This window comes from Chitinimonas sp. JJ19, from assembly GCF_036961565.1.
In the GTDB taxonomy this organism is placed as follows: Bacteria; Pseudomonadota; Gammaproteobacteria; order Burkholderiales; family Chitinimonadaceae; genus Chitinimonas.
Window position 1 is genome coordinate 56410 of the sequence record NZ_JBAMDD010000003.1, and the last position, 57288, is coordinate 113697.

The following is a 57288-nucleotide window of genomic DNA, read 5'->3' on the forward strand; positions in this document are numbered from 1 at the left end:
GGCGGCATAGTCTGGGATGAAATCGTGGCAATGCTGCCCTTGCTGGCCATGGTGCCGCAGACGCTGTTGGGTTGGAGTGCCGCGTTCCTGCTGTTCCGCCTGTTCGATATCAGCAAGCCCTGGCCTATCAGCTGGTTTGACGCACGCATCAAAGGCGGCTTCGGTGTCATGCTCGACGACGCGCTGGCGGCGCTGCCGGCAGCCGGCCTGCTTTATCTGCTGTATCCCTGGCTGTCCTAGCTTGCGCATCGATCATGCTGTGAGCCTGGTGGAGTCGGGTCATGGCAGCATGGCCTGAGCCAGCGGGTTTTTCGCATGCCAGGCAAGCTCATTCTGTTTTTTTGATCAAACTACTCAGATCATTCCGCTATCAGCAAGCCAGTTCAAGACATAGCATGGCAATTGTTCATTCAGACTTTTGCAAGGAGTTACCATGCTTACGCTACGTCGCAGTGCAGACCGGGGTTATGCCGACCACGGCTGGCTGAAGTCCTTTCATAGTTTTTCCTTCGCCGATTACTACGACCCCAAGCACATGGGCTTCGGCCCCTTGCGCGTCATCAACGAGGACAGGGTTGCGCCTGGCGCGGGATTCGGTACCCATGGCCATCGTGATATGGAAATCATCAGCTATGTGCTGGAAGGGGGCCTGGAGCACCGGGACAGCATGGGCAATGGCTCGGTCATTCGGCCGGGTGATGTACAGCGCATGAGTGCTGGCAAGGGGGTCATGCACTCCGAGTACAACGGCTCGGTGGATCACAGTGTGCATTTTCTGCAGATATGGATTATGCCCAGTGTGACCGGTGTTACACCGGGCTACGAGGAGAAGCATTTTGATGCAGCCAAGAAGCGGGGTCGGCTGTGCCTGATTGCCAGTCCAGGCGGGGATGAAGGTTCGGTGTCCGTGCATCAGGATACACGGCTGTATGCGGGCTTGTTCGATGCCGAGGAGCAGGCTGCGTTGACCATCGCCCCTGGCCGCCTGGCCTATGTACACCTGGCGCGGGGCAGCCTGCAGGTGAACGGGCAAGCGCTTGGAGCGGGCGATGCCTTGCTGCTGCAAGGCGAACCCCTTGTTACCTTGGCGCAGGGGCAGGGTGCTGAAGTGCTGGTGTTTGACATGTTGGCTTGAGCGAACGCCCAGGAACCGCCATGCTCGCGCCAGGGGCGCTATGGAAGCTGCGGGTTTTGCCGGCCCGCGAGTACGCCGGCTAGTGGAAACAAAGTACAGGAGAGAAAAGATGACCGTCGTAGCAAGCAAGGCCGAGCAAGGCCATTATCTGACGCAGTTGGTAGCAGACCAGGCCCGCTGGCTGGCCGATGCGGACGGCGCGCAAGGCGAGGGGGCTGCACCCGACCCCCACCAGTTGCTGGATGCGGCTTTGGCCGCATGTACGGCCATTACCGTGCGTATGTACGCTGAGCGCAAGGGCATGGCACTGCAGGACGTGGTGGTGACCATACGCCACAAGGAAGAGGGCGGTGTTTACCAGATGGAGCGGCAGTTGCAGTTTGTCGGCGACCTGACCGAGCAGGAGCGTGCCAGACTGACTGAGATAGCCGGTAAGTGTCCGGTACACAAGACGCTATCTGGTCGGTTCGAGATCACGACCCAGGCGCAATGACGGCGGCAAAGGAGAAGGCGATGAGTGCACGCATACTGGTTTTTGCCGGCAGTGCCCGGCGGGCCTCGCTTAACAAGCGCTTGGCTGCGGTCCTGTCGGCATCGATTGTTACGGCAGGTGGCGAGGCCACCTTGATTGATCTGGCCGATTATGAAATGCCGCTGTATCACGGTGATTGGGAGGCGGATAACGGTGCCCCGGAGTCCGCCAGGCGATTGAACGCGTTGCTGGCGCAACACGATGGCTTGGCACTGGCTTCGCCGGAGAACAATGCGTCGGTTTCGGCCCTGATGAAAAACACGCTGGATTGGCTATCGCGCATCGATGGCGGTGCTACGCTGCAAGGCAAGGCTGCCTTGCTGACGGCTGCCTCGCCTGGGGCGCTGGGTGGCTTGCGCGGTTTGAGCCATCTGCGTGACATCCTGCATACCCTGGGCGTGACCACCTTGCCGCAAACACTGGCGGTCAGCCGCGCGCATGAGGCGTTTGCGGAGGATGGCAGCCTGGTCAACGAGCGGCAGCGCGGGCAGCTTGATCAACTGGCTACTCGTTTGATCCAACTGACCTTGGCACTCAAGGGCTGATGGCACTTTCCGGCTTGGGCATGGTCTATAACGCAGACGGAAGAGCCTGTTCACGATCTTTTCGCCTCGGCGTTCCGGGCAGTGCCGGATAGCGGACAAGGCGCAAGCCGCGCCGCGGTACCGGTACCGCAAGCGGCTTGTAACGCCGGTCGCTACCGGCAATGCCCGGAACCGAACCGGAACCCGTAGGGCTGGACCGGAAAAGGGTCATGTACTGCGTTGGACTCCTTGGTAATAACCGGTTATTGCCTGCGTCGCCCGCCTGGTACCTAACCCTTTTCCGGTCCTGCGACGGGGTGAAAAGATCGTGAAGAGGCTCTAAGGACGAAGACCGGCCGTGATCGGGCGCTTCGCCTGGAGAGTGTTCTGTACTGGGAGATACATCATGCGTCGTCTGACTTGTGTGTGGCTGGCGGGGGCCTTGTTGCTGTCCGCCTGCGCCACGCTACCGCCGCAGGTTTCGGTGGATGAGGCACTCAAGCTGAGCCGTGATGGCGTCAGTGCCGATGCCATCATCGCCATGATGCGGGAGAGCCGATCCAGCTACCAGCTGACGGCCAGCGATATCGTCCGCCTGAGCAAGCAGGGACTGCCTGATCCGGTGCTGGACTATATGCAGCAGACCCAGCTGGATGAGGTGCGCAAGCAGGAGCGCATGAACGACTGGGCCAGCCGCCCACCGGTCTTCTGGCATGCGTGGATACGCTGGCGCTAGGGTAGCTAGGGAATAGAACCCATGAGCTGAACCAGGCTGCAGCTATCTGCTGCAGTCTCTGGTAAAGGCATGGACAGGCCGCCCAGGAGGGCGGCCTTGCCGTTTTCAGGTACGGAAGCGCTGTACCAGTGATTCTAGTTCGGCTGCTAGGCTGGCAATCTGCTGGCTGGTGTTGGAGGCCTGTTGGAGCGCGACATCATTCTGGGCGATGGCTGAGGTGATCTGTTCCACATTGTTGGCCATCAGGTTGGAGGCTTCGGATTGCTCGCGGGTGGCGATGGCGATATCACGCATGCCCATGGCGGTGATGCGTGTCGTATCTGCGATACCAGCTATTTGCTCGGCTGCACTGCGTGAGCGTGCCACGCCGGCTTCGACCTGACCAAGTGTCGTACCTATGCCGCTGACGGCCGTATCCGTCTCCTGCTGGATGCTGCTGATGGTCTGGCTGATCTCCAGCGTGGCGGCGGCGGTGCGCTCTGCCAGCTTGCTTACCTCGTCGGCCACCACGGCAAAACCGCGCCCCTGTTCACCAGCGCGGGCGGCCTCGATGGCGGCATTGAGTGCCAGCAGATTGGTCTGCTCGGCTACTTCGCGTATGGTGGCGACCACACTGCTGACGGCCTGGGCACGTTGTGCCAGTTGCGCCATGGTCGAGGCCTGCTGCCTGACGGCCTGATCCACCTTGCCTATCTCGGCGGCCGTCTGCTTTACCTCTTCCACCGCACTCAATGCATCGCGCTCGGCTTGTTCGCTGGTCTTGCCGGCATCGCTGGCATTCTGCGCAATCAGGCTGATGCTGGTGGACATTTCTTCCAGTGAGGCGGCCGACGACGCCGCAGCCGAAGATTGCTGCGCCGAGCTGTCTGATATGTGCCGGGTATGTCCCGCCAGCTCGTTGATACGACCATTGAGATCGACGGCGTTGTCTTTTACCGCCCGCACGATATCGGCAAGGCTGTCTATAAAGCGGTTGAAGGCCTGTGAGGTTTGGCCAATCTCGTCCTGGCTGGCTACCTGCAGGCGCCGGGTCAAATCAGCCTCGCCACCCGCCAGTTCACGCATGGCATCGCGCAGACGCGCCAGCGGTTGGGCCACCTTGCCGATGGCGATACCCAGCACGATGGCCAGCAAGGCCAACGCCACCGCACCGATGGCGATATTGACCAGCAGCATATGGTTGGTCGGAGCCATGATACGGGCAATCGGGATATTGACTGCCAGCACCCATTGGGTGGCGCTGCTACCGATGGCGACGGGCACCAGGAAACGTACGTAGTCATCCTGTTCCACCACCACTGCCTTGCCGCTGCGGGCGGCCTCAAAGGCGTCCTTGGGAATTTCCTTTGGGTCGAAGGGCTTGTTGATGCGGCCGGCATCGGGGTGGCTGGCATACACGCCGGCATGGCTGATCAGGCTAAGAAAGCCGGTTTCATAGGGTTTCTGGGCATTCAGGGTGGCTTGCAGGTCGCGCATGGGTACGTCAGAGCCGATGACGCCGATAAACTGGCCATCGGCCAGCACGGGCGCCACGTAAGACATCATCAGTACATTGGTGTCGGGATCCAGGTAGGGCTCTACCGCTGTATCACGCTTGGTGTTCTTGGGTTCGACGTAATAGGGCTGGCCATAGTAGTCCACATCCCATTTTTGCTGTTCCTCCGGCGTCATCTCCTTGTCGGCATGGTCGTACTCGAAGAATTTGGTGGCCGCAGGCTGCTTGGCATCAGGCCGCAACAGCCAGGGGGCATAGGCACCGCTGGCGTAATAGAGCTTGTTCTTGGTGTACTCGGCATCGCGCCCATCCAGGGCATTGGGCTCGAAAATCACCCACAGGTCGTAGAGCTTTTCCTGCCGCAGGAAGGTGGCCTCCAGCATGCCATCCATAATTTTGCGGTCTGGTGGGCCATGCTTCTTGAAACCGGCGAATACACCGGCCATATCGCGCGCCGTATTGGCTGGCGCACCAAACGCGGCACTGGCATAGCCAGCATAGTAATCCGCCAGGGAGCGGGCGCTGTCGTAGGCTTGCTGGCGCGACAGCGCGCGCGTCTGCAGTGATACCGCCGTCACAACGGCTGCCAGTGCAAGCGTGGCGCAGGCCAAGGCCACGATCAGTATCTTGGTGCGGAAGCTGAGTGCTGCGGACATAACCATCCTTTAAGCAAGGGTTAAATCGGTATAGCACTTGTACTGGGCTGCCACGCTACAAGGAGGGCTGGCGGGCAAGATATATTGTCGCCCGTGTTGACCTGGGTCAAAGCCGGTTCAAGGGAATGCGCAAATAGCGGTGGCCGTCAGCTTCTGCTGGGGGCATCTCGCCCGCCCGTATATTGATCTGCACCGATGGCAGCAGCAGGTTGGGCATGTCCAGAGTGCGGTCACGGGCCTCGCGCAGGGCGACGAATTCGTCCTGGCTGATGCCTTGGCGGATATGGATATTGGCGGCGCGCTGCTCGGCCACGGTGGTCTCCCACTGCACCTTGCGCGAGGCAGGTGGATAGTCGTGGCACATGAACAAACGGGTGCTGTCGGGCAGGGAGAGCAATCGCTGCGCGGATTGGTACAGCGTGGCTGCATTGCCGCCGGGAAAGTCGCACCGTGCGGTACCCAGATCCGGCATGAAGAGGGTATCGCCCACGAAAACGGCATCACCAACCAGATAGGCCATATCTGCCGGTGTATGGCCCGGTACGAAGAGGGCCTGGGCGGATAGTGTACCGATCTGGAATGTTTCGCCATCGCGGAACAGATGGTCGAACTGACTGCCATCGGCCTCGAAGCCGGACTCGAAATGGAATATGCCGGAAAAAATCGCCTGCACCTGCCGTATATGCTCACCAATGGCCACGGTGCCGCCGCATTGCTGCTTTAGATAGGCCGCTGCGGACAGATGGTCGGCATGGGCGTGGGTTTCCAGTATCCATTCCAGCCTCAGTTGCTGCGCGTGAAGAAACGCAATCAGTTGATCGGCATTGCGCGTGCTGGTGCGGCCTGCCTTGGGGTCGTAGTCCAATACGGGGTCGATGATGGCAGCGTGGCCGCCGCTATGGTCATACACCACGTAGCTGATAGTACCGGTGACGGGCTCATGGAAGGCTTGAATCTGGGCGCTGGCGGAACTCATGGGTATGCTCCTAATCAATATGCTTGAAAACATAATGTAAAAACGTATAATGTGTCAACTATCAGACGGTCACCAGAGGTAGAAACGATGACACCAGAACAGCTGGAAGGCTTGCGTGGCGCGGCAAGCCAAGCTGCCGCGCTGCTCAAGGCGCTGGCTAATGAAGACCGCTTGCTGCTGCTCTGCCAACTAGTGGAGGGTGAGCGAACCGTGTCCGAACTCGAATCCATGACCGGTATACGCCAGCCTACCTTGAGCCAGCAACTGGGCGTGCTTCGCAACGAGCAATTGGTCAGCACCCGGCGTGAAGGCAAATATATCTATTACAGCTTGGCCAGTACCGAAGTCAGCCGGGTGCTGGGTTTGATGTACGAACTGTACTGTCCGCCAAATCAGAAGGAGACTTCGCATGCAGCTTGATACCTTGCACTTCACACCGCTGGCTTCATTGTTTGGGGGCGTGCTGATAGGCCTGGCCGCAGGCGGTTTTGCCTTGCTGCTGGGGCGTATCATGGGCGTCTCCGGCATCGTGGGTGGGTTGTTGAGCCGAGGTGGCCAGGGCGACCGTGCCTGGCGCCTGAGCTTTATAGTGGGTCTGCTGGCGGCACCGCTAGTGTGGCAGCTCGGGTGGCGTCTCCCCGATATCCAGGTGGCTGCCGGCCCGGTCACTTTGGTGCTTGCTGGTCTGCTGGTCGGGTTCGGTACACGCCTGGGGTCGGGATGCACCAGCGGTCACGGCGTCTGCGGCCTGGCGCGAGGAACCCTGCGCTCACTGATTGCCACCATGACCTTTATGCTGGTCGCTGTGGTGACGGTGTACATCATGCGTCATGCACTGGGAGCTTGAGATGAAATCGTCACTGACTGCTGGCCTCTTGGGGCTCTTGTTTGGTTTGGGTTTATTGCTGGCGGGGATGGCAAACCCGGCAAAGGTATCTGGCTTTCTGGATATTGCCGGGCTTTGGGATCCCAGCCTTGCCCTGGTGATGGTCGGCGGGATTTGTGCAGCGACCGGATTGCTGGCCTGGGCTGGGCATCGACAGCGCAGCCTGCTGGGCTTGCCCATGCAATTGCCCAAGCCCGGCAAGCCGGATGCGCGCCTGCTGCTGGGTGCCGCCTTGTTTGGGCTGGGCTGGGGGCTGGCCGGTATTTGCCCTGGGCCGGCATTGCTGGGCCTGGCAACCGGTGAGGCGGCTTTTGTGCCATTTGTACTCGCCATGCTGGCCGGTATGGGCTTATACAATCTGCTGCCCCCACCTCGCTCCTGAGTGCCGCCATGCCTGATTGGCTTAGACATTATCGCCGTGGCGATCTCCCGCACGATCTGCTGGCCAGCCTGACGCTGTTGGTGCTGTTGATTCCGCAGGGGCTGGCCTACGCCCTGTTGGCCGGCTTGCCACCACAGGCGGGCTTGTACGCCAGCATCGTACCGGTGGTGGTGTATGCCTTGCTGGGCTCCAGTGCCACCTTATCGGTCGGGCCTGCTGCCTTGCCCTCGCTGATGACCGCTACCGCCTTGGCGGGCATGGCTGCACCGGGCAGTGCCGCCTGGATGGCGCTGGCGGGTATGGTTGCACTGCTGTCGGGTGTCTTGCGCATGGGCCTGGCCTGGCTGCGTTTCGGCTTTATCGCCAACTTTCTGTCGCACTCGGTGGTGGGGGGCTTTGTCAGTGGCTCGGCGCTGTTGATCGTACTGAGCCAGCTGCCACAACTGCTGGGCATCAGCGCCCATGGCGCTACGGCCTGGCAGATTGCCACCGAACTGGTGCGGGCATTGCCACAGACCAATCTGCACGCACTGATGCTGTCCGGGGCGGCGCTAGTCTTGTTGCTGGCTGGCCGGCGCTGGATCAAGCCCGGCCTGCAGAAGCTGGGTCTGAGTGCACAGGCGGCCGATCTGTGGGGCAAGGCTTTTCCCATCGTGGTGGTGGTGGCAGGTGCCGTTGCCAGTAGCCTGCTGGCCTTGCCGGTGCGCTCGGTGGGTGTGCTGCCGGCCGGGTTACCGCCATTGGCCTGGCCCGCCATGGATATCGCCACTGCAGGAGCCATCGTGCCGGCCATACTGGCCATTGCCCTGGTAGGTTTTGTCGATAGCTATTCGATTGCCCAGTCCCTTGCACTCAAGCGCCGCGAAAGTGTGGACCCAAATCGGGAGCTGCTGGCGCTGGGTGCCGCCAATACGGCGGCAGGACTGACTGGGGGTTTCCCTGTTTCTGCCAGTTTTGGCCGCTCTGCTGCCAATGAACTGGCAGGCGCCCGTACCCAGTTGGCGGGGGTGCTGACTGCGGCCTGGATAGCCCTGATATTGCTGGTATTTACCGATTTGTTCGCCAGCATGCCGCTGGCTGTATTGTCGGCCACCATCGTGGTCGCCGTCTCGCAGATGATTGATCTGTCCATCTTTAGGCTGGCATGGCGCTACGACAGGCGGGATGCCTTAGTCTATCTGGCAACCTTGGTTGGGGTGCTGGTGCTGGGGGTGGTCGATGCCATCCTGCTGGGCGTCGGGCTGTCGCTGGCGCTGTTTATCTGGCGCACCAGCCAACCCCACCTGGCTGTGCTGGGACGGGTGGCTGGGACGGAACATTACCGCAATGTGCTGCGCTACGAAGTCGATACCGAACCCGAGATACTGGCGGTGCGGATAGACGAAAGCCTGTACTTTGCCAATATCCGCTTCGTGCGGGCCGGTCTGGTGACCATGCTGGGGCAGCGACCCAAAACACGGGAGCTATTACTGGTGCTGTCGGCCGTCAATGCCATCGATGTTTCGGCGCTGCAAGGTTTGCGTGAATTGAACCGGGTATTGCTGGAGCAGGGGGTGAGGCTGCATTTTGCGGTGGTGAAGGGGCCGGTGATGGACCAGCTCAAGCAGAGCGGTTTTCTCGACGAGCTGTCCGGGCAGGTGCATCTGTCCACCCATGCGGCCATGCAGGCACTCAAGGCCAGCCATGGCCAGGACTATGTCATCTAGCTTTGATGGCTGTGCCCGCTTGTACGTGTTGGTGATAGCTTTATTGCTATCGTTATGTGAGAAACGTTTGATTTTTTCTTGTTGTGGCAGGGGGCTATGATAGGGCCATCGACTTAAGCGCAGTAGCACCTAGGAGCCCATCATGGCCAAGACCGCGACATTTGCCCTTACCCACTTTGGGGTGGCCTTCAGTGTGGCCTATATGCTGACTGGCAGCATAGGTATCAGCAGCACGCTGGCCTTGGTGGAGCCCGCCGTGAATACCGTAGCCTACTACTTTCACGAGAAAGCCTGGCTGCGGTTTGGCCGAGGGCCGGATGCTGCCAAGCCAGTGCAGCACTTCGGCCATGCTCATGCGGGGTAGATGGCACCCAGTACCCTGGGGCCTGCTGCACCCGTCACGGCAGGCAGGTTGCCCGGCAGCCCAGCCAGGCATTGCTTAGCCAGCCAGGCAAAGGCCACGGCTTCAACCCAGTCGGGGTGCAGACCCAATACCTCGGTGCTATCCAATCTGCGCGGGGCCAGCAAGTCAGCCAGCCGGCGCATCAGCAGGCTGTTGCGTGCGCCGCCGCCGCATACATAGACCTCACTGGCTTGCGCAGCGTGCCGGCTGATTTCATCAGCGATGCTGCGCGCTGTGAATTCCAGCAGGCTGGCCTGTACATCTTGTGGCGGAATGGCCGGCAGTTGCGCCAGGATGGCATCCAGCCAGCGTAGATGGAACAGATCTCGCCCGGTACTCTTGGGTGGATGCTGGGCCAGATAAGGCTGGGCCAGCAGGGCCGCGAGCAAATCGTCATTGACTGCGCCCGTGGCGGCCCAGCCGCCATCGGCATCATAGGCCCAGCCCTGGTGGCGGGTCGTCCAACCATCCATCAGCACATTGCCGGGGCCGGTATCCCAACCGCGTACTTCACCGTGGCTGGGTAGATCGGTCACATTGCCGATACCGCCTATGTTGATGATGGCACGATGCGCGGCAGCGCCAAACAAGCCACGATGGAAGGCGGGCACCAACGGTGCACCCTGGCCCCCGGCGGCGACGTCGCGGCTGCGGAAATCACTGACCACCGTAATGCCGGTCTGCTCCGCCAGTCGCGCTGCATTGCCTATTTGCAGCGTATAGGCCAGCTCGGGCCTATGTCGTATGGTCTGGCCATGCATGCCGATGGCGCGTACCTGCACGGGCGCGACATCGGCCTGGGCCAGGGTATCGGTGATCGCGGCGGCATAGGCATCTGCCAGGGCATTGGCTGCCAGCGCGGCCTGGTGTAGTTCATCCGTCTGCGGGCTTTGCAGGGCCAGCAACTCAGTACGCAGGGCAGGTGTGAACGGCTGCAGCGTGGCATGCAGCAGGCGGGGGGCGGTGTCCGCATAGTCCACCAAGGCACAGTCAATACCATCCAGGCTGGTGCCGGACATCAGGCCGATATAGAGCTGGGGAGTGGGCATGGCGCTTGGAGGCGAAGTCGGGAGGGCAATAGCCTACCAGTCTGGGCGCCTGTTCAGGATCTTTTCCCGACAGGTGCGAAGGCGAAAAAACTTTGAACAGGCTTTTCGATCCTGCGCCAGGTTTACTCCCACACCCGACAGGCCGGCCAGCGCTCATCCATGCCTTGAACTCATGACAAGCGCTGACGCGACGACAGCATTGATGACTGCATAGGATGTGGGTAGTACCCCGGTTTGCGCTAGAATCACCGGTTCCGATTTTTACGGCGCCGTGTCGGTGCCCTGTTTGCCCTGTGGAGAGTTCCTACATGTCCCAATCCAGCCTTATCCAGGATCTGCAAGATCGTGGCCTGATCGCACAAGCGACAGATGCTGCGGCGCTCGACGAACTGCTGGCCAAGGAATCGGTGACCCTCTATTGCGGCTTTGACCCGACGGCGGACAGCCTGCACATAGGCAGCCTGGTGCCCATCCTGGTGCTCAAGCGCTTCCAGCAGGCTGGTCACAAGCCGATTGCCCTGGTAGGTGGCGCCACCGGCATGATAGGCGACCCCAGCTTCAAGTCGGCAGAGCGCAAGCTCAATACGCCCGATGTGATCGAGGGCTGGGTTGCCAAGATACGTGCCCAGGTGGAGCCTTTCCTCCAGTTCGACGGTGCTAATGCCGCCATCATGGCCAACAACCACGATTGGTTCGGCCCCATGAGCGTGCTGGATTTCCTGCGCGATATCGGCAAGCATTTCTCGGTCAATGCCATGATCAAGAAGGAGTCGGTACAGCAGCGTATCAACCGCGACGACCAGGGCATCTCCTTCACCGAGTTTGCCTATAGCCTGCTGCAAGGTTACGACTTCACCGAGCTGAACCGCCGTCACGGTTGCCGCCTGCAAATAGGTGGGTCTGATCAGTGGGGCAATATCACGGCGGGTACCGACCTGACCCGGCGCCTGAACCAGCAGCAGGTGTTTGGCCTGACACTACCGCTGGTGACCAAGTCCGATGGCACCAAGTTTGGCAAGACCGAGACCGGCACCATCTGGCTCGATGCCAAGAAGACCTCGCCTTATGCTTTCTACCAGTTCTGGCTGGGCACGGCCGATGCCGATGTGTACACCTTCCTGCGTTACTTTACCTTCCTGTCACCTGCCGAGATCAATGCCATCGAGGCGGCCGACAAGGCTCGTGAAGGCAAGCCTGAGGCACAGCGCATCCTGGCAGAGCAGGTGACGGCCATCGTCCACGGCCCTGGTGCAGTCGAGGCGGCGCAACGTATCAGCCAAAGCCTGTTCAGCGACAGCCTTGCGGCCCTGACCGAATCGGACTTCGAGCAACTGGCCCAGGATGGCATGCCCGGTGTTGTGCTGGAGCGATCGGTGACCGGCCTGATCGATGCACTGGTGGCCGCCAATCTGGCCAAGTCCAAGAGCGAGGCGCGTACCTTTATCCAGAGCGGTGCGGTCAGCATCAACGGCAGCCGCGCTGATACGCTAGAGCATAGTTTTGGCGATGCGGAGCGTCTGTTCGGCCGCTTTACACTGCTCAAGCGTGGCAAGAAGAACTATGGTTTGATCAGCTGGCAGTGATGCGGGCCTAAAGAAAAACGGCGCACGATGCGCCGTTTTTTTTGCGTCCCGCCAGCCTCTCGGTCAGCGATCCCGTTTCCCCGATTGTGTCCCATCCGGTATGGGCTCGCTGGTTTCTTCCGGCTCGCCTTCCTCGGTTGGGATTTCCTCTCCCTCCAGCAGCTCGGCTTCTTCTTCGGGCTCGGGCATGGCGACACCGCGCATGCCTATGCCGGCGACAAAGCCATTGCCCCGGGTGAACTCGTCAAAATACCACTCGCCACCTTGCTGGCTAACGCCGGCAGGCTGCGGCATGGTGTATGTGGGCAGGCCCTTGAGCATAGGCGTCATGAAGCGCATCCACTGCGGCAGGGCCAGCTGGCTACCGGCCGAGCTGGTGCCCAGTGAGCGTGGCTGGTCGAAGCCCATCCAGCTGACGGCAACCAGGCTGTTGTGATAACCGGCAAACCAGGCGTCGCGCGCCTCGTTGGTGGTGCCGGTCTTGCCGGCAAGGTCGGTACGGCCCATATCGTTGCTGCGGTAGGCAGTGCCGTGCTGGGCCACGCCTTGCAGCAGATTGTTCATCAGGAAGGCATTGCGCGGTGAAATGGCGCGGATAGCGTTCTGATCGGCAATTTTGGGCTGCGCCTGCAGCAACAGCTTGCCTTTGCCGTCGCGTACTTCGCGTATCAGGTAGGGGTCGACACGGAAGCCGCCGTTGGCGAACACGGTATAGCCCCGTGCCAGTTGCAACGGGGTGACCTGGCCTGCGCCCAGGGCCATGGGCAGATAGGGGGGTACCTGGCGTTTTTCAAAGCCGAAGCGGGTGACGTAATCACGCGCATAGGGCACGCCGATATAGTCCAGCACCCGCACGGCCACGAGATTCTTGGATTTTTGCAGGCCACGCCGCAAGGTAATGGGGCCGGATTGGCTGTAGTCGTCGTTCTTGGGCTCCCAGGCTTTCTCGTCTTTGGGGTCTAGCTTGATCGACAAGGGGGCGTCGTTGACGATGGTGGCGGGGCCGACACCGCGCTCCAGTGCGGCCGAATAGACAAAGGGCTTGAAGGTGGAGCCGGGTTGACGCCAGGCCTGGGCGGCACGGTTAAAGTGCTGCACCTTGAAGTCGAAGCCACCGACCAGCGCCCGTATGGCGCCATCCTGGGGGGCCAAAGCCACCAGCGCGCCCTGTACTTCGGGTAGTTGGGCGATTTCGGGCTTGCCCTGGGTATTCTGTATGACGCGTACTATGCTGCCCGGCTTGATGCGTAAGGCCTCGTTGGCACTGCTGCGCAAGCCGGCGGCGGCAAAGCGCAGGCCGTTGCTGTTGATGACCAGTGCTTCGCCCTCGCGGGTCTGCACGGTCACTTCACGCGGGCTGGCTTTCAGCACCACTGCAGCGATCATTTCCTCCGCATCGGGGTGGCTCTCCAGTGCCTCTTCTATTGCGTCATTGCGATCTTCGTCCGCCGTGGGCAATACCATTTGCCCTTCTGGGCCGCGATAGTTGCGACGCCGGTCGTAGTCGAGCAGGCTGGTGCGCACGGCATCCCAGGCCGCCAGTTGGGCGGTGTAGTTGATGGTGGTGTGTACCACCAGCCCCATGCCATAGGCTTTCTCGCCATACTGGGCGACCATCTGCTGGCGCGCCATCTCGGCGGCGTATTCCGCCTTGGGCCGGGGCTGGTAGGTTTGCATCTCGCCTTCGGCCAGCTTGAGTGGCTCGGCCAAGGCCTGCTCGTAGCTGGCCTTGTCGATTAGCTTTAGTTCCAGCATGCGCTTGAGGATATACGCCTGGCGTATCCGTGCCCGCTTGGGATTGACCACAGGGTTATAGGCGGCAGGCGCCTTGGGCAGGCCGGCCAGCATGGCGGCTTCAGCCAGGGTGATGTCCTTGAGTTCCTTGCCATAGTAGATACGGGCGGCACTGGCATACCCGTATGCGCGCTGACCCAGGTAGATCTGGTTCATGTACAGCTCGAGTACCTCGTCCTTGCTGCGGACGGATTCGATCTTGTAAGCCAGGAGTATCTCGCGCAGCTTGCGGGTGTAGGTCTTGTCCTTGGTCAGGAACATATTGCGGGCAAGCTGCATGGTGATCGTGCTGGCACCCTGGCCGCGGCCACCACTACCCAGGTTGGCGAGTCCGGCACGCAGTACGCCTTGCAGGTCAACAGCGCCGTGCTCATAAAAACGGGCATCTTCAATGGCCAGGACGGCATGCTTGAGCTGTGCCGGCATATCGGCCAGCTTGACCAGGCTGCGCCGCTCCTTGCCAAATTCGCCTATCAATACGCCGTCGTCGGAGAATACCCGCAACGGCACCTTGGCTTGCAGGTTGTCCAGCTCGGCCAAGGAGGGAAGGTCGCGCAGTAGCCACCAACCGGCACCGATAAAGGCGGCGAGTATCAACCCTGCTGTGGCCCAAAGCAGTTTGCGATAGCGTCGTAGCAAGGCACGCAGCTTCTGCAGGCGTTTTTTGGGAGGGGCAGGCGTCTGGGTGTCGGTCACGTTGGTGGTAAACGGATAGAAGCGTTGAGGTGTGAAATCAGCCTAGCTCTTGCAGCGAGGCAGGGGTGGCGTTTGCAGCTACCGTCCATCGCGCGGCGCGTATTGTGCCCGTTTCAGGGCATCATGGCTTGCTTATACGCCGATGACAGGCAACAAAAAAGGCGAGCCGAGGCTCGCCTTCTGCTGCCGGGGTGAAAATCAACCCAGCAGATGTGCTACGCCTGCGCGCTCTTCCTCGAGCTCGGCCAGGGTGAAATCCATGCGTTCGCGCGAGAAGGCATCGACTTCCAGACCGGTAACGCGGGTGTATTCACCGTTGGCGCAGGTGACGGGGACGCCGTACATCACGCCTTCGGGGATGCCATAGGAGCCATCCGACGGAATGCCCATGGTCACCCACTTGCCATTGGTGCCCAGTACCCAGTCACGGATATGGTCAATGGCGGCATTGGCGGCCGAGGCAGCCGAGGACAGGCCACGGGCTTCAATGATGGCGGCACCGCGCTTGCCCACCTTGGGGATGAAGGTGTCTTTGTTCCAGGCTTCGTCGTTGATCTTGGCCTTGAGCGAAGCGCCGGCGGCGGTAGCAAAGCGATAGTCGGGGTACATGGTCGGGCTGTGGTTGCCCCAGACGATCAGGTTCTCGATATCGGCAACGGCTACGCCTGCCTTGTCGGCCAGTTGGCTCAGGGCGCGGTTGTGATCCAGGCGCAGCATGGCGGTGAAGTTCTTGGCTGGCAGGTCGGGGGCCGACTTCATGGCGATGTAGGCATTGGTGTTGGCTGGGTTGCCGACAACCAGCACCTTGACGTCACGGCTGGCAACCTTGTTCAGGGCGGCGCCTTGGGCGGTGAAGATCTTGGCGTTTTCGAGCAGCAGGTCCTTGCGCTCCATGCCGGGGCCGCGAGGACGGGCGCCAACCAGCAGGGCTACGTCAACGTCCTTGAAGGCAACTTCGGCGTCGTCGGTGCCGACCACACCGGCCAGCAGCGGGAAGGCGCAGTCTTCCAGCTCCATGATCACGCCCTTGAGCGCGGCCTGGGCTTTCTCCAGCGGCAGTTCCAGCAGTTGCAGAATGACGGGCTGATCCTTGCCCAGCATCTCGCCAGAGGCAATGCGGAACAAGAGGCTGTAACCGATCTGGCCGGCAGCGCCGGTAACGGCAACGCGAACGGGTTTCTTCATCGTTGGAACTCCTGGAGAGCTTTAAGTAGGGAGAGGCGAGTGTGGCCACCAGTTGCAGCAATCGTTCACTTCAGGTGTCAGTGAGCGATAGAGGCAAGGGTTTTCATGTGGCAGCACAGCAATCAGGACGAGTCTAGCATCTCAAGCTGCTGAAATCACCCGGAATACGGTTGAAGGGCGACTTTGTTGCAATGCAATCTTGTGTCTTATATAAGACTGGGATGGACAGCGGCGCGGCGGTGGCGTATAAAGCGCGAAATCCCGCTTCCCGCGAGCCTTTCAATGTCTGCAGCATCCGGCCGCCACCCGGCCGAACTCCCAGGTCGCCAGCCTTTGTACACGCAAGTGCGCGGGCGCATCCTTGCGGGTATAGAGCAGGGCGAGTGGGATGCTGGGTCGGCCTTGCCCAGTGAGTTTGAATTGGCTGACCGCTTTGGCGTCAGCCAGGGGACTGTGCGCAAGGGGCTCGACAGCCTGGTGGGTGAGGGCGTGCTGGTGCGCCGCCAAGGGCTGGGAACCTTTATCGCCCAGGCGCAGGACGACTGGGGACGGGCGGAGCTGCCGGGTTCGGATCGGGCGCTCGAAACCTCGGTGGAATTGCTTGCCTGCGCCCGCAGCAATGCTGGTGATGAGCCTGCTGCTGCATTGGGATTGCGGCGCGGTGCCATCCTGATCGCGGTCAAGCGACTGGTCAGGGTGTCGGGCGAGCCCTATGCGGTGATTGAAAGTTTTGTGCCGGCAGAGCGCTTCGAAGGTCTGGACGCTCGCCGTATCAAGCAGGCCAATTGCAATCTGCGTACCGTCTGGTGGCGTGAATTCGGCTTGCGCGTGGTATCCAACCCGCCGCAGTTCAGGGCGGGGCTGGCAGGGCGCGAAGAGGCCAGGTTGCTGGGGGTCGAGGTCGATAGCCCTGTTCTGGAAGTGGCAAGGACCGCAGGCGGTTTGAGTAGCACGCCAGTGGAATGGTCGGTGTTGCGTTGCCGCACCGATCATTACGTCTATCGTGTCTGATATGACACGGTAATGTAGTCGGGACGGTTTTATAAAGGCCAAGCTGGACGGTAATGGCAAATCCGTTTGCTACAATCGAAAGGCTTTGCCACGGGCGTTGCTGTACTGGCTGGTTTGCCGGTGCCGACAGCGCCACCTGCGGGTACTGCCGCGGGGCAACGGTGCAGCGGCTTGCACTGTGACTCAAACAAAATAAGGAATCGCGTCATGGAGAAAAAACGGCCCAAGCATCTTGATCTCCCGAAGATCAGGCTGCCTATCCCGGGCATCATCTCGATCCTGCATCGTATCAGCGGTGTGGTCCTGTTCCTCGCCATCCCGGTGGTGCTCTGGCTACTGCATGGCTCGCTCTCCAGCGAGACGCAGTTCGATGCCTTCAAGTCCTTTATCGCCTATCCGGTGGTCAAGCTTGCCTTGATAGGTCTGCTGTGGGCCTATCTGCATCATGCCTGCGCTGGCATCCGTTTTCTCTTCCTGGACGTGCACAAGGGCCTGGAGCTCGAGACTGCGCGTAACACTGCCAAGGCTGTGCTGGTTGTCAGCCTGGCGCTTACCGCCATCATCGGAGGTGTCCTGTGGTAAATCGCCATGTTGTCGGCGCGCACTATGGTTTGCGCGACTGGTTGTTGCAACGCGTTACCGCCGTGGTGATGCTGGTTTACACCGTGGGCCTGCTGGCCTTCCTGATCCTGGCCGCGGGTGCCAGCTACGATAGCTGGAAAGCGCTGTTCGCCTGCACCTGGGTGCAGGTGCTGAGCACGGTCACCATCCTCGCCTTGCTGCTGCACGCCTGGGTTGGCGTGCGTGATATCTGGATGGACTACGTCCAGCCCCTGGGTCTGAGGCTGACCCTGCATGTGCTGACCATCCTGTATCTGATCGGTAGCTTTGTTTACGCAGTTAAAGTGGTGTGGGGTGTCTAATGGCGAACGTCGCTAAACGTCAATTCGATGCAGTGATCGTGGGTGCTGGCGGAGCCGGCATGCGCGCAGCATTGCAGCTTTCCGAGGCAGGCCTCAAGACGGCTGTGCTATCCAAGGTTTTCCCTACCCGCTCGCACACCGTGGCGGCGCAGGGGGGCATTTCCGCTTCGCTGGGCAACGTCCAGGAAGACAAGTGGGAATGGCATATGTACGACACGGTCAAGGGTTCCGATTGGCTGGGTGACCAGGATGCCATCGAATTCATGTGCAAGACTGCACCTGAGGCCGTGATCGAGCTGGAACACTTTGGCATGCCGTTTGACCGGGTGGAGTCGGGCCGCATCTATCAGCGCCCCTTCGGTGGCCATACTGCCAACTTCGGCGAGAAGCCGGTGCAGCGTGCCTGTGCCGCTGCCGACCGTACTGGCCACGCGCTGCTGCATACCCTGTACCAACGCAATGTGCGCGCCAATACCCAGTTCTTCGTCGAATGGATGGCGCTGGACCTGATTCGCGATGCCGATGGCGATGTGGTGGGCGTGACCGCGCTGGAGATGGAAACCGGTGAAGTCTATGTGCTGCATGCCAAGGCGGTGCTGTTTGCCACCGGCGGGGCAGGGCGCATCTATGCGGCCTCCACCAATGCCTTTATCAATACCGGCGATGGCCTGGGTATGTGTGCCCGTGCCGGCATCCCGCTGGAAGACATGGAATTCTGGCAGTTCCACCCGACTGGCGTGGCCGGTGCGGGCGTGTTGATCACGGAAGGCGTGCGCGGCGAGGGCGGTATTCTGCTCAATGGCAATGGCGAGCGCTTTATGGAGCGCTACGCGCCCACGCTGAAGGATCTGGCACCGCGCGACTTCGTGTCGCGCTGTATGGCGCTGGAAGTGCTGGAGGGGCGTGGTGCCGGCAAGAACAAGGATCACGTACTGCTCAAGCTGGATCATCTGGGCCCGGAGGTGATCAATCACCGCTTGCCGTCCATCCGCGAAATTGCCATCAAGTTCGCAGGTGTTGATCCCATCAAGGAACCGATCCCGGTTATTCCGACCACTCACTACCAGATGGGTGGTATCCCCACCAATTACCTCGGTGAGGTGATGGTGCCCGAGGGCGATAACCCGGAAGTGCGCGTCAATGGCTTCTATGCGGCAGGCGAGTGTGCCTGTGCATCGGTGCACGGCGCCAACCGCCTGGGTACCAATTCGCTGCTCGATCTGGTGGTGTTCGGCAAATCGGCCGGCGACAGCATGATCGACTTCATCAAGCGCGAGCGTCCGGTGCACAAGCCGCTCCCGGAGAACGCCGCCGACTACAGCCTGTCGCGCATTGCCCGCCTGGAGAACCAGACTGGTGGCGAAGAGGTGAACGATGTGCGCAGCGCCATGCAGAAGACCATCCAGCTGCGTGCCGGTGTGTTCCGCAATAGCGAGAACATGGCCTTGGGCGTGAAGGAGATCGCCGAAGTGGCCGAGCGTGCCAAGCGCACCCAGATCAAGGATAAGTCCAAGGTCTGGAACACTGCCCGTATCGAAGCGCTGGAATTGGACAACTTGATAGAGGCCGCCGTGGCGACCATGATCGCCGCCGATGCCCGCAAGGAATCCCGTGGCGCTCACTCGCACGATGACTTCCAGAAGCGTGATGACGACAACTGGATGAAGCACTCGCTGTTCTTCAGCCATGACCGTCACCTCGATTACAAGCCGGTGCATACCAAGCCGCTGACTGTCGACTACATTCCGCCCAAAGAACGTACCTTCTAAGCGCGCGCCGGAGAACCAACATGAAGATGCAATTCAAGATCTACCGTTACAACCCGGACGTCGACGCCAAGCCTTATATGCAGGATTGCGAAGTCGAGCTGGAGCCTACCGACAAGAAGCTGCTGGATGCGCTGGTACGCCTGAAGGTAGTGGACGACACGCTGTCGTTCCGCCGCTCCTGCCGCGAGGGCGTATGCGGTTCCGATGCCATGAACATCAATGGCAAGAACGGCCTGGCCTGCGTGACCGATGTGGTTGGCCTCAAGCAGCCGGTTGAAATCCGTCCCTTGCCTGGCCTGCCGGTCATCCGCGATCTGATCGTGGATATGACCCAGTTCTTCAAGCAATACAATTCCATCAAGCCCTATGTGATCAACGACACGCCGCCGCCTTCGCATGAGCGGCTGCAGAGCCCCAAGGATCGCGAAGAGCTGGATGGTCTGTACGAGTGCATCCTGTGTGCCTGCTGCTCGACCTCCTGCCCGTCGTTCTGGTGGAACCCGGACAAGTTCGTCGGCCCGGCTGGCCTGCTGGCTGCCTATCGCTTTATTGCCGATACCCGCGATACCGCCACCAACGAGCGGTTGGATAATCTGGAAGACCCGTACCGGCTGTTCCGTTGCCACTCCATCATGAATTGCGTGGATGTGTGCCCCAAGCACCTCAACCCCACCAAGGCCATAGGCAAGATCAAAGAGCTGATGGTGAAACGGATAGCCTAAGTGACCTATACCCAAGCGGACAAGAACCGACTCCGCTGGCGTTCCCGCCGGGGTCTGCTGGAACTTGATCTCGTGTTTGAACTCTTTCTCGAACACGATTTTGATCAGCTGACCCCTGCGGAGCTGGACGTCTACCAAGACTTGTTGATGCTGCCGGACATTGATCTGCTAGAACTGGTGGATGGCAAAACCGACACCACCGATGACCGCCTCGTTCCTATCCTGACGCGGTTGCGGCACTGGCAAGTCGCCAAGAAACAATAATAATGCGCTTAGTTCGAGGGCCGGGAAGGGCGTAATTAGCGGCCTTCTCTGCTTCACCCGATATTCAATCAGGAGCATTTTCCATGGCTGAAGCCTCCAAAGTAACGCTCTCTTACAACGACGGCCAAAACAGCGTCGAACTGCCCGTGCTCAAGGGCACCCTGGGCCCCGATGTGGTCGATATCCGCGCCTTCGGCAAGACCGGCATGTTTACCCATGACCCAGGCTTTCTGTCGACTTCCAGCTGCGAATCCAAGATCACCTTTATCGATGGTGACCTGGGCCAGCTCTACTACCGCGGCTACCCCATTGAACAGCTGGCAGAAAAGAGCGACTACCTGGAAGTCTGCTATCTGTTGCTGAACGGCGAACTGCCGACCAAGCAGCAGAAGGAGCAGTTCGACTACACCGTCATGCGCCACAATATGCTGCATGACCAGATCCACAATTTCTTCCGTGGTTTCCGTCGTGATGCCCACCCCATGGCCGTGATGGTCGGTGTGGTCGGCGCCTTGTCGGCCTTCTACCACGACTCGCTGGACATCAATGATCCGCGCCACCGCGAAGTGGCGGCCTTTCGCCTGATCGCCAAGGTGCCGACCATTGCTGCCCAGGCTTATCGTTACAACAAGGGTCTGCCGCTGAGCTACCCCAAGGCGGGGCTGAGCTACGCCGAGAACTTCCTGTACATGATGTTCTCGACCCCGGTCGCCGAGTACACGGTCAACCCGATCACCGCTCGTGCGCTGGATCGTATCTTCACCCTGCATGCTGATCACGAGCAGAACGCCTCCACCTCGACGGTGCGTCTGTCGGGCTCGTCGGGTGCCAACCCGTTTGCCTGTATTGCTGCCGGTATCGCCTGTCTGTGGGGCCCGTCGCACGGCGGCGCCAACGAGGCTGTGCTGAAGATGCTGGATGAAATCGGTGATGTCTCCAAGGTTGCCGACTTCATGCAAGGCGTGAAGGACAAGCGCTACAAGCTGATGGGCTTTGGCCATCGCGTGTACAAGAACATGGACCCGCGTGCAGCCATCATGCGCGAGACTTGCCATGAAGTGCTGAACGAACTGGGCCTGCATGATGACCCCAAGTTCAAGCTGGCCATGGCGCTGGAAAAGATCGCCCTGGAAGACCCGTACTTCATCGAGCGCAAGCTGTACCCGAATGTGGACTTCTACTCGGGCATCGTGCTGAGCGCCATCGGTATTCCGGTTTCCATGTTCACGCCGATCTTTGCCCTGGCACGTACCGTGGGCTGGATCTCGCACTGGAGCGAGATGATCGCCGATCCGACCATGAAGATCGGACGTCCGCGTCAGCTCTATACCGGTGCACCGCGTCGCGATTACATCGATATCGAGAAGCGCAGCTAAGTACCGCAATACGCGCCCGCTTCCCTGGAATCGGGCGCGTATTTGCAGCTCTACCGAATTACCCAGTTTGTCGAAATCGTCTCGCCCAAGCGAAAAGCAAAAAACGCCATAGGCCACATCACCATGATGCAAGCATTCCAAGCCCAGTCCCACTTGTTCGGCGGCAATGCGCCGTTCATCGAGGACCTGTATGAACAGTACCTCGCCGATCCACTCGCCGTGGAGCAGGAATGGCGGGACTATTTCGACAAACTGCAGCAACAGCCCGGCAATACCGATCGCGACATTCCTCGCGCCGCCATCGAAGAATCATTCGTACAGATGGCCAAGCAGCCGCGCGTTGGCGGTATCTCCGCCGCCGCCCAGCAGGAGGCCATGAAGAAGCAGGTGGCCGTGCTCAAGCTGATCTCGGCCTACCGCGTCCTGGGCGTGCGTTATGCCTCGCTCGACCCGCTCAAGCGCCTGGACCAGCAGCCTTTGGTCGAGCTGGATCCGGCCACCCATGGCTTGTCTGATGCCGACATGGCGCTGACCTTTGACTGTGGCAGCCTGATCGGCCCCGAGCGCGATACCCTCGCCAACATTCTGGCGCGCCTGAAGCAGACCTACTGCGGCAGCATAGGCCTGGAATACATGCACATCACCAACTCGACCGAGAAGCGCTGGATACAGGAGCGTTTTGAGTCGACACGCTCCACCCCCAGCTTCAACCGCGACAAGAAGCTGCGCATACTCAAGCAGATTACCGCCGCCGAGACGCTGGAACGTTATCTGCACACCAAGTATGTGGGCCAGAAGCGTTTCTCGCTGGAGGGCGGTGAAAGCATGATCGCTGCGCTGGACCACCTGGTGCAGACCTCGGGCGAGCATGGCGTGCAGGAGATGGTGATAGGCATGGCCCACCGTGGCCGCCTGAATGTGCTGGTCAACACCCTGGGCAAGCAGCCGCGCGACCTGTTCTCGGAGTTCGAGGGCAAGTACAGCTACGATCTGCCCTCGGGTGACGTGAAGTACCACATGGGCTTCAGCTCCGACATTCCCACGCCAGGCGGTGCTGTGCACGTCTCCCTGGCTTTCAATCCTTCGCACCTGGAGATCGTCAATCCGGTCGTGGTGGGGTCGGCTCGTGCCCGCCAGCAGCGCCGTGGCGACCGCACCGGCGGCCAGGTGATGCCGGTGCTGCTGCACGGCGATTCGGCCTTCATCGGCCTGGGTACCAACCAGGGTACCTTCAACCTGTCGCAGACCCGGGGCTACGGTGTGGGCGGCACGGTACACATCGTCATCAACAACCAGATCGGTTTCACCACCAGCGACACGCGTGATACCCGCTCCTCGCTGTACTGTACCGATATCGCCAAGATGATCGAAGCACCGATCTTCCACGTCAATTCCGACGATCCGGAGGCTGTCTGCTTTGTGGTGCAGGCCGCGCTGGACTTCCGCCGGCAGTTCCGCCGCGACGTGGTGATCGATCTGGTCTGCTTCCGCAAGCTGGGACACAACGAGGGCGATGACCCGATGTTGACCCAGCCCATGATGTACAAGAAGATCGCCAAGCACCCCGGCACCCGCAAGATGTACGCCGACCGCCTGGTGACCGAGGGCCTGCTGAGTGCAGATGAAGCCGATGGTTTGATCAAGGCCTATCGTGCCGCCCTGGACAAGGGTGAGCATGTGGAGCAGACCACGCTGACCGATTTCAAGCGCAGCTTTGCCATTGATTTTGGCGCGTTCAAGGGCACCCACTGGGCGCACCCGACCGATACCACTCTCAGCGCTGCCGAGATCGGCCGTCTGGCCGACAAGGCGACCAAGACCCCCGAGGGCTTCAAGCTGCACCCGACCGTGGACAAGGTGCTGGCTGCACGTCGTGACATGGCTGCTGGCAAGCAGAACATGGACTGGGGCATGTCTGAAATCCTGGCCTATGGCTCGCTGCTGGAAAAGGGCTATGGCGTACGTATTTCGGGCGAGGATTCGGGCCGGGGTACGTTCAGCCATCGCCATGCCGTGTTGCACGATCAGAACCGCGAGAAGTGGGATGACGGCGCCCATGTGCCACTGCGCAACCTGAGCGAGAACCAGGGCCACTTCCTGGTGATCGACTCCATCCTGAACGAAGAGGCCGTGCTGGCCTTTGAATATGGCTACAGCTCCTCGGCACCCGATGAGCTGGTGATCTGGGAAGCCCAGTTCGGCGACTTCGCCAACGGTGCGCAGGTGGTGATTGACCAGTTCATCACCTCGGGCGAGACCAAGTGGGGGCGCTACTGCGGCCTGACCATGATGCTGCCGCACGGTTACGATGGCCAGGGACCTGAGCATAGCTCGGCCCGCCTGGAGCGTTACCTGCAGATGTGTGCCGAGCACAATGTGCAGATTGTCATGCCGTCGGAAGCCAGCCAGATGTTCCATGTGCTGCGTCGTCAGCAACTGCGCCCGTACCGCAAGCCGCTGATCATCTTCATGTCCAAGCGCCTGTTGCGCTACAAGGACTCGATGAGCCCGCTGGAGGCTTATACCAATGGCACTTTCCGCCCGGTGATTGCCGATCCGGACAGCCCGGATGCCAAGAAGGTGAAGCGCGTGGTGGTGTGTTCCGGCCAGGTGTATTACGACCTCGCCAATGCCCGCAAGGAGCGCGAACAGAAGGATGTCGCCATCGTTCGCGTCGAGCAGCTCTATCCCTTCCCCACGGATGAACTCAAGGCCGAGCTGGGCAAGTACAGCGCTGCCAAGGAAATCATGTGGGTGCAGGAAGAGCCGAAGAACCAGGGCGCATGGCACCAGATTCGGCATCGGCTGGAAGCCTGTATGTCGGCCAAGCAAGCCTTGCTGTACGCTGGCCGTCCGTCGTCTGCCTCGCCAGCGGTGGGCTATATGAGCAAGCACACCGCGCAGCTCAAGGCCTTCCTGGACGAAGCCATGACGGTAAGCAAGTAAACCGATCTGTAGGGGCGGCCACCAGGGTGGCCGCCCATTGAATTCTCAACATCCCAAGCCAGGCTATTCCCAACGGAGCCGAAAAACATGCTGATCGAAGTCAAAGTCCCCCAACTGCCCGAGTCCGTCTCCGAAGCCACCCTGGTTTCCTGGAAGAAGAAGGTCGGCGATTACGTCGAGCGCGACGAAAACCTGATAGACCTCGAGACCGATAAGGTCGTGCTGGAACTGCCGGCACCGCAAGCCGGTGTGATCGTCAGCCTGGTGAAGGGCGATGGCGCCACCGTGGTGAGCCAGGAACTGATCGCCACCATCGATACCGAAGCCAAGGCCGGTGCTGCTGCGCCCGCAGCCACGGCAGCTGCGCCAGCCGCTCCTGAAACCAGCCGTGTTGCCGCTGCCGCTGCTGCCGCCGGTGTGCCAGAAAACGCCATCGGCTTTGGTACCGCTGTGATGCCGGCCGCCAAGAAGGCTGCTGCCGATGCCGGTATCGATGCCAGCAAGATTGCGGGTTCTGGCCGCGATGGCCGGGTGTTGAAGGAAGATGTGGTGGCAGCTGCCGCCAAGCCGGCAGCGCCGGCTGCCAAGGCTGCCGCACCGGCGGTTGCTGTACCTGCTGGCGATCGTTCCGAGCAACGCGTACCGATGAGCCGCCTGCGCCAGCGCGTGGCCGAGCGCCTGATTGAATCGCAATCGACTGCTGCCATCCTCACCACCTTCAATGAAGTGAACATGAAGCCGGTGATGGACCTGCGCAACCGCTACAAGGATCGTTTCGAGAAGGAGCACGGCATCAAGCTGGGCTTCATGGGCTTCTTCGTGAAGGCTGCCGTGCATGCGCTGAAGAAGTACCCCATCGTCAACGCCTCGGTAGATGGTAGCGATATCGTCTACCACGGCTATTACGACATCGGTGTGGCCGTGGGTAGCCCGCGTGGTCTGGTGGTGCCGGTGATACGCAATGCCGATCAGCTGAGCCTGGCTCAGATCGAGAAGCAGATCGCTGACTTTGGCAAGCGTGCGCAGGAAGGCAAGCTGACCATGGAGGAGCTGAGTGGCGGTACCTACACCATCTCCAATGGCGGCACCTTCGGCTCCATGATGTCCACCCCCATCATCAACCCGCCGCAATCGGCCATCCTGGGCATGCATGCCACCAAGGAGCGTGCCGTAGTGGAAGAGGGCGTCGTGGTGGTTCGCCCCATGATGTATCTGGCCCAGTCCTACGATCACCGCATCATCGACGGCCGTGAAGCCGTATTGAGCCTGGTGGCGATCAAGGAAGCCATCGAAGACCCGGCCCGCCTGCTGCTGGATATCTGATGCGCCAAGGCGAGGCGCAAGCGCAGGACACCCTCCTGCTTTGCTACTCGCAGTAATGCAACACAGCGCTGGGCATGGTGCGTATCCCATGCCCGGCGCCCAACACCTCACATAGGTTCTGAACCATGTCCCAACAATTCGACGTTGTCGTTATCGGTGGTGGCCCTGGCGGCTATGTGGCCGCCATTCGTGCCGCCCAACTGGGCTTCAAGACTGCATGTATCGATGCCACCAGCAGTGCTGATGGCAAGCCTAGCCTGGGCGGCACCTGCCTGAACGTAGGTTGCATCCCGTCCAAGGCGCTGCTGCAATCGTCCGAGAACTACCATCACGCAGTCCACAGCTTCGCCGATCACGGCATCAGCACGGGCGCGGTCAAGATGGATGTGACCCAGATGCTCAAGCGCAAAGAGGAAATCATCGCCAAGAATACCGGCGGTATTGCCTTCCTGTTCCGCAAGAACAAGGTCACCTCCTTCCACGGTACCGGCAGCTTCAAGGGCAAGAACGGCGACAAGTATGTGCTGGAAGCCAAGCTGGCCGACGGCAAGCTGGAAGCGATCGAGGCAACCCATGTGATCGTGGCAACCGGCTCCAGTGTGCGCCAGCTGCCCGGCGTGACCATAGACAACAAGCTGGTGCTCGATAACGAAGGCGCGCTGGCCATCCCGGCTGTGCCCAAGCGTCTTGGCGTGATAGGCGCTGGCGTGATCGGCCTGGAAATGGGTTCGGTCTGGAAGCGCCTGGGTGCTGATGTGACGGTGCTGGAAGCCATGCCCACCTTCCTGGGCGCGGCTGACGAGCAGGTGGCACGCGAAGCGCTGAAGTTCCTGACCAAGGAAACCGGCCTGGTCATCAATACCGGTGTCAAGATCGGCGAGATCAAGGCCAGCAAGAAGGACGTGACGGTGAACTACACCGACGCAGCCGGTGCTGAGCACAAGGCGGTATACGACAAGCTGATCGTCTCCATCGGTCGGGTGCCCAACACTGCAGGCCTGAATGCCGATACCGTTGGCCTCAAGTTGAACGAACGTGGCCAGGTGGAAGTGAACGATGACTGCCAGACCAATCTGCCCAATGTCTGGGCTATTGGTGACGTGGTACGCGGCCCCATGTTGGCCCACAAGGCGTCGGAAGAAGGCGTGGCCGTGGCCGAGCGCATTGCCGGCCAACATCCGCACGTCGATTTTGGCACTGTGCCCTGGGTGATCTACACCAGCCCCGAGATTGCCTGGGTAGGCAAGACCGAGCAACAGCTCAAGGCCGAAGGCGTGGAATACAAGAAGGGCCAGTTCCTGTTCTCGGCCAACGGCCGTGCGCTGGCGCTGGGCGAGGCCAAGGGCTTCGTGAAAATGCTGGCCGACAAGAAGACCGATCGTATCCTGGGCGTGCACATTGTTGGCCCCTACGCTTCCGAGTTGATTTCGGAAGCCGTGGTAGCCATGGAATTCTCGGCTAGTTCGGAAGATATCGCCCGTATCGTCCATGCCCATCCGTCGTTGTCCGAGGCCTTGCATGAGGCTGCTCTGGGCTGTGATGGCCGGACGCTGCATAGCTGATTACGTGTGAGGGGTGGGGAGCAAGGCGTGAGTTGTTGCACGCTGCGCTTTTCTCCTCACGCCTCACTCCTCACACCTTAGACAAAGGAAGTTGCAATGAACCTCCACGAATACCAAGCGAAAGACCTGCTGGCCAAATACGGCCTGCCGGTGCAAAAGGGCATCCTGGCCACCACGCCGGAAGAAACTGCCAACGCCTTCCGTTCCATGGCTGGCAAGTTTGCTGTTGTGAAGGCCCAGGTTCACGCTGGCGGCCGCGGCAAGGCCGGTGGCGTCAAGGTGGTCAAGAGCGCCGACGAAGCTGCCGATGTGGCCAAGTCGCTGCTGGGCAAGCGCCTGGTGACCTACCAGACCGATGCCAAGGGCCAGCCTGTCAACAGCCTGCTGGTATGTGAAGACATGTACCCTGTACAGCGCGAGCTGTACCTGGGCGCCGTGGTGGACCGCTCCACCCGTAGCATCGTGTTCATGGCCTCGACCGAAGGTGGTGTGGAGATCGAAGAAGTCGCCCACAACACTCCCGAGAAGATCATCAAGACCGTGGTTGACCCGCTGGTTGGCCTGCAGCCTTACCAGGCTCGCGAAACCGGTTTTGCCCTGGGCCTCGACGATACCCAGATCAAGCAGTTCACCGGTCTGATGATGGGTGCCTACAAGGCATTCGTTGAAAACGATTTCGCCTTGTTTGAAATCAATCCGTTGGCCATCCGTGGCAATGGCGAGCTGTGCTGCGTGGATGCCAAGATCGGCATCGACAGCAATGCCGCCTTCCGCCTGCCATCCATCGTGGCTCTGCGTGACAAGTCGCAAGAGAATGACCGTGAACTGAAGGCTTCTGAGTTCGACCTGAACTATGTGGCGCTGGAAGGCAATATCGGCTGCATGGTGAACGGCGCTGGCTTGGCTATGGCGACCATGGACATCATCAAGCTCAAGGGCGGTCAGCCAGCCAACTTCCTGGACGTGGGCGGCGGCGCCACCAAGGAGCGCGTGATCGAAGCCTTCAAGCTGATCCTGGCCGATGAGTCGGTCAAGGGCGTGCTGATCAATATCTTCGGTGGCATCGTCCGTTGCGACATGATTGCCGAGGCCATTATCGCTGCCGTGAAGGAAGTGAACGTGACCGTGCCGGTCGTGGTTCGCCTCGAAGGCAACAATGCGGAGCTGGGCGCCAAGATTCTGGATGAATCCGGCCTCAAGCTGACTTCGGCCCAAGGCCTGAATGATGCTGCCGAGAAGATCGTGGCTGCCGTCAAGGCCGTTGCCTAATCACCCGCACGAACAAAGGAAAAAACCATGAGCGTTTTGGTTAACAAAGATACAAAAGTGCTGGTGCAGGGCTTTACCGGCAAGAACGGTACCTTCCACGCCGAGCAGGCGCTGAAGGTAGGCACCAAGGTTGTTGGCGGTGTGACCCCGGGCAAGGGCGGCAGCAGCCACCTGGGCCTGCCGGTGTTCAACACCATGCGCGATGCCGTCCGTGAGACCCAGGCCGATGCCTCGGTGATCTACGTGCCGGCACCGTTTGCCAAGGATTCCATCCTGGAAGCCATCGACGCTGGCGTAAAGCTGGTGGTCTGCATCACCGAAGGCGTGCCGACGATAGATATGCTGTACGTCAAGCGTGCTGTGGATGAAGCCGGTATTCGTCTGATCGGCCCGAACTGCCCCGGTGTCATCACCCCAGGTGAGTGCAAGATCGGCATCATGCCTTGGCACATCCACAACCCCGGCCGCATCGGTATCGTGTCGCGCTCCGGCACCCTGACCTATGAAGCTGTGGCACAAACCACCGCCCTGGGCCTGGGCCAGTCCACCTGTATCGGTATTGGTGGCGACCCCATCCCCGGCACCAGCCATATCGATGCGCTGAAGCTGTTCCAGGACGATCCGGACACCGACGCCATCATCATGATCGGTGAAATCGGTGGTTCGGCTGAAGAAGAGGCCGCTGAATTTGCCAAGGCCTATGTGACCAAGCCCGTCGTGGGCTACATTGCCGGTGTGACTGCCCCCAAGGGCAAGCGCATGGGCCATGCTGGCGCCATCATCTCCGGCGGCAAGGGGACGGCAGAAGAGAAGTTCGCTGCCTTCGAGAAGGCGGGTATTGCCTACACCCGTAGCCCGGCCGAGATCGGCAAGACCATGTTCGAGCTGCTGAAGAGCAAGGGCATGATCAAGTAAGCCTGATTACGCTGCGGTAGACAGACGCCACCTTCGGGTGGCGTTTTGTTTTTGGTGGGGTGCTATCTTGTATCGTTGAGTTTGCGTTACGACCTGCCGTGCGCTAACAAAGAGCAGACCTATAACAACGGGGGAAGACACATGGGTGATTACAACTATGGCCTTGGCGCACCGCCACACCGCCGCTGGCCGGTGGCCTGGTATAACCCAGCCGTGTTGTTGCGCTCTGCCAGGGAGATGGTGTCCACGGCCGACCAGAACCGCAATCTGGACCGGCGCGAGCTATACAGTGGCGACTTCGCTGCCTTCGACGCCACGGGCCTGACAAAGGGCGACGCATTCTGGTGGGATTTTGTTTCCGATACCGGTGATGGCGGCAATGCCACCTACACGGTTGCCAGAGCGGTGCTGGCGCCGGAGTTGTCGCTGCCAGGGGCTGATGCATTGCGCTTGCCAGCCGGCGGGCTGTTGGTCCTGGGGGGCGACCTGGCCTACCCAGGCGCCAGCACCGAGGAGTACCAGTATCGCTTCAATGAGATGTGGGAAGCGGCGAGGCCTGCGCAGGACGAGGCGCAACGGACTGTGCTGGCGATCCCGCAAAACCATGACTGGTTCGACAATATCTCCAGTTTTCAGCGGCATTTCGTCGATGATCATGATGATCGCTTCCTCAACGCCCATACACCGCAGTCGCGTAGTTACTTTGTGGCACGGCTACCTCATGGCTGGTGGTTGTTTGGCCTGGATTTCGCTTTGCTGGGGGATCTGGATCGCGAACAGTTCGAGGTGCTGCGGGACCTGGTGCGTACCCAGGTACAAGCCGGGCAGAACGTGATACTGGTCTACCCGGAACCCTATTGGACCCGCCCTCTGGGAGATGCCGCCCGACCCGGCTATGCCAAGCGCTACCAGCGGCTGGAGGCGCTGCTGCTGGCACAGGGGGCACGCGTACGTCTGCGCCTAGCGGGGGACCTGCATCACTATGTCAGGGAAACCGCCGCGCAAGGCGAGGGTGGCTTGGACTTTGACGATGCGCTGATTACCTGCGGCAGCGGCGGCGCCTTTCTGCACCCCACGCATACACGCAAGACCTCGCAGGCCAAGCGCATGTGCCTGGAGGTGGACGAGCAGGCGATGACCGACGACCTGCGTCAGCGCGTCAGGGTAGGGACAGTAGATAAGCCAGATGCAGCGGCGCCGCGCGGCTATCAGGCTCAGTGCCGCTACCCCGATCCGGCCCAGAGTCGCTACCTGTCCTGGCGCAACTGGCGGGCCTTGTTCCAGTCTGCCGGTGGCCTGCACTGGTCAGAGTTGCTGGAGAGCCCGGCTGCGCTGTGGCAGAACATCGTACAAGGCAATATGCTGTTTCCCTTGCTGCTGGGCGTGCTGTACTGGGCTGCGGTCTATTGCAATGCCTTTGTTTTCTCCCATTCCTTCCATGCCGATGGCTTTCTGCCGCCTGCGGAGTTTGCCAGGCTGGACTATGGGTCGTTTCTGGCGCTATGGGTGAAGGCGCTGTTCTTCAGCCCGCTTGCCTTTGCCGTGCATGCCGTGCTGCTGGTGCTTTGCTGCGCCATTGCCAGAGAGGACGGGCCCAGGGTGGGGGTATTGACCGGTGTGCCCCATGCCCTGTTGCATATGTTCTGGGCGGCCAGCCTGTACTGGTTGCTTAGCCGCTATGGGCAATTCCACCTTCTGGCCGGCAGCGTGGCCGCGCCGCGCTACCCCTGGGCAGATGCGGCCAGCATGGGTACCGCCTTGTGCCATTATTTGCTGCCAGTCATGGCGGGCTTGCTCAAGGGCGCCATATTGATTGTGTTGGGTGCCGCCATAGGCGGGCTGACCTTTGGCTGCTACTTTGCCCTAATGGCACGCTGTGGCTATCTGGGCAACAATGCTTTTTCACCCCTGGCCTGGCAGGGCTACAAGGGTTTCCTGCGTTTCTGCATCGATGCCCAAGGCAACCTGCATGGTTATATGCTGGGCACGGATCGGGTACCGCAACGCTGGCAAGCTAACCCTGATACCACGGCAAAGCGACCAATCTGGATAGAGGCGGCGGGGCAGAGGGCACCTGAATGGCGCGTGCGTGACCAGTTCACCTTGCCTCGGTAGCGCTGGGCAAGTATCTGAATAGAAGCAATATTTGTGGTACTTGTGTGCTATTTACCTGCTGGCTGGTGTTGGATTGGTTTGTCTATGCCATACCATTTTTGCCAAGTGGTGTTGGCTATCCCTGCCGTTCGTCGGTTGCCTTGAAAATAGGCAGTCTTTCCATATCAGAAAATAAGATATTTCTGTAGCTTGCCGACTTTGCTAGGGAAAACCCGCATAGATGGGCTTTGCTAGCGTCGGCGGATGACTGGAGGACGCATACGCCCCTGGGGTACTGAATATCCATCTTGCCGTGTTGCGACGGTGGTGCTCCCAATAGCCTTGCTTTCGATGCCGTGCTGCGCCGATATTTTTCATCCGCGTCTTGCCTGGCCTGAAGGCTGAGGCTGTTGGAGGGTTCCGGCAAGGAGGACTTCAGCACCATGCAGAACAAGCCGCTTGCGAAGGATACGGCGTGGGGAATGCGCGAGTTCGGCCGTCCGATATACAGATCGGGCAGGCCTTGAAATGGGATGTTTGCGATAGCAATGGGCGCTTGCTGCTCAGCAAGGGCCATGTCATCAGCAGTGATGGTCAGCTAGACAGGCTGGTGCGGGTTGGGCTTTACGCTGATGCGGAAGCACTGGCCCGTACGCGGGCCGAGGGACCGGCCGAGCCTATCAAGCCACCCTCGGTGACGGCAACCCTGGCCGTGGCGCGCAAGAAGCTGGATTACCTGGTGGGCAATGTCGAGCAGGTGATACGGCAAGGCGTGTTCCTGCGAGGTATTGAAGAAATCACCCAGCATATTGATGCCGCCTGCAGCCATGACCAGAACGTGGCCATGGCCATGGTGCTGTTGCGCCAGGAAGGGCGCTATGCGACCCGCCACATGATCAATGTGGCAACGGTGGTGCGCCTGGTTGCCCGTGCCATGAATATGCCCAAGGAGAGGGAAGGCTCGGTGGTTGCAGCCGCGCTGACCATGAATCTGGCCATGGCGGACTACCAGGACGAACTCAAGCAGCAGGCAGAACCGCTGACGCCTACCCAGCGCGCCCGGCTAGACAGACACCCGCTGGAAGCACGGGAACTGCTGCTGCGTGCAGGGGTGACGGACCCGGTCTGGCTGACTGCGGTCGAACAGCATCATGAGCATTTTGATGGGTCGGGCTATCCAGGCAGATCACGTTGCATTGTCGAGGCACAGCTACTGTGCCTGGCCGACGTATTCTGTGCCCGCATTGTGCCCTGCGCCTATCGTCCCGCCGTTGCGTCCAATGTGGCGCTACGGGGCATCTTGCTGGAGCGTGGCAAGGCATTTGATCCCACCGTCGCTGCCGTCTTTATCAAGACCCTGGGCATATACCCACCAGGTATGCTGGTGCGCTTGGTCAGTGGTGAAGTCGGTGTGGTGTTGCAGCAGGGCAGCAATGCGCAGCAGCCGGCGGTGGCGACCTTCATCAGCCCCCAGGGCACGCCGACCAGTCTGATACTGCGCCGTGATACCAGCCAGGATGCCTATGCCATTGCTGCCGCCATCGACCCCAAGTCGTTCTCGGCCTATGTCAATATGGAAGCGATCTGGGGCGCGACGGCGGCGGCCCATGGTCCGGAAGCCCATAGTCGCGCCAAGCACGCGGTGCGTGTCGCCGCGGCATTGAGCGCCAATGCGGCCATGGAGCAGGGCCGTCCTGGGCTGGCGGCCTGATGCACTAGGCGGGATGCTGCGGGCCGGCATCCTTTACCAGAGCAATGAAGTCGCTCTGCGCCATCGGTTTATGGAAATAAAAGCCCTGGTACTCACCTATGCCCAGCTGGCTCAATACTGCCAGTTGGCTACGGCTCTCAAGCCCCTCGGCCACGGTCTCCATGTCCAATGCGCGGCACAGATCCACGATGCCAGCCAATAGCTTGGCCGAGCGCTCATCCCGATCGATGTCGTGCAGGAAGGCCCGGTCTATCTTGATCACGTCGAAAGGCAGGTCGCGCAGGTAGCTGAGCGAGGAATAGCCTGTGCCAAAGTCGTCCAGCGCCAGCACGAAGCCATGCGACTTGAGGGTATGCAGCAGCAGGCCGGTGACCTGCTTGCTGTCAAGAAAGGCGGATTCCGTCAGCTCTATCTGTATGCACATCGGCGAGATATCTGCTTCACGGCAGGCTGACAGTAGCACCTGCTCCAGTTGCGGATCCCGTATCTGCAGGGGTGAGAGATTGATGGCGACCGAGATTTGCTGGCCGGTCTGCTGCAACTGCCTGGCCAACAGGGCGGCTTCGCGTATGGCTTGATGGCCTATGGTGAGGATAATGCCAGTTTCCTCCGCAATGGGGATGAAGCTGACCGGTGAAACGGCACCAAACTCCTTGGTTGTCCAGCGCACCAGCAATTCGCACCCCACTACGCGGCCATCGGCTTTCACCTTGGGTTGGGCCACAAAGGTCAGCTGACTGCGTTCGGCAGCCTGTCGCAACAGGCTGGTGAGTTTGATGCGGCTCAGGGCATCGCTATCGAGCTCGGGCCGATAGCGATCTACCCGGTCACGCCCGCTTTGCTTGGCGGCATACATGGCCGAATCGGCATGGCGCAGCAAGGTGCCCGAGTCGTAGCCATCCTGAGGCGCCAGGGCTATGCCTATGCTGGCGCTTACGCTCACCTGATGCCCTCTGACAGATACCGGCATGCGCATGGCCTCAAGCAGGCGTGCTGTCAGTTCTTCCAATTGCCGCATGGATGCCGTATCACCCAGCATGGCGACAAACTCATCACCCCCCCAGCGTGCCAGTGTATCGGCGGGTGATAGCATGGTGAGCAGCCTGCCTGCCACAATCTGCAGCAATTCATCGCCCGCTTCATGTCCCAGCGAGTCGTTGATGCGCTTGAAGCCATCCAGGTCAATGAACAATACGGCCAGCGGGTTGTACTCGCTGGCATGGGGCAGTCGCTGTTCCAGTTCCTCCTGAAAGGCATTGCGATTGGGTAGCTGGGTCAGCGCATCCTGTCTGGCCATGCGCTCCAGCGCTTTGACTGCCTGCTTGCGCTCACGTATGTCACGCAAGGTGGCAATCAGGTAGGGAGCGCTGCCGTTACTTGAGGCAAAGCTGCTGATACTGATCTCTACCGGCAGCTGTTGTTCATGTGTCAGTTGCAGCAGGCTCTCTGCCTGGGCGTGCCCCAGGCGCTGCAGACGCCTGAGCATGATATCGGGCAGGTCAACAAAGCGACTCAGTGATTCGCCCACCAATTGGTGCAGCTTTAGCTTGATCAGGTCGGTAAAGGCGCTATTTGTCTCGATGATCTGCCATTGCTCGGTCAGCACCAGCATGGCGTCGCGCGAGCTGGCAAAGGCCGAGGCCATCAGGCGCAGTGACTCTTCGGCCTCGCGGTAGCGCGTAATATCCTTGACCGTACCGACCATTCGCAACGCTCGCCCCTCATCGCTGCGCGACACGGCTTGCCCGCGTATGCGCAGCCAGCGGGTATTGCCGTCCATGCAGGCCCTGACAGAGATATCGACAGCATCCGCATTGCCGAGCACATGCATACTCCAGGCGAGGCGCGCCTGTTCCAGGTCGTCTGCTTCCACGCGGGCAAAGCAATCCTGGCTATTGAGAACGACAATGTCGGGTGGGTGGTTGGCGACGATGAAGGTCCGGATGGTAACGGCGTCAGACGCGGCCTCCCATTCCCAAATGGATTCTCCACTGGCCCACAGTGCCAGTTCCAACTGGTGCTGTGCCTCAGAGGCTAGCCGTAATGCTTCATAAAGATGCTGGCTGCCGCCATTGCCATGCGGGCGATGCGCACCATGCTCGGTTGATAGCTGGTTTGCCAAGGGCTCGGGAATTATCGCGTCCTGATCATGCGGCGCTGACGGTAGGGTTGTCATATCCGCTGAATATTGCCAATGACATCAGCACACAGGCTTTGCGTGTACGCCAATATGGTTGCCTTGTACAACCCTTCGATAGCCAGCAACTGCATGGCAGTTTCCTTGTTCTTACTCCCTGTTTCTTGGTTATATGAGATAGGCAAGACACCTGCCAGTACGGGGCGACCAACGCACTGTGCAGGTTTGGTAGCAGGACAATCGCCGACGCGGTAATCTGTTCCGGTCTTCAATTTTTTATCTGGTTACGTCATGAAGAAACTCAGTCTGCTCCTTGGTCTTTTGTTTAGCCTGACCGCATACGCTGGAGAGCAACCCTATAACGAAGCCGCAGATGCCCGTGCCGATGTGAAGCAGGCGCTGATCGAGGCACGCAAGGCGCAGAAACCCGTGCTGCTGGTGTTCGGTGCCAACTGGTGCAAGGATTGTGTCGCACTGGATACAGCCTTGAAGACAGAAAAGAATGCGGCCTTGATCGCCAAGGAGTTCAAGGTGGTCAAGGTTGATGTGGGTCGCTTCGACAAGAATCTGGATATCGATACGGTTTATGGCAACCCGATCAAGAAGGGGATACCGGCTGTGGTGGTGCTGGCACCGGATCAGCGCGTGCTGTATGCCACCCGCGCGGGCGAACTGGCCAGTGCGCGCAGCATGAACGATGAGGGTGTGTATGGCTTTTTCCGCAATGTGGTGGAGCAGGCGGGCAAGCAGGGGAGCTAGGCCGCGAGAGCCGCGCCTGGCTGAGGGGGTGCTTCAAACACCCGGTACACGCCAGGTCGGCAATGTCCGGTGAGCATGGCAATGGCAAAGCAGCCAGTACAGCGTGGGACCGTGGTGGCCAGAGGGCTGCCTGCCACCCACTGCGCCTTGTGTGGCCGCTTGCTGCCGGAAGGCACGACGGTAGACGAGCATCATCTGATACCGCGCAGCCTGGGTGGCCGGGAGACGGTGCGCCTGCACAAGATCTGCCATCAGACGCTGCACGCTGTGTTTACCGAGCGCGAGCTTGCCGAGCATTTCCATACCGTGGAAAGGCTCCAGGCGCATGCGACGATTGCCAGCTTTCTTGCCTGGGTGCGCCGACGGCCACCTGAACTCTACGACAGACCGCGCTTTACCCAGGACCGTCGCAGGCGCTAAGCGCGGCTAGCCAGGCAATCGCGCTACGGTAAATCGAACCCGGCTGGCGGCAAGCCAGCCAGCTGGCGTGCCCACATGGCCTCATAAGCGCGCTCCAGCGCGGCAATACTGGCCTGGCTGTCGAACAGGGGCCAGTCTGCCCTGTTGTCCGCCAGCCTGCTTCGCAATGCTGCCAATTGTGCTGGCTCGGTCGCGAGCTGGCGGGCCAGCGCCTGGTAGGCGGGCAGGGAGGTGGTGACCAGTTCCGGCAGGCCAATGGCATGCAGGCAGCTGGCGGCAACCCGGCTGGCAAAACTGTCAGCTACACAGGTCAGCAAGGGCACACCGGCCCACAGGGCATCGCTGGCCGTGGTGTGAGCATTGCAGGGTAGGGTATCCAAGGCCAGGTCTGCCAATGCCAAGCGTGCCAGGTGTTCGGCTTGGGCAAGGGGTGGAGCAAACACCAAACGGTTGGGGGCAATGCCGCGCTTGTGGGCCTCCTGCTGCAGTCTCTCGCAATTGTGGGGCGAGGTGGCCAGTAGCCATAGCACGCTGCCGGGTACTTGCTGCAGCAACTGCATCCACAAGTCGAACATCGCCGGCAACAATTTGTAGTGCTGGTTGAAGCAGCAGAAAACAAAACCGGTTTCAGGCAGGCCTACCGCTTGCCGGCTAGGGGTGGGGCTGGCGTTGGCCAGCCTTGCGTTGATCTGATAGCAGTGGGGCAGCCGGACTACGGCTTCGTTGTAGTATTGCTCGGCGCCGGGTGGGATCACCTGCTTGTCGGCGATCAGGTAGTCGCACCAATCTGCGCCCAGCGTACCGGGATAGGCCAGGTAGTGTACCTGCACCGGCGCGGGTCGCCAGGCCATGACCTGGCTGCGACTGTTGCGGGTCCAGCCTTTCAGGTCGATCAGGATATCGATCTCATCGTCTCGCAGGCGTTGCGCCAGCTGTTCTGCATCCAGCGCGTGTACCGAGGTGAAGCGGTCGAAGCTGTTGCCGATCTGGCTACGGACGGCGGAGTTGTCATCCAGGCCATAGTCATAGCCCCATACCTCGAAGCGCGTGCGGTCGTGTGCAGCAAACATGCCGGCAGTGAGCCAACTGGTGGCATGGGCAAAAAAATCGGCCCCCACATAGCCCAGTCTGATGCGTTTGCCCTGGGTTATGGTGCGGCTAGGCAAAGGCTGGGGCGTATAGTGGCCGGCCCATCGCTGGGATATCTGCTGCTGCGTGGCTGGGTTGCTATCCACGGCCATATGCACGAATGGCGAGATGCGTGCGGTCTTGTCATGCTGCAAGGCGGTGCTCAGACTGCCCAGTTGCTGTGACAATCCATCCCACTCCAGCAGGTGCAGCCGCATATACAGGCTGCCCGAGATGGCGTCGGCGTAGTGCAGGCGGTGCCGTGCAGCCTGGTCGTAGGCATGCATGGCCTCGGCATGGCGCCCTTGCTCCTGCAGAATGCTGCCATAGTTTTTCCAGGCGACGGCGTAGCCGGGATCCAGCTCTATGGCCAGCCTATAGTGTTGGCTGGCTGCGTTCAGGTCACCCGCCAGGTGGCGCAATGCGGCGTAATTGTTATGTGCCAGTGCCAGGTCGGGCGCCAGTGCCAAGGCATGTAGATAGGCTGCCTCGGCCGCCGCATTGTCACCACGCTCATGCGCATTGACGCCCAGGTTGTTCCAGCCCTGGGCATAGTCTGGCTGTGTTTCAACGGCACGCCGATAGGCCTTGCCAGCCTCTGCGTGCTGACGCTGGCTACGGTAGAGGTTGCCCATATCGGTCAGGTAGGCGGCAGAGGCGCCTAGGCTATGCCGTTCGACCTTTGCCAGCGCAGTTGCCAACTCCTCAGCCTTGCCCTCCAGCTCTGCCAGCTGAGCCTTGAACAGCCAGGCTTCGCGGTAGTCGGGATGCTTCTCCAGCACCATATTGCTGAAGTTCTCGGCAGCCAGTAGATCGCCGGCCTGACGGCGCTGGTGGGCAATGGCAAGCAGGGCTTGTGGTGTCAGCTGGGTCATGCAGGGGATTCTAGGGCTTCCAGGGTGTGATTTCACCTGCTGTAGTACGCTGCGTCGTTGGCGATGGCCCGGCGGCAGGGCCGCAAGCAACAAAAAGCCCCCGACGCATCGGGGGCTTTTGCTTGGCTGATCGAACGATCAATCCACGTGGTAGTTCGGTGCTTCCTTGGTGATCTGCACATCGTGGACATGCGATTCGCGGATGCCGGCCGAGGTGATCTCGACGAATTCGGCCTTCTCGTGCACATCGTTGATGGTGGCGCAGCCCAGGTAACCCATGGAGGAGCGCAGGCCGCCAACCAGTTGGTGTATCACGGCGGTCAGCGGGCCCTTGTAGGGGACGCGGCCTTCGATGCCTTCGGGTACCAGCTTGTCGGCATTGTTGACGTTGTCCTGGAAGTAGCGATCGCTGGAGCCTTGCTGCATGGCACCGAGCGAACCCATGCCGCGGTAGCTCTTGTAGGAGCGGCCCTGGAACAGCTCGACTTCACCGGGTGCCTCTTCGGTACCGGCAAACAAGCCACCCAGCATGACCAGGTTGGCGCCCGCTGCAATCGCCTTGGAAATATCGCCGGAGAAGCGGATGCCACCGTCGGCAATCAGCGGAACGCCCGTACCCTTGAGGGCTTCGGCCACATTGGCCACGGCGCTGATTTGCGGTACGCCGACACCGGCGACAATACGGGTCGTGCAGATGGAGCCTGGGCCGATACCGACCTTGACCCCGTCGGCGCCAGCCTTGACCAGTGCCAGTGCCGCTGCAGCGGTGGCGATGTTGCCGCCGATGACCTGGACCTGCGGGAAGTTCCGCTTGACCCAGCTCACGCGGTCCAGCACGCCTTGGCTGTGACCGTGGGCGGTATCGACCACCAGCACGTCCACACCTGCTTCGACCAGCAGGGTAATCCGCTCATCGGTGTCGCCACCCACGCCTACGGCAGCGCCGACACGCAGCCGGCCCAGGTTGTCCTTGGAGGCATTGGGGTGTTCTTTGGTCTTGATGATGTCCTTGACCGTTACCAGGCCACGCAGCTGGAAGCTGTCGTTCACCACCAGCACGCGCTCCAGGCGGTGGGTATGCATCAGCTCGCGGGCTTCGTCTATGCTGGCGCCTTCGCGCACGGTCACCAAACGATCCTTGGGAGTCATGATGCTGGACACTTTGGCGTCCAGGCGTGTTTCAAAACGCAGATCGCGGTTGGTGACAATGCCGACGACCTGACCATCGGCTTCCACGACCGGCAGGCCGGAGATGCGATGTTGCCGGGTCAGCACCAGTACATCACGCACCAGCATGTCGGGGGTGATGGTAACCGGATCCTTGACCACGCCACTTTCATAGCGCTTTACCTTGCTGACTTCCTGTGCCTGTGCCTGCGGGTTCATGTTCTTGTGCACGATGCCGATGCCGCCTTCCTGTGCCATGGCAATGGCAAGGCGGGCTTCGGTAACCGTATCCATGGCGGCCGAGACGAGCGGAAGATTGAGGCGAATATCGCGCGTGAACTGCGTCGAGAGATCGACATCGCGCGGCAGGACGTTGGAATGAGCGGGGACGAGCAGGACGTCGTCGAAGGTCAGCGCTTTTTGAATGACACGCATGGCTAAGTCCTTGGCGGCAAAAATCGATTATACCCTAGTTCAACCAAACTTCCGATAGCGAGAGGGTGTTTGGTATATGCAGCTTTGCTGCAACGGTCTGTTTACGCTTTGTTGCGGCAACGCATACCGATGCGCTTGTCTTGCTCTATGCTTCAAATAGCCGGGTTAGCCCCGTGCCTATAAGAACGAGGAGACCATGTCTGATACCCGCTCTCCATTGATTGGACTCATCATGTCCGGCGGCGGTGCCCGTGCTGCATACCAGGTTGGGGTACTGCGTGCGATCGCCAAGATGTTGCCGCACAACGCGCCCAATCCTTTCCAGATCATCTCCGGCACCTCGGCCGGCGGCATCAATGCAGCGTCGCTTGCGTCGGGTAGCCATAATTTCCGCAAGGCGGTCTGCAAGCTGGAATTCGTCTGGAAGAATCTCAGCGTGGAGCATGTCTACCGCACCGATCTGCGGACCATGATAGGTAACTTCTTCCATTGGGTTGGGCCGCTGTTTACCGGCGGTTTTGGCAAGTTCAATCCCAGATCGTTTCTGGATAACGCTCCATTGAATGATCTCTTGGGCAAGCTGATTGATTTCAACGGTATCCAGACTGCCATTGAAGGTGGTCACCTGCGGGCGCTCAGTATCACGGCATCTGGCTACAACTCGGGCCAGTCTGTGTCTTTCTTCCAGGCAGCTGAAGACATCAAGGGGTGGAACCGGGTGCAAAGGGTGGGGACGCGTGCCCGCATCGAACTTCGCCATCTGCTGGCATCTGCTGCGATTCCCTTTGTCTTTCCGGCGGTGCAGATCAATCGGGAGTGGTTTGGTGATGGATCGGTACGCCAGGTGGCGCCGATCAGCCCGGCGCTGCACCTGGGGGCGGAGAAGATATTGGTGATCGGTGTATCGCCGGCACGGGAAGAGCCGCTGGAGCGGCTGTACGCACCGGATTACCCCACACTGGCGCAAGTGGCCGGGCATTTAATGAACAGCATTTTCATTGATGGCATGGAGGTGGACCTGGAGCGTATCGCCCGGGTCAACCGCACCCTCAGCTTTGTACCGGAGGAGGTAAAGGGCCGCCAGGACGTGCAGCTGAGGGAGGTGGAGATGCTGATCATTTCACCCTCCAAGCCCCTTGAAACCATTGCATCGCGCCATACCGCGCGGTTTCCCTGGACCATGCGCTTTGTTCTGGGGGGGCTGGGGGCGCTCAAGCGGCAGGGCTCGGTATTGGCGTCCTATTTGCTGTTCCATCGTCGCTACGCCCGCGATCTGATTGAACTGGGCTACACCGATGCCATGCGGCGGCGCGGCGACATCATCCGCTTTCTCGGCTATGATCCAGCGGCGTTGCCGCCCACAGAGGATTGATGCCGTGCCGAGGAGAGTTGCCGTGTTACGCCGCCCTTTGCTGTTGAGTCTGGTCCTGCTGCTGGCTGGCTGCTCCTTGATGCAGCGTCTGCGCGAGTCCATGCCCACACGGGCGCCAACCTTTGGCTCCGAAGAAGTTGCCCAGCCAGGCAAGACGGCCAAGCCTGTGGATCCGGTTGCCAATGTGAAACTGCTTCGGGCCCCGGCAGACTGGGGTGAGCTGGCCCGTGAGGCGGCCTTGCGCATGTCGCAGCGTGCTTCACAGATCAAGGAACTAGGCAGCCGTACCGTGTATGTGAACGAGCCTGTGTTGCCGACGCCGTTTGCCCGCGCCCTGCGGCAGTTCCTGCAGAGTGATCTGACCCAAATGGGCTTGAACGTGGCGCAGCGCAAGGAGAAGGGTGAAGTCTGGCTGGATGCGGAAGTACAATCCGTGCGCATGAGCAGCGGCCTGCAGATCGTGGTGACGACGGCCATTAGTGACGGCAATCGCTTCCTGTTCCGGGAGACCGATGTCTATATGGTGAACCAGTCTGATGTCCGTCTCTATGATGAATCGATGCTGCCGCCCCCCCCGCAGCCACCCGCACCCCCTACGCCCACCAAGACCATGTCGGTGACAGGAGGGTGAGCATGCGCAGGCTGTATCCACTTATGCTGGCGCTGCTGCTGGCCGGTTGTGCCCAGTACCAGGCAGGTAGCCGCAACCCCTTGATACGTACCAGCTATGATGCGGCGGACCAGCTGGTACAACTGACCCAGCCGACGCTGCCCAAGGATGCGCCGCTGATCGTTGCCACCTTTGTGCATCTGGATCACCTGACCGAGGCGGCGACGCTGGGCCGCGTATTGTCCGAGCAGGTGGCAACGCGCTTTACGCAAATGGGTTACCCTGTGGTCGAGCTGAAGCTGCGGGGCAGTGTGTTTGTGCGTGAGGGCAAGGGTGAGCTGTTGCTATCGCGGGAGGTCAAGGACATCAGCCTCGCCCATAATGTACAAGCCGTGGTGGTGGGTACCTACGCCACTTCACCCGACAAGATTTTCCTCAACCTCAAGATCGTACGCCCGCAGGACAACCGCGTGCTGTCGGCCCATAGCGTGGCTATCGATCTTAATGAAACCACCCAGGCGCTGCTGTTGTCCGAGCCATCCTGATACAAACTTCGCTACCCTGATATGAACTGGTTATTTACTCGACGCATGGGCTTCTTCGCCCTGGCGCTGGCTTGCGCCGGCATGATGGCCTTTGCCCTCTACCTGCAGTACTACAAGTATCTCAATCCTTGTCCCCTGTGCATGTTCCAGCGCGTCTTCGTGGTGGGCGTAGGCGTTGTGGCCTTGCTGGCTGCGCTGCATGGCCCAGGGCAGGGGCGTTATCGCTACTACGGTATGGCTACCGGCGTCATCGGTCTGGTCGGACTAGGCGTGGCCGTACGACATACCCTGCTGCAGTATTTTCCGCCTGCCGATCTAGGCAGCTGCGGCGCCGGGCTGATGCAGATGTTTGAAACCATGAATGTCATGGAAGTCATCATCCAGGTGATGGCCGGCGGCAGCGAATGCGCAGCCATAGACTGGAGCCTGCTGGGCCTGTCGCTGCCCGGATGGTCGGCCTTGGGTTTTGCCGGCTTGACTGCAGTGGCATTTGCACTGGCATTCAGGCGCCAGCGCTGACATAGGGCTTGCTTTGCTGGTTGCGTGCAACAAAACAGGGCGCCATGGCGCCCTGTTTTGTTAATCCACTATTAGTTGGCGACCAGATTCAGCAAGTCTGCGGTGCCTATTTGCTTCTGTAGCTTGCTGGCGGCTTCTGGGTCGTTTGCCAGAAAGTAGAAGAATTCCCGTGCCAGGCTGACGAATACATGCCAGCGTTCCTGGTGGGGGAACAGGGTCAGTACCTGGTCTACGCCGGTGCGATAGCTGTCGGTGTTCTGCGCTACGTCGCGGATGGTGAACAGCAGCAGCTTGATCAGCCGGAGGCGGGCGTTGATGTTGCTCTCTTCCATGCCGGCCTTGCGCAGCTCTTCCACGTATTTGTTCATGCTCTTGATCTGGTGCGCCTGCCGCTCCAGCTGTATCAGGGTGGCTTGCGACCAGGGGTCGGCATGCATGCGGCTGAGGGCGTCCTGCAAGGCCGTATTGTCGCCGCCCAGGCTGCTGGCGCCAGGTATGGGCGCGGCTGCCGGGGGCGCTGCGGGGCGCCAGGGTGGCGTTGCGGTGACGGCCTCGCCGTTCCAGTGCGGAAAGAACTCCCGTATCAGTTCGACAAACTGGCCGTCTTCGGGGAAGTTGCGCAAGGTCAGCTCAGCGGCCTTGCGATAGCCCGCCCCATCCTGCGGCAGGTCTCGCAAGGTGGAGAGCAAGTGGCGCAAGAAATGGCGCGACAGCGTCATCTGCTTGTTCGCTATACCTCGCCGTTTCAGTTCTTCCAGGTATTGTTCCAGTGCTTGATCAGGCTGGGGACGGCTCATGGTCGGCTGTGGGTTGGGTTAGGCAGCGTGGGCTAGCGGTTTGGGCTCGCCATGGTTGAAGCCATTCCAGAAATAGAAGAATTCCCGCGCCATCTCTATGAACAGGCGGCGGGTATCTTCCTTGGAAAACAGGGTCAGCATGGCATCCACGCCGGCTCTATAGGCGGTGGGCGTGGGTTCGGCGTGACGTATGACATACAGCAGCAAGGTCAGCAAACGCTCCCGGATATCGACCCCGGCATCATGGGTGCCCTGTTCGGCCAGCCGCACTAGGTATTCCTTGAGGCAGGGCTGTTCGTTCTGCGACCAGGCATCGGCATCGAGGCGCTCGAACATCTCCACCAGGCTCCCGCGCAAATCTACCGGCGAGTGCTCTAGTGACAGGGCATCGGCCGCATTCAAACGGGCAATGGTCTTCAGATCGCCTATCCAGAATGGGTAGAATTCACGCGAAGTGGTGATGATTTCCACTTGCTGATCATCGGGAAACTTGGCAACGGTACTGTCGACACCCGAACGGTAGCCGGCGTCGTCGTCGGTCAGATGGGTATCAGCCTGCGACTCCAGTGCGCTCAGCAAATGGCGCAGGAAGTGCTTTCTGCGCGTGATGATGCTGGTTGCAGCCCCTTTGTTTTTCAACAAATTGAGGTAGGCGGTCAACGCAGTATCGGCGTGTTGTGCATCAAAGGGTGGCATGAGCGGGAGGCTGTAGGACCGTCAGTTCATTCTAGTCGATTTCAGGCAAAGCAGAATGCCCCTCGGCGTCTGGTAAAATTGCGGCATGATCCGTTTATCCTCCCTTACCTTAAGACGCGGCACCAAGGTGCTGCTTGATCGAGTCGATCTCATCCTTCACCGTGGCCAGCGTGTTGGCATAGTTGGCCCCAATGGCGCTGGCAAATCCAGTTTCTTTGGACTATTGCGCGGCGAATTGCACCCGGATGCAGGTGATATAGATTACCCCAGCAATCTGGTGGTGGCATCCGTGCGCCAGGAAACACCGGCCCTGACGTCCAGCGCGCTGGATTATGTGCTTGATGGTGATGCCGAGTTGCGGCATATCCAAGCTCAGTTGGCCAATCCCGACCAGGATGGCAACCAATTGGCCGAATGGCTGGGCCAGCTCGAAGCCGTGGATGGCTACTCGGCCGAGGCCCGCGCCAGCAAGATGCTGTTTGGCCTGGGTTTCAGCGCGGCAGATCTGCAGCGCCCGGTGGCCAGTTTCTCGGGTGGTTGGCGCATGCGGCTCAACCTGGCGCAGGCCTTGATGTGCCGGTCCGATCTGTTGCTGCTGGATGAGCCCACCAACCATTTAGATCTCGACGCGGTGATCTGGATGGAAAACTGGCTGGCCAGCTATCCAGGTACGTTGCTGCTGATCTCGCATGACCGGGATTTTCTGGATGCCACGGTCAATGCCATCGCCCATCTGGCCAATAGCCAGATCACCATCTACACCGGTAATTACGCGGATTTCGAGAACCAGAAGGCCGAGAAGCTGGCTCAGCAGCAGCAGGCTTTTGAAAAGCAGCAGCGTGAGATGGCCCACTTGCAGAAGTATGTGGATCGCTTCCGCGCCCAGGCTACCAAGGCGAGACAAGCGCAGTCGCGTATCAAGGCACTGGAGCGGATGGAAATCATCTCGGCCGCGCATGTTGATTCGCCATTCGATTTCAGCTTCCGCGAGCCGGTGAGCAGCCCCAACCAGTTGCTGAGCATAGAGGAAGGCGCGGTAGGCTATGGCGGCAACCGTCTGCTCGATGGGCTGGACCTTGCCGTGGAAGCCGGTGCGCGTATCGGCTTGCTGGGCCGCAATGGTGCTGGCAAGTCCACCCTCGTCAAGTTGCTGGCAGGCGAGCTATCCCTGGTAGCTGGGCACCGGGTGGAAGGCAAGGGCTTGGAGATAGGCTACTTTGCCCAGCATCAGCTGGAGCACCTGCGGCTGGATGAAAGCCCGCTCTGGCATCTGCAGAAACTGAGCCCGCAGGTGCGTGAGCAGGAGCTGCTTAATTTCCTTGGCGGGTTTGATTTCCGTGGCGATATGGCCCGTAGCCCTGTGGCGCCTTTCTCGGGCGGTGAGAAAGCCCGTTTGGCCTTGGCAATGATAGTCTGGCAGCGCCCGAACCTGCTGCTGCTGGATGAGCCGACCAACCACCTGGATCTGGAGATGCGCCACGCGCTGACCATGGCCTTGCAGGACTATGTCGGTGCCATGATTGTGGTATCGCATGATCGCCATCTGCTGCGTGCCACGACCGATCGTTTCCTGCTGGTTGAGGGTGGGCGGGTCAGCTACTTTGACGGCGATCTGGATGACTACAAGCGCTACCGCAAGGAAACCGAAAGCAAGCCTGCGGTGGCGGCCAATGCCGGTGTGGTGGTGGAGTCGGATCGCAAGCAGCAGAAGCGGCAGGAGGCTGGTGATCGCAGGCGCATGTCGCAGTTGAAGAAGCCGCTGGAGAAGGAACTGGGCCTGCTAGAGAAGCAGATGGCTGCCCTGACCGAAGAGAAGGCGGCCTTGGTGGCCGAGTTGGCAGGCGAAGCCATTTACGCGGCAGAGGCCAAGGAGCAGTTGAAGGACAAGGTAAGGCGCCAAGCCGAGCTTGAACTGACCCTGGGTGAGCTGGAGGTGCGCTGGTTGGAGTTGCAGGAAGAGCTGGAAGTGCTGGCGGACGACGCGAGCTGAGTTGGCCTACACCGCCCCATGCGACCTGCTGGGGCGGTAGTTTTATATTTGTAATTTTCGTGCAAGTTTTGCGCTGGTATCCATTAGAGTAGCGCTAGTGCTTTCTACTGTGCCTTTCGCTTATTTGTTGTTCCTGGTGTCTGTATGTCATCCGATTTAGCGCTTACTTCCCCCCCCGAGAGCACGGGCCGCTGGCAACAGGCGGCCATCCCGGTACTGTTCCTGCTCCTGGGTATGGTGTATGCCAGCTGGGCTTCACGCATCCCGGCGGTACGTGATGCCCTGCAACTGGATGCCGCCACGCTGGGGACTGTCCTGCTGGGTGGTGGCCTTGGTGCGGTGCTGTCGTTCCCTCTGGCTGCCTGGCTGATAGGCCATTACGGCGCACGTAAGGCGGCACTGTTCTCCGGTGTGGGCTTGTTGACGATACTGCCTTGCCTGGGTTTGCTGCCAAGCTGGCCACTGCTGATGCTGGGGGTGACCTTGATCGGGGTCGGTAGCAGCTGCTTTGATGTTGCCATCAATGCCCTGGGCGCGGAGGCGGAGCGTGCTGCTGGTCGCTCCATTATGTCCATGCTGCATGCCTGGTTCTGTGTGGGCACGTTTGGTGGCGCCTTGCTGGGGAGTGGTGCAGCCAAGCTGGGCTTGTCGCCTGCCATGCACTTTGCCCTGGCTGCGCTGCTGCTGGGGCTGCCGCTGTGGCAGGCCTACCGCGTGCTGCCGTGCGACCGACCCGACCCGGAGGTCGGACGCAAGCATTTTGCGCTACCCCACGGTGCACTGATTTGGCTGGGCATGATTGCCTTTCTCGGTGCGGTATCCGAGGGGTCGCTCACCAGCTGGATTGCGCTGTACCTGCACGACCATCTGCACGCCAGCGAGGCAGTGGCACCATTGGGCTATGCCGCGTTTGCCGGTGCCATGCTGGTGGCACGCATTGTGGGCGACCGCTTGAAGGAGCGCCTCGGTGCCCGTGTGCTGGTGGCGGGCAGCAGCATGCTGGCAGTGGTGGGGCTGTTGATCGCCATCTTCGCACCTACCATACCGGTGGCCACGGTGGGGTTCGCCCTGACGGGGCTGGGTGTGGCGGCAGTGTTTCCCTGCCTGTTCAGTGCTGCTGGCCGCGAGGGCGCGACTGCACTGGCTGGGGTGGCCACGCTGGGCTATAGCGGATCATTGATGGGGCCACCCATCATGGGCTATGTCGTACACGGCATGGGCTTGCAGGCAGGCCTGGGTTTTCTGGTGCTGGCTAGCCTGGGGGTCTGCGTGGCAGCCATGAGCGCGCGCTTGTTGCGTTAGGCCATACGCGTCTGGTTCTTCAAGCTCATGATTTATAATGAAAAAGCCCGTCGCTATGGTGACGGGCTTTTTCTTGCGACAAGCGAAACCAAGCTTACAGCTTGGCAGCATGCTCCCGGGTGGCATGGAACGCCACCTTGGGCCAGCGCTCCTGCGCCAGTTGCAGGTTGACACGGTTGGGTGCCAGATAGGTCAGGTTGTCGGCGGCATCGCGGGCCAGGTTCAGGATCAGGCCCTTTTCGAAGTCGGCCAGCATGCGATGGTCTTCGCAGCTGACCCAGCGTGCGGTATGGATGGCGCAGTTCTCGAATACGGCATCGACGCCGTATTCATTTTCCAACCGGCTCTTGACCACTTCGAACTGCAGCACACCCACGGCGCCCAAGATCATGTCGGCACCCGACAGCGGCTTGAACACCTGTACGGCACCTTCTTCCCCCAACTGTTGCAGGCCTTTCTGCAGCTGCTTGAGCTTGAGTGGGTTCTTGATGCGCACGCTGCGGAACAGCTCGGGCGCAAAGTAGGGGATGCCGGTGAAGGCCAGCTTTTCACCTTCGCTGAAGCTGTCGCCTATCTGGATATTGCCGTGGTTGGGCACACCGATGATATCGCCAGCGTAGGCTTCTTCTACCTGCTCGCGGGAGGAAGCCATGAAGGTCACCACCGAGTTGGCGGCCACATCACGCTCCAGGCGCAGATGCTTCATCTTCATGCCACGCTCGAACTTGCCCGAGCAGACGCGCAGGAAGGCGATACGGTCGCGGTGCTTGGGATCCATATTGGCCTGGATCTTGAACACGAAGCCGGAGAACTTCTCTTCGTCCGGCTTGACGTCGCGTACCGTCGCATCCCGGTGCTGGGGAGAGGGGGCCCAGTCGATCAAGGCATTCAGAATCTCGCGTACGCCGAAGTTGTTGATGGCCGAACCAAAGAATACCGGTGTTTGGGTACCGGCCAGGAAGGCCTCAAGGTCAAACGGATGCGAGGCGCCACGTACCAGCTCCAACTCCATCCGGGTCTGTTCGATTTCCAGCGGGAACAGCTCATCCAGGCGGGCGTTGTCTATGCCCTTGATGACCTCGACATCCTCGATATTCCTATCCTCGCCGGGCGAGAACAGCAGGATTTCGTCCTTGAGGATGTGATACACGCCACGGAAGGTCTTGCCCATGCCTATGGGCCAGGTGATGGGTGCGCACTGTATCTTCAGCACGCTTTCCACTTCGTCCAGCAGCTCCAGCGAATCGCGCACTTCACGGTCGTACTTGTTCATGAAGGTGACGATGGGCGTATCACGCAGGCGGCAGACATTGAGCAGCTTGATGGTCTGCTCCTCCACGCCCTTGGCGGCATCGATCACCATCAGCGCGCTATCCACGGCGGTCAGCACGCGGTAGGTATCTTCCGAGAAGTCCTGGTGGCCAGGCGTATCGAGCAAATTGATCACATGCTCGCGGTAATCGAACTGCATCACGCTAGAGGCGACCGAAATACCGCGCTGCTTTTCGATTTCCATCCAGTCGGAGGTGGCGAACTTGCCGGTCTTCTTGCCCTTGACGGTACCCGCCATCTGAATGGCGCCCGAGAAGTACAGCAGCTTCTCGGTCAGCGTGGTCTTGCCGGCATCGGGGTGGGAGATGATGCCGAAGGTGCGCCGACGGGCGACTTCCTGAGCGATGGGCGACATGGTCAAGCGCCTTGAATTCTTTGAGAAAAGGGCGCGATTGTAGGCCAGTAGGGCATGAAAGTCGATGTGCCGTGGATGGCCGGGCCAAGCCCCCAACATTTGGGCGCTTGTTGCAGCGGGTATCAGCCCCAGATGCTGTCTATGTCTACATAGGCATTGAAGGTGGCCGGATCGATGGTTTCACCCACACCATAAAGCGGGTTATGGGTGTCGCGCTGCACCGGAGGCGAGAGCGGTAGGCCATCGCCGCCAATCAGGCTGACCACCAAGGGGTGGTTGGGTGAGCTGCCGGGCCGCACCACCACGCCTTTCTCGCCATTGGCCAGACGGAGCTGTAGTCCGGGTGGGAAGATGCCGACCGCCCGTATGAACTGGGCCGCCAGGGTCTGGTCCACCGTCTTGCCGCGTTCCAGCAGGATGCCGCGCAATGCAACGGTCAGCGGCACAGCGGAGCGATACTCGCGGAAGGTGATACGGGCGCAATAGATGTCCGCCAGCCGCAGTATCTGTCCTTCCGGGCTCAGTTCATGACCGGCCGTGCCATTGGGGTAGCCGGTGCCGTCAAAGTGCTCATGATGCTCCAGTACGGCGCGCAACCAGATGGGATCATTCACGCCCATGCTCTTGAGCCGGGTCGTGGCTTCCTCTGGGTGCTTGTGCAGACGTTCTTTCTGTTCGTCGGTCAGCGGTGTGCTCTGGGCCTTGATTTCATCCTGGAAGCAAGTGGTGCCCAGATTCATGGTCAAGGCCGCGCAGATCAGGCCGAACTCGCGGGCCGGGGTCAGCTTGAGATCGCGCGCGGCCAGGCGTGCGATGGTGGCGCTATCCAACAGGTGGCGGCTGCTGTAGCGGCCATCCTGGCGCAGGCTGATGATGGCCTGGGCCAGCTCGGGCTTAGCCCCGCACAGGCTGTCGACACAGCGGGCAATCTCCGTAATGCGGGAGATGAACTGACCGCTTTGTATGGTCAGCTCCACATTCTCGTACAGCAGCTCCATTTTCTTGCGTAGATCCAGCCACTCCTGCGCGGGGCTGGCTTCTGGTTCGCTGTCCTCGGCTTCGACCTGTGCGATACGTGATTGCCGCAGGGCGTTGCTGTCGGCAAACACGCCGACCGCAACCAGCCGGTCTACCTGTCCTTCGCTATTGATGAGATAGCCCTTGCGCAGCAGCAGGGTGCCTTTCTCATCGTAGACATCCCAAGGCAGTGCCTTGCCCACCTCGATATCCGAGTGCCGAACCCGTGATTGGCTCATGATCTACCCCGTTGTCGCCGGTTTCAGATCGTGGCTTTGAGCAGGAAAATCACGGTGCCGGGTCGGGCCGCATCCTCTATCAGACGGTAAGTCAGCGCTGCCTGGGCGTCCCGGGCTATGGTCAACAGGCCCAAGCCCGCGCCTTTGCTGCCGTCTGGCGTGTCCTGCCGGATGGCTTGGGCATAGGCTTCCTTGATTTCGGCATGGGTCATCAGGCGTAGGGGTTCTATACGCTCGCGCAGGGTGTGAGCCTGGGCGGCATCAACCCGGTTGGCGCACTCCAGCAGGTAGTGGCCCTGTGTGAGGGTGACGGAAATGCTGCCCCAGCGCAGCTGATGGTCGTCCTGTTCGCTGGGGGTCAGGGTGTCCTGGGCGTAGTGGATGATGTTCTGCGTCATCTCGACCAGGGAGGACAGTAGCCGGCGACGGATAGGGTTGCTGACGCCATCCCTGTCCAGCTTGACCTTGAAGCCCTCCACCATGGCTGTCAGCAGCGGCTGCGACAGGTAGCCACTGTAGAAGAAGCAGACATTGCCGGCGGTAAACAACTCGCCATATTCCTCAAATACATCGTCGAGCATGGGGCTGTGCTCCCAGTAGTAGCCGCCTGGGTGGCCAGGCGGCAGAAAGAGATATGGCTAATCGGTATTCACCGGAACATCGGTAAACCTGAGGGCAGGGTAATCCTGGTGGATCTCCTGACCGAACTCGAACAGTGTTTCGTCGTCCTCATCATGAAACCAGTTGAGGCTGACCTCATTGCCTGCCAAAGCGGCTTGGTTGAAGGCATCGAACATGGAAAACAGCAGCTTGGTACTGGAGCTGTTGAAATAGGCTAGGGAGACGTTGATGCGAATCTCGGTGCCTTTGCAGCCGGCCAGATACTGCCGCACCCGTTCCAGCACGCCACCATAGAAGGATGCTGCGTTCTCGGGATAGGACTCACCCTTCAGGCTCAGTGTGTGCTGATCGAAACGGAAGTCCACCTCGGGTGTGCTGGGGGTGGCGGCAATGAACAGGTTTTCCATCTTTTCATCCTCGGGTACGGGAGGGGCTCAGGGTCTGAAGCACAAAAAAGTCAGGTCATCGCGGCGGGGCTGGTCTGCCTGCCAAAGGCTATAGGCATTGAGCACCGACATGCTGATTACATCGGCACGTTCATTGCGCTGGGCGATGATGGATTCCCGGATGCGGCGCTTGCCGAAGGCGGTTTGCTTGGGGCCGCCTATCTGGTCTACCAGGCCATCGGTGGTTACGAACATCAGCGTGCCCTGTGGCGCCGCAATTACCTGATTGGTCCAGCAGAAGTCCATGGGTGTATCGACATAGCCTACGCCCATGCGATCACCATCCAGCTGTACAAAGTCCTCGCTGGTTTGATCCAGCACGAACAGCGGTGTCTTGGCTGCGGCATAGGTCAAGGTCCGCTTGGCTTCGTCGAACCAGAAGAAGGCACCGTCGAGTCCATCGTCCGACTGCCCAAAACCGGCCCTGGGCCCGGTCTGCCCCAGCAGGAGCTTGATGGCGCGGTTGAGTTCGGACAGTACGGCGGCAGGGTCACGCGGATTGCTCTGTTCTATGGCCTGCACCAGTAGCGACGAGGTAATCAGGGTCATGAAGGCACCCGGCACGCCGTGGCCGGTACAGTCGGCAACCGCACCGAACCAGCCATCCTGGAACCGCGCAAAATGATAGAAGTCGCCGCCTACCACGTCACGCGGCTCCCAGACCAGCTCGCTATCCTGCAGGGTGTGGGCCAGTGCCTCGCGTGCTGCGCGCATCATGGCTTGCTGTATCACCCCGGCGTATTCGATGGAGTGGCGTATCTGGCGGTTCTTTTCGGCCTGCAGATTGGCAATCATGCGCATCAGCCGCAAGCAGGAGCCCACACCGGCATAGAGGCCATCACGCGTGACGATAAAACCGGCCGCCAGGGTCTGCTCGCCGTGTTCCACCACCCTGAAGGAGAGCGCCTCCAGGTTGAGTTTCTCGTCAACGATCAACGGGTCTCTGTCCATGAAAGCGGTGCAGCCCTGCGGCCCGTAGCGCTCCTGGTTCTGCGGCGAGGACATCTCGGACATGAAGGCATTGCGATTGATCAGGCCTATGGGCACGCCGCTTTCCACGACAGGCAGGCTGACCAGATCACGATCACGGGCAAAGCGGCTCAGCACCGTGACATTGGTGGTGTCGGGTGCAACTGGATCAACCTCGCTGGAGATACCACCTGCAGAGGGGAGCCGATGTACGGTCTGTCGCCTGAAATGATCGACGCTGAGGAGATCCATGCTGGCCCAAGGGTCTGGTGCGTTTGCAACAACTGCGGCATCTTGCTGGCATGACGCCAGTAACGCGTGTGTCGGCGCTGTCTATTCCGTATAGCCCAGGCGAGGCTCAAACGCCAAGCCCAGATACCAGCAGCGGCAAAAGCGGGCTGACGGCGATGGCTGGCTGCACTACCCTATAGCCATGCGTATATTCCCAGGCCTGCTGCCCATACTGTTGCTGCTGAGCGGACTTTTGCTTGCGCCCACCTGGGCAGCGACGCGGCTGCAACTGATTACGACTGACTACCCACCCTATTGCGCAGCTGATCTGCCTGAGCAAGGGGTATTCACGGCCCTTACGCAGGCAGCGTTTAGGGCGGGTGGCTATGAGACCGATGTGGTGTTCAAACCATGGGCGCGTGCGCTGGCCGAGATCAAGGCGGGCAAGCACGATGCCATCCTGGCGGTTTGGTTTCAGAGCGAGCGCAATAAATTCCTCGCCTTTACCGATCCACTTTGGCTTAACCGCATCGGCTTCATGGGAAGGGCGGGGGAGCTTGTCGATACGCAGCATCTATCCACGTTGAAGGGGCGCAAGATAGGCGTGGTGAGGGGATATGCCAATCCGCCCGAGTTCGAGGCCGCCAACCTGACGGTGGACGAGGCGGTGGACGATGAAACCAACTTGAAGAAACTGCTGGGGGGGCGGGTGGACCTGGCCTTGGTGGACAAGGCGCTGGCGGAACACCTGATACGCAACCGCATACCTGAGGCGGATGGCAGGTTGGCGTGGCAAGATCCACCTATCGCCACCATGCCGCTCTATGTGGCCTTGTCACGTAGCAAGCCGGGCTATGAACAGCGCCTGCTCGCATTCAATCGGGGGCTGGCCGAGATACGCCGTACCGGTGAGTATGAACGCATACTCAAGCGGCACGGCATAACACAGTAGCCGGTAGCGGCAAGGCCGGTGGCTTGCTCCGCGCCACCCGCCAGTCGGTCAGCTATCGCCCAGCTGCTTCTTTTCCAGGGCTTCCCAGCGTTCCATCTTGCTGAGGACCAGCATGTCGATCTCGTCGATGCGTGCCTGCCAGGTGGCGGCATCGGTGGGGGCATTGCGGTAGATATTGGGGTCTAGCAACTGCTCTTGCAGGGTAGCCTGTTCGGTCTCCAGTGCTTCAATCTCGGCCGGCAAGCGTTCCAGTTCGCGGGTTTCGTTGTAACTCATCTTGGAGGCGCGGGCTGCACGGGCCGGTGCAGCAGCGGCGACCGGTTTCTCCTCGGGCTTGGCCGGAGGGTTTTTGGCAGCGGCCTGCATACGGGCCTTGGTCGCCATCCAGTCGTCAAACCCGCCGGGGTTTTCTATCAGTTTGCCGTCGCCTTCAAAGGCAATCACCTGCGTGACCACGTTGTCGAGGAAGGTTCGATCGTGGCTGACCAGGAACACGGTGCCACTGTAATTGGCCAGCAGCTCTTCCAGCAGTTCCAGCGTGTCGATGTCCAGATCGTTGGTGGGTTCATCCAGTACCAGGATATTGGCAGGCTGGGTGAACAGCCGGGCCAGCAGCAGGCGGGCACGTTCGCCGCCGCTCAATGACTTTACCGGGCTGCGCGCGCGTTCGGGGGCAAACAGGAAGTCTTCCAGGTAGCTGATGACATGCTTCTTCTCGTTGCCGATCTGCACGAAGTCGCTACCGGGGCTGATGACATCGCAGATGGGGGTGTCTTCAGGTAGGGCGGTACGGAACTGATCGAAGTAGGCGATTTCCTGCTTGGTGCCCTGGCGGACCTCGCCGCTGTCTGGCGCCAGTTCGCCCAGTATGAGTTTGAGCAGGGTAGTCTTGCCGGCGCCATTGGGGCCGATCAGGCCTATCTTGTCGCCACGCAGTATACGGGTGGTGAAGTCACGTACCAGGGTGCGGCCATCGTAGCCCTTGCTGACATGCTCCAGTTCGGCCACCAGTTTGCCCGAGCGTTCACCAGCGTCCAGGGCAAACTGTACATTGCCCACCCGATCACGCCTTGCCGCCCGGTCGCGCCGCAGTTGCTCAAGCCGGCGCACCCGGCCTTCATTGCGGGTACGGCGTGCCTCCACGCCTTTGCGTATCCAGACCTCTTCCTGGGCCAGGAACTTGTCGAACTTGCGATTCTCGGTGGCTTCCTGCGCCAGCATGTCTGCCTTGCGGGTCTGGTAGGTGCTGAAATTGCCAGGGAAGCTATTGATATGGCCACGGTCCAGTTCAATGATGCGGGTAGCGACATTGTCCAGAAAGCGCCGATCATGGGTGATCAGCAGCACGGCACCGGCAAAATTGCGTATCAGGCCTTCCAGCCATTCGATGGCGGACAGGTCCAGATGGTTGGTGGGTTCGTCCAGCAGCAGCAGTTCCGGCTCGGAGACCAGGGCGCGGGCCAGCGCCACGCGTTTCTTCCAGCCACCAGATAGTTCGCCGACTTTCTTTTCGGCAGGCAGGCCCAGATTGCTCAGGGTGCTGGAAACCAGGCTATCCAGCCGCCAGCCATCGCGTGCCTCCAGATCGTGCTGCAGCGCCATCATGCGGTCCAGCGCCGCTGGGTCGTGCTCTGCGGCCACGGCTGCTGCATGGTAGTCGGTCAGCAACTGCTTTACCTCACCCAGGCCCTCTGCAACGGCCTCGAAAACCGTCGTGTCGGGATCGAAAGGCGGTTCCTGCGGCACATAGGCCACGCGGGATTCATTGGCGATGCGGATATAGCCGTCATCGAGCTTGGCTGTACCTGCCACTGCCTTGAGCAGAGATGACTTGCCTGCACCGTTGCGGCCGATCAGCCCGACGCGCTCACCGGGTTCCAGTACGAAATCGGCATGATCCAACAAGGCCACATGGCCAAAGGCAAGGCAGGCATTCTCTACTATCAGGACAGGCATGAGACTTATCTATGAAGGCGCGTAACCCGCCATTATACCGGTCAGTCCTGGCGGCTTAGGGGTCTATCTTGTCACAGGGGGGTGAAGTCACTTGAATTTGTGTCGATAAGAGGTTGAAGCAGCAGATACATAAGCGGTCTATGATGTAATTAATATAAGTTCGCCCTTCAGGCGTGGCTTGGGCTGGCGGGCGAGATACGAGAGGCAGGGATATGAGCGAAACGGGTACTGGGCTGACGATCAGCCTGGATGCAGCGAGCCGTAACTTGTGTGCGCACTATGTGCCGGGCGAGGGCATTGCGCCGCCAACCAAGCCGACCATACTGGCAGCGCTGGAGGCATCGGGCTGGGCAGACTGCGAGCTGGATGAAAAAGCCATAGCGGCTTTCGTGTCCACTTGCGGCAAGGCGACCGAGCCGCAGGACGCTATCCTGGGATCGCAACAGGATGGGACCTTTGAAATCATGATCTCACCCAGCCGGCTATGCGCTTGGCTGACGGTGACACCACCGCGTGGTGGCAAGGCAATCACGGCGGAACAGGTGCGCGAGGCGATCAGGGCGCGCCATATCACCCATGGCATCAAGGAGGACGATCTGGCAGAGGCGATGGCTGCAGGCCATTGCAGGGATCTGGTCATTGCCGAGGGGGAGGAGCCGGAATCCGGTATTCCCGCCCGCTTTGAAAGCCTGCTCGACAGCCTCAAGACCCAGAAGTTGGAGACGGAAGAGGGGGATGTGATCGACTACCGTGACCTGGGTAGCCTGGTCGTGGTCGACCCCGGTACGCCGTTGA

52 protein-coding genes (2 of these 52 cut by a window edge) are annotated in these 57288 nt (G+C 60.4%); 35 read left to right on the forward strand and 17 right to left on the reverse strand.

The window, feature by feature from the left end; all coding sequences use genetic code 11:
* The 5 genes from V7714_RS04780 to V7714_RS04800 form a co-directional block, all read left to right on the forward strand.
* Positions 1–240: the 3' end of a phosphatidylglycerophosphatase A family protein gene (locus V7714_RS04780; protein WP_335708689.1), read on the forward strand. 252 nt of this gene lie to the left of the window's left edge; only the last 240 of its 492 coding nucleotides appear in the window; its start codon lies beyond the left edge, outside the window; its stop codon occupies positions 238–240.
* A 193-nt stretch (positions 241–433) separates the two neighbouring features.
* Complete coding sequence (locus tag V7714_RS04785; RefSeq protein ID WP_335708690.1) at positions 434–1135, forward strand: pirin family protein; 702 nt, start codon at positions 434–436, stop codon at positions 1133–1135.
* A 109-nt stretch (positions 1136–1244) separates the two neighbouring features.
* Positions 1245–1628, forward strand: a complete 384-nt coding sequence (locus V7714_RS04790) for an OsmC family protein (protein ID WP_335708691.1) — start codon at positions 1245–1247, stop codon at positions 1626–1628.
* Positions 1629–1648: 20 nt separating this feature from the next.
* Complete coding sequence (locus tag V7714_RS04795; protein WP_335708692.1) at positions 1649–2212, forward strand: NADPH-dependent FMN reductase; 564 nt, start codon at positions 1649–1651, stop codon at positions 2210–2212.
* Positions 2213–2597: 385 nt separating this feature from the next.
* Positions 2598–2927 carry a hypothetical protein gene (locus V7714_RS04800; RefSeq protein WP_335708693.1) on the forward strand — a complete coding sequence of 110 codons (330 nt, stop codon included), beginning with the start codon at positions 2598–2600 and terminating at the stop codon, positions 2925–2927.
* 105 nt (positions 2928–3032) lie between these two features.
* Here V7714_RS04800 and V7714_RS04805 read toward each other — a convergent pair whose 3' ends face one another.
* On the reverse strand, positions 3033–5078 hold the full coding sequence (locus V7714_RS04805) for a methyl-accepting chemotaxis protein (protein WP_335708694.1): 2046 nt from the start codon (positions 5076–5078) through the stop codon (positions 3033–3035).
* A gap of 106 nt (positions 5079–5184) precedes the next feature.
* A complete protein-coding gene (locus V7714_RS04810; protein ID WP_335708695.1) occupies positions 5185–6054 on the reverse strand; it encodes an MBL fold metallo-hydrolase in 870 nt (289 codons plus the stop codon).
* An 87-nt stretch (positions 6055–6141) separates the two neighbouring features.
* On the opposite strand from V7714_RS04810, the gene V7714_RS04815 reads away from it, so the two are divergent.
* The 5 genes from V7714_RS04815 to V7714_RS04835 all read left to right on the forward strand — a co-directional run bounded on the left by V7714_RS04815 (position 6142) and on the right by V7714_RS04835 (position 9392).
* Entirely contained in the window at positions 6142–6474 is a 333-nt protein-coding gene (locus V7714_RS04815) for an ArsR/SmtB family transcription factor (RefSeq protein WP_335708696.1), read from the forward strand.
* Complete coding sequence (locus V7714_RS04820) at positions 6464–6901, forward strand: YeeE/YedE family protein (RefSeq protein WP_335708697.1); 438 nt, start codon at positions 6464–6466, stop codon at positions 6899–6901. Before V7714_RS04815 ends, V7714_RS04820 begins: the two co-directional genes overlap by 11 nt.
* Before the next feature lies 1 nt (position 6902).
* Positions 6903–7322, forward strand: a complete 420-nt coding sequence (locus tag V7714_RS04825; protein WP_335708698.1) for a DUF6691 family protein — start codon at positions 6903–6905, stop codon at positions 7320–7322.
* 8 nt (positions 7323–7330) lie between these two features.
* On the forward strand, positions 7331–9028 hold the full coding sequence (locus V7714_RS04830; protein WP_335708699.1) for a SulP family inorganic anion transporter: 1698 nt from the start codon (positions 7331–7333) through the stop codon (positions 9026–9028).
* 142 nt (positions 9029–9170) lie between these two features.
* Positions 9171–9392 carry a DUF2061 domain-containing protein gene (locus V7714_RS04835; protein WP_290332861.1) on the forward strand — a complete coding sequence of 74 codons (222 nt, stop codon included), beginning with the start codon at positions 9171–9173 and terminating at the stop codon, positions 9390–9392.
* On the opposite strand, the gene V7714_RS04840 is transcribed toward V7714_RS04835, so the two are convergent.
* Positions 9380–10480 (reverse strand): anhydro-N-acetylmuramic acid kinase, encoded by a 1101-nt coding sequence (locus tag V7714_RS04840; protein WP_335708700.1) that lies wholly within the window; start codon positions 10478–10480, stop codon positions 9380–9382. The genes V7714_RS04835 and V7714_RS04840 overlap by 13 nt on opposite strands.
* A 308-nt stretch (positions 10481–10788) precedes the next feature.
* Here V7714_RS04840 and tyrS point away from each other — a divergent pair, with 308 nt between their 5' ends.
* Positions 10789–12063 (forward strand): tyrosine--tRNA ligase, encoded by a 1275-nt coding sequence (gene tyrS, locus V7714_RS04845; protein WP_335708701.1) that lies wholly within the window; start codon positions 10789–10791, stop codon positions 12061–12063.
* Positions 12064–12126: 63 nt separating this feature from the next.
* Here the strand turns inward: tyrS and V7714_RS04850 are convergent, their stop codons facing one another.
* Together V7714_RS04850 and V7714_RS04855 are read right to left on the reverse strand one after the other, a co-directional pair.
* Positions 12127–14553 carry a penicillin-binding protein 1A gene (locus V7714_RS04850; protein ID WP_335708702.1) on the reverse strand — a complete coding sequence of 809 codons (2427 nt, stop codon included), beginning with the start codon at positions 14551–14553 and terminating at the stop codon, positions 12127–12129.
* A gap of 198 nt (positions 14554–14751) precedes the next feature.
* Positions 14752–15738 (reverse strand): malate dehydrogenase, encoded by a 987-nt coding sequence (locus V7714_RS04855; RefSeq protein ID WP_335708703.1) that lies wholly within the window; start codon positions 15736–15738, stop codon positions 14752–14754.
* A 282-nt stretch (positions 15739–16020) separates the two neighbouring features.
* On the opposite strand from V7714_RS04855, the gene V7714_RS04860 reads away from it, so the two are divergent.
* The 13 genes from V7714_RS04860 to V7714_RS04920 all read left to right on the forward strand — a co-directional run bounded on the left by V7714_RS04860 (position 16021) and on the right by V7714_RS04920 (position 31933).
* Positions 16021–16749, forward strand: a complete 729-nt coding sequence (locus V7714_RS04860) for a GntR family transcriptional regulator (RefSeq protein ID WP_335708704.1) — start codon at positions 16021–16023, stop codon at positions 16747–16749.
* Between the two features lie 207 nt (positions 16750–16956).
* Entirely contained in the window at positions 16957–17331 is a 375-nt protein-coding gene (sdhC, locus tag V7714_RS04865) for a succinate dehydrogenase, cytochrome b556 subunit (protein WP_284196284.1), read from the forward strand.
* Positions 17325–17672, forward strand: a complete 348-nt coding sequence (gene sdhD, locus V7714_RS04870; protein WP_284196283.1) for a succinate dehydrogenase, hydrophobic membrane anchor protein — start codon at positions 17325–17327, stop codon at positions 17670–17672. Before sdhC ends, sdhD begins: the two co-directional genes overlap by 7 nt.
* Positions 17672–19441: a succinate dehydrogenase flavoprotein subunit gene (sdhA, locus tag V7714_RS04875; RefSeq protein ID WP_335708705.1), complete on the forward strand. Its 1770-nt coding sequence runs from the start codon at positions 17672–17674 to the stop codon at positions 19439–19441. The genes sdhD and sdhA overlap by 1 nt, the downstream gene beginning before the upstream one ends.
* Positions 19442–19467: 26 nt before the next feature.
* Positions 19468–20163, forward strand: a complete 696-nt coding sequence (locus tag V7714_RS04880; RefSeq protein ID WP_335708907.1) for a succinate dehydrogenase iron-sulfur subunit — start codon at positions 19468–19470, stop codon at positions 20161–20163.
* Positions 20164–20427, forward strand: coding sequence for an FAD assembly factor SdhE (locus V7714_RS04885; RefSeq protein WP_284196280.1), 264 nt, complete (start codon positions 20164–20166; stop codon positions 20425–20427).
* 83 nt (positions 20428–20510) lie between these two features.
* Positions 20511–21803: a citrate synthase gene (gene gltA, locus V7714_RS04890; RefSeq protein ID WP_335708706.1), complete on the forward strand. Its 1293-nt coding sequence runs from the start codon at positions 20511–20513 to the stop codon at positions 21801–21803.
* A 123-nt stretch (positions 21804–21926) separates the two neighbouring features.
* Positions 21927–24749, forward strand: coding sequence for a 2-oxoglutarate dehydrogenase E1 component (locus V7714_RS04895; RefSeq protein WP_335708707.1), 2823 nt, complete (start codon positions 21927–21929; stop codon positions 24747–24749).
* An 87-nt stretch (positions 24750–24836) separates the two neighbouring features.
* Positions 24837–26072: a 2-oxoglutarate dehydrogenase complex dihydrolipoyllysine-residue succinyltransferase gene (odhB, locus tag V7714_RS04900; protein ID WP_335708708.1), complete on the forward strand. Its 1236-nt coding sequence runs from the start codon at positions 24837–24839 to the stop codon at positions 26070–26072.
* 125 nt (positions 26073–26197) lie between these two features.
* Positions 26198–27634: a dihydrolipoyl dehydrogenase gene (gene lpdA / locus V7714_RS04905; RefSeq protein ID WP_335708709.1), complete on the forward strand. Its 1437-nt coding sequence runs from the start codon at positions 26198–26200 to the stop codon at positions 27632–27634.
* A 96-nt stretch (positions 27635–27730) separates the two neighbouring features.
* On the forward strand, positions 27731–28903 hold the full coding sequence (gene sucC / locus V7714_RS04910) for an ADP-forming succinate--CoA ligase subunit beta (RefSeq protein ID WP_284196275.1): 1173 nt from the start codon (positions 27731–27733) through the stop codon (positions 28901–28903).
* A 27-nt stretch (positions 28904–28930) separates the two neighbouring features.
* Positions 28931–29818: a succinate--CoA ligase subunit alpha gene (gene sucD / locus V7714_RS04915; RefSeq protein WP_335708710.1), complete on the forward strand. Its 888-nt coding sequence runs from the start codon at positions 28931–28933 to the stop codon at positions 29816–29818.
* Positions 29819–29959: 141 nt separating this feature from the next.
* The gene (locus V7714_RS04920; RefSeq protein WP_335708711.1) at positions 29960–31933 is read left to right on the forward strand and encodes a hypothetical protein; all 1974 of its coding nucleotides are present in this window, start codon (positions 29960–29962) and stop codon (positions 31931–31933) included.
* Between the two features lie 115 nt (positions 31934–32048).
* On the opposite strand, the gene V7714_RS04925 is transcribed toward V7714_RS04920, so the two are convergent.
* Complete coding sequence (locus V7714_RS04925) at positions 32049–32489, reverse strand: hypothetical protein (protein ID WP_335708712.1); 441 nt, start codon at positions 32487–32489, stop codon at positions 32049–32051.
* On the opposite strand from V7714_RS04925, the gene V7714_RS04930 reads away from it, so the two are divergent.
* Positions 32469–33623 (forward strand): HD-GYP domain-containing protein, encoded by a 1155-nt coding sequence (locus tag V7714_RS04930; protein WP_335708713.1) that lies wholly within the window; start codon positions 32469–32471, stop codon positions 33621–33623. The two genes, V7714_RS04925 and V7714_RS04930, sit on opposite strands and share 21 nt — an antisense overlap.
* 4 nt (positions 33624–33627) lie before the next feature.
* Here the strand turns inward: V7714_RS04930 and V7714_RS04935 are convergent, their stop codons facing one another.
* Entirely contained in the window at positions 33628–35799 is a 2172-nt protein-coding gene (locus V7714_RS04935; protein WP_335708714.1) for a putative bifunctional diguanylate cyclase/phosphodiesterase, read from the reverse strand.
* Positions 35800–36051: 252 nt separating this feature from the next.
* Between V7714_RS04935 and V7714_RS04940 the strand changes: the two genes are divergently transcribed.
* Both V7714_RS04940 and V7714_RS04945 read left to right on the forward strand, forming a co-directional pair.
* Positions 36052–36519, forward strand: coding sequence for a thioredoxin family protein (locus tag V7714_RS04940; protein WP_335708715.1), 468 nt, complete (start codon positions 36052–36054; stop codon positions 36517–36519).
* Between the two features lie 81 nt (positions 36520–36600).
* Entirely contained in the window at positions 36601–36939 is a 339-nt protein-coding gene (locus V7714_RS04945) for a hypothetical protein (protein WP_335708716.1), read from the forward strand.
* Between the two features lie 23 nt (positions 36940–36962).
* On the opposite strand, the gene V7714_RS04950 is transcribed toward V7714_RS04945, so the two are convergent.
* Both V7714_RS04950 and guaB read right to left on the reverse strand, forming a co-directional pair.
* Positions 36963–38942 (reverse strand): O-linked N-acetylglucosamine transferase, SPINDLY family protein, encoded by a 1980-nt coding sequence (locus V7714_RS04950; protein ID WP_335708717.1) that lies wholly within the window; start codon positions 38940–38942, stop codon positions 36963–36965.
* Positions 38943–39080: 138 nt separating this feature from the next.
* Complete coding sequence (guaB, locus tag V7714_RS04955; RefSeq protein ID WP_335708718.1) at positions 39081–40544, reverse strand: IMP dehydrogenase; 1464 nt, start codon at positions 40542–40544, stop codon at positions 39081–39083.
* Positions 40545–40740: 196 nt separating this feature from the next.
* Here guaB and V7714_RS04960 point away from each other — a divergent pair, with 196 nt between their 5' ends.
* Genes V7714_RS04960 through V7714_RS04975 form a run of 4 tightly spaced genes read left to right on the forward strand, consistent with a single transcriptional unit; the run spans position 40741 to position 43590 of the window.
* Positions 40741–41916: a patatin-like phospholipase family protein gene (locus V7714_RS04960; RefSeq protein WP_335708719.1), complete on the forward strand. Its 1176-nt coding sequence runs from the start codon at positions 40741–40743 to the stop codon at positions 41914–41916.
* A 22-nt stretch (positions 41917–41938) separates the two neighbouring features.
* Entirely contained in the window at positions 41939–42547 is a 609-nt protein-coding gene (locus V7714_RS04965) for a hypothetical protein (protein ID WP_335708720.1), read from the forward strand.
* Positions 42548–42549: 2 nt separating this feature from the next.
* Positions 42550–43071, forward strand: a complete 522-nt coding sequence (locus V7714_RS04970; RefSeq protein ID WP_335708721.1) for a FlgO family outer membrane protein — start codon at positions 42550–42552, stop codon at positions 43069–43071.
* Positions 43072–43092: 21 nt separating this feature from the next.
* Entirely contained in the window at positions 43093–43590 is a 498-nt protein-coding gene (locus tag V7714_RS04975; protein WP_335708722.1) for a disulfide bond formation protein B, read from the forward strand.
* Between the two features lie 71 nt (positions 43591–43661).
* Here V7714_RS04975 and V7714_RS04980 read toward each other — a convergent pair whose 3' ends face one another.
* Positions 43662–44387 (reverse strand): hypothetical protein, encoded by a 726-nt coding sequence (locus V7714_RS04980; protein ID WP_335708723.1) that lies wholly within the window; start codon positions 44385–44387, stop codon positions 43662–43664.
* A gap of 18 nt (positions 44388–44405) precedes the next feature.
* A complete protein-coding gene (locus V7714_RS04985) occupies positions 44406–45083 on the reverse strand; it encodes a hypothetical protein (RefSeq protein WP_284196261.1) in 678 nt (225 codons plus the stop codon).
* Between the two features lie 85 nt (positions 45084–45168).
* Between V7714_RS04985 and V7714_RS04990 the strand changes: the two genes are divergently transcribed.
* Positions 45169–47073: an ATP-binding cassette domain-containing protein gene (locus V7714_RS04990; protein ID WP_335708724.1), complete on the forward strand. Its 1905-nt coding sequence runs from the start codon at positions 45169–45171 to the stop codon at positions 47071–47073.
* A gap of 144 nt (positions 47074–47217) precedes the next feature.
* Positions 47218–48375, forward strand: coding sequence for an MFS transporter (locus V7714_RS04995; RefSeq protein ID WP_335708725.1), 1158 nt, complete (start codon positions 47218–47220; stop codon positions 48373–48375).
* A gap of 94 nt (positions 48376–48469) precedes the next feature.
* Here V7714_RS04995 and V7714_RS05000 read toward each other — a convergent pair whose 3' ends face one another.
* The 5 genes from V7714_RS05000 to V7714_RS05020 all read right to left on the reverse strand — a co-directional run bounded on the left by V7714_RS05000 (position 48470) and on the right by V7714_RS05020 (position 53606).
* A complete protein-coding gene (locus V7714_RS05000; RefSeq protein WP_335708726.1) occupies positions 48470–50062 on the reverse strand; it encodes a peptide chain release factor 3 in 1593 nt (530 codons plus the stop codon).
* 122 nt (positions 50063–50184) lie between these two features.
* Positions 50185–51318 carry an HD-GYP domain-containing protein gene (locus V7714_RS05005; RefSeq protein ID WP_335708727.1) on the reverse strand — a complete coding sequence of 378 codons (1134 nt, stop codon included), beginning with the start codon at positions 51316–51318 and terminating at the stop codon, positions 50185–50187.
* Between the two features lie 23 nt (positions 51319–51341).
* Positions 51342–51899 (reverse strand): SiaB family protein kinase, encoded by a 558-nt coding sequence (locus tag V7714_RS05010; RefSeq protein WP_284196256.1) that lies wholly within the window; start codon positions 51897–51899, stop codon positions 51342–51344.
* A gap of 57 nt (positions 51900–51956) precedes the next feature.
* Positions 51957–52346, reverse strand: a complete 390-nt coding sequence (locus V7714_RS05015) for a DUF1987 domain-containing protein (RefSeq protein ID WP_335708728.1) — start codon at positions 52344–52346, stop codon at positions 51957–51959.
* A 27-nt stretch (positions 52347–52373) separates the two neighbouring features.
* Positions 52374–53606, reverse strand: a complete 1233-nt coding sequence (locus tag V7714_RS05020) for a SpoIIE family protein phosphatase (RefSeq protein WP_335708729.1) — start codon at positions 53604–53606, stop codon at positions 52374–52376.
* A 181-nt stretch (positions 53607–53787) separates the two neighbouring features.
* Here V7714_RS05020 and V7714_RS05025 point away from each other — a divergent pair, with 181 nt between their 5' ends.
* On the forward strand, positions 53788–54537 hold the full coding sequence (locus V7714_RS05025) for a substrate-binding periplasmic protein (RefSeq protein ID WP_335708730.1): 750 nt from the start codon (positions 53788–53790) through the stop codon (positions 54535–54537).
* Positions 54538–54585: 48 nt separating this feature from the next.
* Here V7714_RS05025 and V7714_RS05030 read toward each other — a convergent pair whose 3' ends face one another.
* Complete coding sequence (locus tag V7714_RS05030; RefSeq protein ID WP_335708731.1) at positions 54586–56493, reverse strand: ATP-binding cassette domain-containing protein; 1908 nt, start codon at positions 56491–56493, stop codon at positions 54586–54588.
* A gap of 212 nt (positions 56494–56705) precedes the next feature.
* Here V7714_RS05030 and V7714_RS05035 point away from each other — a divergent pair, with 212 nt between their 5' ends.
* Positions 56706–57288, forward strand: partial view of a DUF342 domain-containing protein gene (locus V7714_RS05035; RefSeq protein ID WP_335708732.1) — the start only. The gene runs 1046 nt beyond the window's last position; only the first 583 of its 1629 coding nucleotides appear in the window; its start codon is at positions 56706–56708; the stop codon falls past the right edge of the window.

Bases quoted from the DNA above. Each gene is read 5' to 3' on its own strand.
- V7714_RS04785 (WP_335708690.1), top strand. From the start codon at position 434: ATGCTTACGCTACGTCGCAGTGCAGACCGGGGTTATGCCGACCACGGC.
- V7714_RS04790 (WP_335708691.1), top strand. From the start codon at position 1,245: ATGACCGTCGTAGCAAGCAAGGCCGAGCAAGGCCATTATCTGACGCAG.
- V7714_RS04795 (WP_335708692.1), top strand. From the start codon at position 1,649: ATGAGTGCACGCATACTGGTTTTTGCCGGCAGTGCCCGGCGGGCCTCG.
- V7714_RS04800 (WP_335708693.1), top strand. From the start codon at position 2,598: ATGCGTCGTCTGACTTGTGTGTGGCTGGCGGGGGCCTTGTTGCTGTCC.
- V7714_RS04805 (WP_335708694.1), bottom strand. From the start codon at position 5,078: ATGTCCGCAGCACTCAGCTTCCGCACCAAGATACTGATCGTGGCCTTG.
- V7714_RS04810 (WP_335708695.1), bottom strand. From the start codon at position 6,054: ATGAGTTCCGCCAGCGCCCAGATTCAAGCCTTCCATGAGCCCGTCACC.
- V7714_RS04815 (WP_335708696.1), top strand. From the start codon at position 6,142: ATGACACCAGAACAGCTGGAAGGCTTGCGTGGCGCGGCAAGCCAAGCT.
- V7714_RS04820 (WP_335708697.1), top strand. From the start codon at position 6,464: ATGCAGCTTGATACCTTGCACTTCACACCGCTGGCTTCATTGTTTGGG.
- V7714_RS04825 (WP_335708698.1), top strand. From the start codon at position 6,903: ATGAAATCGTCACTGACTGCTGGCCTCTTGGGGCTCTTGTTTGGTTTG.
- V7714_RS04830 (WP_335708699.1), top strand. From the start codon at position 7,331: ATGCCTGATTGGCTTAGACATTATCGCCGTGGCGATCTCCCGCACGAT.
- V7714_RS04835 (WP_290332861.1), top strand. From the start codon at position 9,171: ATGGCCAAGACCGCGACATTTGCCCTTACCCACTTTGGGGTGGCCTTC.
- V7714_RS04840 (WP_335708700.1), bottom strand. From the start codon at position 10,480: ATGCCCACTCCCCAGCTCTATATCGGCCTGATGTCCGGCACCAGCCTG.
- tyrS (WP_335708701.1), top strand. From the start codon at position 10,789: ATGTCCCAATCCAGCCTTATCCAGGATCTGCAAGATCGTGGCCTGATC.
- V7714_RS04855 (WP_335708703.1), bottom strand. From the start codon at position 15,738: ATGAAGAAACCCGTTCGCGTTGCCGTTACCGGCGCTGCCGGCCAGATC.
- V7714_RS04860 (WP_335708704.1), top strand. From the start codon at position 16,021: ATGTCTGCAGCATCCGGCCGCCACCCGGCCGAACTCCCAGGTCGCCAG.
- sdhC (WP_284196284.1), top strand. From the start codon at position 16,957: ATGGAGAAAAAACGGCCCAAGCATCTTGATCTCCCGAAGATCAGGCTG.
- sdhA (WP_335708705.1), top strand. From the start codon at position 17,672: ATGGCGAACGTCGCTAAACGTCAATTCGATGCAGTGATCGTGGGTGCT.
- V7714_RS04880 (WP_335708907.1), top strand. From the start codon at position 19,468: ATGCAATTCAAGATCTACCGTTACAACCCGGACGTCGACGCCAAGCCT.
- gltA (WP_335708706.1), top strand. From the start codon at position 20,511: ATGGCTGAAGCCTCCAAAGTAACGCTCTCTTACAACGACGGCCAAAAC.
- V7714_RS04895 (WP_335708707.1), top strand. From the start codon at position 21,927: ATGATGCAAGCATTCCAAGCCCAGTCCCACTTGTTCGGCGGCAATGCG.
- odhB (WP_335708708.1), top strand. From the start codon at position 24,837: ATGCTGATCGAAGTCAAAGTCCCCCAACTGCCCGAGTCCGTCTCCGAA.
- lpdA (WP_335708709.1), top strand. From the start codon at position 26,198: ATGTCCCAACAATTCGACGTTGTCGTTATCGGTGGTGGCCCTGGCGGC.
- sucC (WP_284196275.1), top strand. From the start codon at position 27,731: ATGAACCTCCACGAATACCAAGCGAAAGACCTGCTGGCCAAATACGGC.
- sucD (WP_335708710.1), top strand. From the start codon at position 28,931: ATGAGCGTTTTGGTTAACAAAGATACAAAAGTGCTGGTGCAGGGCTTT.
- V7714_RS04920 (WP_335708711.1), top strand. From the start codon at position 29,960: ATGGGTGATTACAACTATGGCCTTGGCGCACCGCCACACCGCCGCTGG.
- V7714_RS04925 (WP_335708712.1), bottom strand. From the start codon at position 32,489: ATGGCCCTTGCTGAGCAGCAAGCGCCCATTGCTATCGCAAACATCCCA.
- V7714_RS04935 (WP_335708714.1), bottom strand. From the start codon at position 35,799: ATGACAACCCTACCGTCAGCGCCGCATGATCAGGACGCGATAATTCCC.
- V7714_RS04940 (WP_335708715.1), top strand. From the start codon at position 36,052: ATGAAGAAACTCAGTCTGCTCCTTGGTCTTTTGTTTAGCCTGACCGCA.
- V7714_RS04945 (WP_335708716.1), top strand. From the start codon at position 36,601: ATGGCAAAGCAGCCAGTACAGCGTGGGACCGTGGTGGCCAGAGGGCTG.
- V7714_RS04950 (WP_335708717.1), bottom strand. From the start codon at position 38,942: ATGACCCAGCTGACACCACAAGCCCTGCTTGCCATTGCCCACCAGCGC.
- guaB (WP_335708718.1), bottom strand. From the start codon at position 40,544: ATGCGTGTCATTCAAAAAGCGCTGACCTTCGACGACGTCCTGCTCGTC.
- V7714_RS04960 (WP_335708719.1), top strand. From the start codon at position 40,741: ATGTCTGATACCCGCTCTCCATTGATTGGACTCATCATGTCCGGCGGC.
- V7714_RS04970 (WP_335708721.1), top strand. From the start codon at position 42,550: ATGCGCAGGCTGTATCCACTTATGCTGGCGCTGCTGCTGGCCGGTTGT.
- V7714_RS04975 (WP_335708722.1), top strand. From the start codon at position 43,093: ATGAACTGGTTATTTACTCGACGCATGGGCTTCTTCGCCCTGGCGCTG.
- V7714_RS04980 (WP_335708723.1), bottom strand. From the start codon at position 44,387: ATGAGCCGTCCCCAGCCTGATCAAGCACTGGAACAATACCTGGAAGAA.
- V7714_RS04985 (WP_284196261.1), bottom strand. From the start codon at position 45,083: ATGCCACCCTTTGATGCACAACACGCCGATACTGCGTTGACCGCCTAC.
- V7714_RS04990 (WP_335708724.1), top strand. From the start codon at position 45,169: ATGATCCGTTTATCCTCCCTTACCTTAAGACGCGGCACCAAGGTGCTG.
- V7714_RS04995 (WP_335708725.1), top strand. From the start codon at position 47,218: ATGTCATCCGATTTAGCGCTTACTTCCCCCCCCGAGAGCACGGGCCGC.
- V7714_RS05000 (WP_335708726.1), bottom strand. From the start codon at position 50,062: ATGTCGCCCATCGCTCAGGAAGTCGCCCGTCGGCGCACCTTCGGCATC.
- V7714_RS05005 (WP_335708727.1), bottom strand. From the start codon at position 51,318: ATGAGCCAATCACGGGTTCGGCACTCGGATATCGAGGTGGGCAAGGCA.
- V7714_RS05010 (WP_284196256.1), bottom strand. From the start codon at position 51,899: ATGCTCGACGATGTATTTGAGGAATATGGCGAGTTGTTTACCGCCGGC.
- V7714_RS05015 (WP_335708728.1), bottom strand. From the start codon at position 52,346: ATGGAAAACCTGTTCATTGCCGCCACCCCCAGCACACCCGAGGTGGAC.
- V7714_RS05020 (WP_335708729.1), bottom strand. From the start codon at position 53,606: ATGGATCTCCTCAGCGTCGATCATTTCAGGCGACAGACCGTACATCGG.
- V7714_RS05025 (WP_335708730.1), top strand. From the start codon at position 53,788: ATGCGTATATTCCCAGGCCTGCTGCCCATACTGTTGCTGCTGAGCGGA.
- V7714_RS05030 (WP_335708731.1), bottom strand. From the start codon at position 56,493: ATGCCTGTCCTGATAGTAGAGAATGCCTGCCTTGCCTTTGGCCATGTG.